Annotated in this window: 51 protein-coding genes, 1 tRNA gene and 1 pseudogene (1 of these 53 only partly in view); 14 read left to right on the forward strand and 39 right to left on the reverse strand. The window is 51.3% G+C overall.

What is annotated here, in order from left to right:
• The 15 genes and pseudogenes from BLP53_RS13745 to leuC form a co-directional block, all read right to left on the reverse strand.
• Positions 1-430, reverse strand: a pseudogene (locus BLP53_RS13745) (SPOR domain-containing protein); the annotation flags it as partial.
• 45 nt (positions 431-475) lie between these two features.
• Positions 476-1,771, reverse strand: a complete 1,296-nt coding sequence (gene folC / locus BLP53_RS00300; RefSeq protein WP_091468046.1) for a bifunctional tetrahydrofolate synthase/dihydrofolate synthase — start codon at positions 1,769-1,771, stop codon at positions 476-478.
• Positions 1,771-2,634: an acetyl-CoA carboxylase, carboxyltransferase subunit beta gene (accD, locus tag BLP53_RS00305; RefSeq protein WP_091468049.1), complete on the reverse strand. Its 864-nt coding sequence runs from the start codon at positions 2,632-2,634 to the stop codon at positions 1,771-1,773. The genes folC and accD overlap by 1 nt, the downstream gene beginning before the upstream one ends.
• A gap of 30 nt (positions 2,635-2,664) precedes the next feature.
• A complete protein-coding gene (gene trpA / locus BLP53_RS00310) occupies positions 2,665-3,465 on the reverse strand; it encodes a tryptophan synthase subunit alpha (RefSeq protein ID WP_091468052.1) in 801 nt (266 codons plus the stop codon).
• A gap of 31 nt (positions 3,466-3,496) precedes the next feature.
• The gene (trpB, locus tag BLP53_RS00315; RefSeq protein WP_091468056.1) at positions 3,497-4,699 is read right to left on the reverse strand and encodes a tryptophan synthase subunit beta; all 1,203 of its coding nucleotides are present in this window, start codon (positions 4,697-4,699) and stop codon (positions 3,497-3,499) included.
• A 27-nt stretch (positions 4,700-4,726) separates the two neighbouring features.
• The gene (locus tag BLP53_RS00320) at positions 4,727-5,371 is read right to left on the reverse strand and encodes a phosphoribosylanthranilate isomerase (RefSeq protein WP_091468060.1); all 645 of its coding nucleotides are present in this window, start codon (positions 5,369-5,371) and stop codon (positions 4,727-4,729) included.
• A gap of 41 nt (positions 5,372-5,412) precedes the next feature.
• Positions 5,413-6,186: a tRNA pseudouridine(38-40) synthase TruA gene (gene truA / locus BLP53_RS00325; RefSeq protein WP_091468063.1), complete on the reverse strand. Its 774-nt coding sequence runs from the start codon at positions 6,184-6,186 to the stop codon at positions 5,413-5,415.
• Positions 6,187-6,312: 126 nt separating this feature from the next.
• Positions 6,313-9,114: a motility hub landmark protein FimV gene (locus tag BLP53_RS00330; protein ID WP_091468066.1), complete on the reverse strand. Its 2,802-nt coding sequence runs from the start codon at positions 9,112-9,114 to the stop codon at positions 6,313-6,315.
• A gap of 208 nt (positions 9,115-9,322) precedes the next feature.
• Positions 9,323-10,435: an aspartate-semialdehyde dehydrogenase gene (asd, locus tag BLP53_RS00335; protein ID WP_091468069.1), complete on the reverse strand. Its 1,113-nt coding sequence runs from the start codon at positions 10,433-10,435 to the stop codon at positions 9,323-9,325.
• Positions 10,436-10,477: 42 nt separating this feature from the next.
• Positions 10,478-10,600 (reverse strand): entericidin A/B family lipoprotein, encoded by a 123-nt coding sequence (locus BLP53_RS00340; RefSeq protein WP_143001336.1) that lies wholly within the window; start codon positions 10,598-10,600, stop codon positions 10,478-10,480.
• Between the two features lie 16 nt (positions 10,601-10,616).
• Complete coding sequence (locus tag BLP53_RS00345; protein WP_091468077.1) at positions 10,617-11,111, reverse strand: YajQ family cyclic di-GMP-binding protein; 495 nt, start codon at positions 11,109-11,111, stop codon at positions 10,617-10,619.
• A 101-nt stretch (positions 11,112-11,212) separates the two neighbouring features.
• A complete protein-coding gene (gene ppnP, locus BLP53_RS00350; RefSeq protein ID WP_091468080.1) occupies positions 11,213-11,524 on the reverse strand; it encodes a pyrimidine/purine nucleoside phosphorylase in 312 nt (103 codons plus the stop codon).
• Positions 11,525-11,586: 62 nt separating this feature from the next.
• Positions 11,587-12,657, reverse strand: coding sequence for a 3-isopropylmalate dehydrogenase (leuB, locus tag BLP53_RS00355; protein ID WP_091468084.1), 1,071 nt, complete (start codon positions 12,655-12,657; stop codon positions 11,587-11,589).
• A 69-nt stretch (positions 12,658-12,726) separates the two neighbouring features.
• A complete protein-coding gene (gene leuD / locus BLP53_RS00360; RefSeq protein ID WP_091468088.1) occupies positions 12,727-13,365 on the reverse strand; it encodes a 3-isopropylmalate dehydratase small subunit in 639 nt (212 codons plus the stop codon).
• A gap of 12 nt (positions 13,366-13,377) precedes the next feature.
• Entirely contained in the window at positions 13,378-14,784 is a 1,407-nt protein-coding gene (leuC, locus tag BLP53_RS00365; RefSeq protein ID WP_091468092.1) for a 3-isopropylmalate dehydratase large subunit, read from the reverse strand.
• Between the two features lie 117 nt (positions 14,785-14,901).
• Between leuC and BLP53_RS00370 the strand changes: the two genes are divergently transcribed.
• Positions 14,902-15,687: a helix-turn-helix transcriptional regulator gene (locus tag BLP53_RS00370; protein WP_091468095.1), complete on the forward strand. Its 786-nt coding sequence runs from the start codon at positions 14,902-14,904 to the stop codon at positions 15,685-15,687.
• On the opposite strand, the gene cimA is transcribed toward BLP53_RS00370, so the two are convergent.
• The 5 genes from cimA to BLP53_RS00395 all read right to left on the reverse strand — a co-directional run bounded on the left by cimA (position 15,688) and on the right by BLP53_RS00395 (position 21,341).
• On the reverse strand, positions 15,688-17,274 hold the full coding sequence (gene cimA, locus BLP53_RS00375) for a citramalate synthase (protein WP_091468098.1): 1,587 nt from the start codon (positions 17,272-17,274) through the stop codon (positions 15,688-15,690).
• A 4-nt stretch (positions 17,275-17,278) separates the two neighbouring features.
• A complete protein-coding gene (locus tag BLP53_RS00380) occupies positions 17,279-18,502 on the reverse strand; it encodes an argininosuccinate synthase (protein WP_091468101.1) in 1,224 nt (407 codons plus the stop codon).
• A 156-nt stretch (positions 18,503-18,658) separates the two neighbouring features.
• On the reverse strand, positions 18,659-19,576 hold the full coding sequence (argF, locus tag BLP53_RS00385) for an ornithine carbamoyltransferase (protein ID WP_091468103.1): 918 nt from the start codon (positions 19,574-19,576) through the stop codon (positions 18,659-18,661).
• 21 nt (positions 19,577-19,597) lie between these two features.
• Entirely contained in the window at positions 19,598-20,788 is a 1,191-nt protein-coding gene (locus BLP53_RS00390; protein ID WP_176755173.1) for an aspartate aminotransferase family protein, read from the reverse strand.
• Positions 20,789-20,849: 61 nt separating this feature from the next.
• Positions 20,850-21,341 (reverse strand): urate hydroxylase PuuD, encoded by a 492-nt coding sequence (locus BLP53_RS00395; protein ID WP_091468110.1) that lies wholly within the window; start codon positions 21,339-21,341, stop codon positions 20,850-20,852.
• 404 nt (positions 21,342-21,745) lie between these two features.
• On the opposite strand from BLP53_RS00395, the gene mqo reads away from it, so the two are divergent.
• Both mqo and BLP53_RS00405 read left to right on the forward strand, forming a co-directional pair.
• On the forward strand, positions 21,746-23,236 hold the full coding sequence (mqo, locus tag BLP53_RS00400) for a malate dehydrogenase (quinone) (RefSeq protein WP_091470264.1): 1,491 nt from the start codon (positions 21,746-21,748) through the stop codon (positions 23,234-23,236).
• Positions 23,237-23,365: 129 nt separating this feature from the next.
• Positions 23,366-25,117: an adenylyl cyclase gene (locus BLP53_RS00405; RefSeq protein ID WP_245652547.1), complete on the forward strand. Its 1,752-nt coding sequence runs from the start codon at positions 23,366-23,368 to the stop codon at positions 25,115-25,117.
• A gap of 27 nt (positions 25,118-25,144) precedes the next feature.
• Here the strand turns inward: BLP53_RS00405 and BLP53_RS00410 are convergent, their stop codons facing one another.
• The 3 genes from BLP53_RS00410 to rnr all read right to left on the reverse strand — a co-directional run bounded on the left by BLP53_RS00410 (position 25,145) and on the right by rnr (position 28,999).
• Complete coding sequence (locus BLP53_RS00410) at positions 25,145-25,630, reverse strand: ABC transporter transmembrane domain-containing protein (protein ID WP_245652548.1); 486 nt, start codon at positions 25,628-25,630, stop codon at positions 25,145-25,147.
• Between the two features lie 35 nt (positions 25,631-25,665).
• A complete protein-coding gene (gene rlmB / locus BLP53_RS00415; protein ID WP_091468114.1) occupies positions 25,666-26,427 on the reverse strand; it encodes a 23S rRNA (guanosine(2251)-2'-O)-methyltransferase RlmB in 762 nt (253 codons plus the stop codon).
• A gap of 118 nt (positions 26,428-26,545) precedes the next feature.
• Positions 26,546-28,999, reverse strand: coding sequence for a ribonuclease R (gene rnr, locus BLP53_RS00420; RefSeq protein ID WP_091468118.1), 2,454 nt, complete (start codon positions 28,997-28,999; stop codon positions 26,546-26,548).
• 35 nt (positions 29,000-29,034) lie between these two features.
• On the opposite strand from rnr, the gene BLP53_RS00425 reads away from it, so the two are divergent.
• Together BLP53_RS00425 and BLP53_RS00430 are read left to right on the forward strand one after the other, a co-directional pair.
• Positions 29,035-29,119 (forward strand) — tRNA-Leu (locus BLP53_RS00425).
• Between the two features lie 767 nt (positions 29,120-29,886).
• Positions 29,887-30,621 carry a hypothetical protein gene (locus BLP53_RS00430; protein ID WP_091468121.1) on the forward strand — a complete coding sequence of 245 codons (735 nt, stop codon included), beginning with the start codon at positions 29,887-29,889 and terminating at the stop codon, positions 30,619-30,621.
• A gap of 25 nt (positions 30,622-30,646) precedes the next feature.
• On the opposite strand, the gene BLP53_RS00435 is transcribed toward BLP53_RS00430, so the two are convergent.
• Positions 30,647-32,407 (reverse strand): monovalent cation:proton antiporter-2 (CPA2) family protein, encoded by a 1,761-nt coding sequence (locus tag BLP53_RS00435; RefSeq protein WP_091468124.1) that lies wholly within the window; start codon positions 32,405-32,407, stop codon positions 30,647-30,649.
• Between the two features lie 171 nt (positions 32,408-32,578).
• Between BLP53_RS00435 and BLP53_RS00440 the strand changes: the two genes are divergently transcribed.
• The 5 genes from BLP53_RS00440 (at position 32,579) to BLP53_RS00460 (ending at position 37,602) form a co-directional block, all read left to right on the forward strand.
• The gene (locus BLP53_RS00440; RefSeq protein WP_091468127.1) at positions 32,579-32,836 is read left to right on the forward strand and encodes a hypothetical protein; all 258 of its coding nucleotides are present in this window, start codon (positions 32,579-32,581) and stop codon (positions 32,834-32,836) included.
• A 289-nt stretch (positions 32,837-33,125) separates the two neighbouring features.
• Positions 33,126-34,661 carry a SulP family inorganic anion transporter gene (locus BLP53_RS00445; protein WP_218119013.1) on the forward strand — a complete coding sequence of 512 codons (1,536 nt, stop codon included), beginning with the start codon at positions 33,126-33,128 and terminating at the stop codon, positions 34,659-34,661.
• 27 nt (positions 34,662-34,688) lie between these two features.
• Positions 34,689-35,855 carry a DNA polymerase IV gene (gene dinB, locus BLP53_RS00450; protein WP_091468131.1) on the forward strand — a complete coding sequence of 389 codons (1,167 nt, stop codon included), beginning with the start codon at positions 34,689-34,691 and terminating at the stop codon, positions 35,853-35,855.
• Between the two features lie 13 nt (positions 35,856-35,868).
• A complete protein-coding gene (locus tag BLP53_RS00455) occupies positions 35,869-36,201 on the forward strand; it encodes a DMT family transporter (RefSeq protein ID WP_091468135.1) in 333 nt (110 codons plus the stop codon).
• A 96-nt stretch (positions 36,202-36,297) separates the two neighbouring features.
• Positions 36,298-37,602, forward strand: coding sequence for a hemolysin family protein (locus BLP53_RS00460; protein WP_091468139.1), 1,305 nt, complete (start codon positions 36,298-36,300; stop codon positions 37,600-37,602).
• An 18-nt stretch (positions 37,603-37,620) separates the two neighbouring features.
• Here BLP53_RS00460 and BLP53_RS00465 read toward each other — a convergent pair whose 3' ends face one another.
• Positions 37,621-38,523 carry a DNA-3-methyladenine glycosylase family protein gene (locus tag BLP53_RS00465; protein ID WP_091468142.1) on the reverse strand — a complete coding sequence of 301 codons (903 nt, stop codon included), beginning with the start codon at positions 38,521-38,523 and terminating at the stop codon, positions 37,621-37,623.
• A 258-nt stretch (positions 38,524-38,781) separates the two neighbouring features.
• Here BLP53_RS00465 and BLP53_RS00470 point away from each other — a divergent pair, with 258 nt between their 5' ends.
• From BLP53_RS00470 to BLP53_RS00485, 4 genes are all read left to right on the forward strand, one after another.
• Positions 38,782-39,405, forward strand: coding sequence for a hypothetical protein (locus BLP53_RS00470; protein WP_091468146.1), 624 nt, complete (start codon positions 38,782-38,784; stop codon positions 39,403-39,405).
• A 70-nt stretch (positions 39,406-39,475) separates the two neighbouring features.
• The gene (locus BLP53_RS00475; protein ID WP_091468149.1) at positions 39,476-39,943 is read left to right on the forward strand and encodes a hypothetical protein; all 468 of its coding nucleotides are present in this window, start codon (positions 39,476-39,478) and stop codon (positions 39,941-39,943) included.
• A 338-nt stretch (positions 39,944-40,281) separates the two neighbouring features.
• Entirely contained in the window at positions 40,282-42,039 is a 1,758-nt protein-coding gene (locus BLP53_RS00480; protein WP_091468152.1) for an ABC transporter ATP-binding protein, read from the forward strand.
• 45 nt (positions 42,040-42,084) lie between these two features.
• Positions 42,085-42,591, forward strand: coding sequence for a DUF1993 domain-containing protein (locus BLP53_RS00485; protein WP_091468156.1), 507 nt, complete (start codon positions 42,085-42,087; stop codon positions 42,589-42,591).
• A gap of 34 nt (positions 42,592-42,625) precedes the next feature.
• On the opposite strand, the gene BLP53_RS00490 is transcribed toward BLP53_RS00485, so the two are convergent.
• From BLP53_RS00490 to BLP53_RS00555, 14 genes are all read right to left on the reverse strand, one after another.
• Positions 42,626-43,525: a dienelactone hydrolase family protein gene (locus BLP53_RS00490; RefSeq protein ID WP_091468160.1), complete on the reverse strand. Its 900-nt coding sequence runs from the start codon at positions 43,523-43,525 to the stop codon at positions 42,626-42,628.
• Between the two features lie 45 nt (positions 43,526-43,570).
• Entirely contained in the window at positions 43,571-44,203 is a 633-nt protein-coding gene (locus tag BLP53_RS00495) for a hypothetical protein (protein WP_245652550.1), read from the reverse strand.
• A 186-nt stretch (positions 44,204-44,389) separates the two neighbouring features.
• The gene (locus BLP53_RS00500; RefSeq protein WP_091468163.1) at positions 44,390-45,550 is read right to left on the reverse strand and encodes an LLM class flavin-dependent oxidoreductase; all 1,161 of its coding nucleotides are present in this window, start codon (positions 45,548-45,550) and stop codon (positions 44,390-44,392) included.
• A 19-nt stretch (positions 45,551-45,569) separates the two neighbouring features.
• Positions 45,570-46,634 carry an LLM class flavin-dependent oxidoreductase gene (locus BLP53_RS00505; RefSeq protein ID WP_091470276.1) on the reverse strand — a complete coding sequence of 355 codons (1,065 nt, stop codon included), beginning with the start codon at positions 46,632-46,634 and terminating at the stop codon, positions 45,570-45,572.
• Between the two features lie 243 nt (positions 46,635-46,877).
• A complete protein-coding gene (locus tag BLP53_RS00510) occupies positions 46,878-47,480 on the reverse strand; it encodes a nitroreductase family protein (RefSeq protein WP_091468166.1) in 603 nt (200 codons plus the stop codon).
• A gap of 60 nt (positions 47,481-47,540) precedes the next feature.
• A complete protein-coding gene (locus tag BLP53_RS00515; protein ID WP_245652551.1) occupies positions 47,541-49,319 on the reverse strand; it encodes an extracellular solute-binding protein in 1,779 nt (592 codons plus the stop codon).
• 96 nt (positions 49,320-49,415) lie between these two features.
• A complete protein-coding gene (locus BLP53_RS00520; RefSeq protein WP_091468169.1) occupies positions 49,416-51,017 on the reverse strand; it encodes an ABC transporter ATP-binding protein in 1,602 nt (533 codons plus the stop codon).
• Positions 51,017-52,096: an ABC transporter permease gene (locus tag BLP53_RS00525; protein ID WP_245652552.1), complete on the reverse strand. Its 1,080-nt coding sequence runs from the start codon at positions 52,094-52,096 to the stop codon at positions 51,017-51,019. Before BLP53_RS00525 ends, BLP53_RS00520 begins: the two co-directional genes overlap by 1 nt.
• Positions 52,080-53,141, reverse strand: coding sequence for a microcin C ABC transporter permease YejB (locus tag BLP53_RS00530; protein WP_091468176.1), 1,062 nt, complete (start codon positions 53,139-53,141; stop codon positions 52,080-52,082). Before BLP53_RS00530 ends, BLP53_RS00525 begins: the two co-directional genes overlap by 17 nt.
• A gap of 220 nt (positions 53,142-53,361) precedes the next feature.
• Positions 53,362-53,901 carry a cytochrome b gene (locus tag BLP53_RS00535; protein ID WP_091468180.1) on the reverse strand — a complete coding sequence of 180 codons (540 nt, stop codon included), beginning with the start codon at positions 53,899-53,901 and terminating at the stop codon, positions 53,362-53,364.
• A gap of 8 nt (positions 53,902-53,909) precedes the next feature.
• Entirely contained in the window at positions 53,910-55,235 is a 1,326-nt protein-coding gene (locus tag BLP53_RS00540) for an LLM class flavin-dependent oxidoreductase (protein WP_091468184.1), read from the reverse strand.
• 19 nt (positions 55,236-55,254) lie between these two features.
• A complete protein-coding gene (locus tag BLP53_RS00545; protein ID WP_091468188.1) occupies positions 55,255-55,797 on the reverse strand; it encodes an AAA family ATPase in 543 nt (180 codons plus the stop codon).
• Between the two features lie 37 nt (positions 55,798-55,834).
• Complete coding sequence (locus BLP53_RS00550; RefSeq protein WP_091468191.1) at positions 55,835-57,190, reverse strand: LLM class flavin-dependent oxidoreductase; 1,356 nt, start codon at positions 57,188-57,190, stop codon at positions 55,835-55,837.
• Positions 57,191-57,256: 66 nt separating this feature from the next.
• A protein-coding gene (locus BLP53_RS00555) for a class II aldolase/adducin family protein (RefSeq protein ID WP_091468194.1) crosses the window boundary here: on the reverse strand, positions 57,257-57,671 show its 3' portion. 290 nt of this gene lie beyond the right edge of the window; the window shows 415 of its 705 coding nt (coding positions 291-705); the start codon falls outside the window, past its right edge; its stop codon occupies positions 57,257-57,259.

Here is a 57,671-nt window from a genome sequence, read left to right on the forward strand (position 1 = left end):
CAACTTTGGGTTCAACTTTGGGTTCAACTTTGGGTTCAACTTTGGGTTCAACTTTGGAAACTGGACTGGAGGAGGATTCAGGTTGGACAGTGGCTCCTTTAGGCGCCACGGGAGTAAGTGCCGGAGTGTCTTCAATCTGGGCGACTGGCTGTTCTGTCGCAGGGGTAGCGGCTGAAGAATGATCAGGCACGATAGCTTCACTATCCAGTACCCCTTCATCATCGGGCAATTCCAGAATCGGCTCTTTATTGGCCTGGTGGTTTACAACTGTAATTTCTACATTATCGTGCGTCGGTTCTACCGCCCTGTCCTTCAACACAAAAGGCAGCACAATCAGCATTAACACGACCAGTGTCACAGCCCCTACCAGTCGCCTGCGGGCTGTTTTCTTGAGTACCAGTTCCTTGTCTGTCAAAGCATCTCTCGCCATATGTGTGAAGTGTTCACCCAGATCAATATGTCAATCAGGAAAGCTTCATGAAGCCCATTGGTCAGGCGTGGTTTCCAGGATTGCAGCCACAGTAAAGAATGAGCCGAACACAATGATTTTATCATTTTTTGCCGCTTTTCTATAACTGCTTCGCAAGGCTGCCGGCAAGTCCGGATGGACAGTCACATGTGTTTCAGCCACTCTCTTGCACAGGCAATCTTTCAGGAAGTCGATGCTGGCGGCGCGCGGATGCTGGATGGACGCAATGTTCCAGTCATCGATCACGTCATGCAGGATATCAATCACGCTGCTAATGTCCTTATCCGATAACATGGAAAATACGGCAATCACCTTGCCGCCATCTGTAGTTAATTGCTGCAAGTTGCTGCGCAACGCGCGCGCGGCATGCGGATTATGGGCGACATCAAGGATAATATCCGGGTTCCGGTGCCAATATTGAAATCTGCCGACCACTTCAGTGCCGGTCAGGCCTTGCAACAGGCTGTCATCATTAACCGGTAGCCGGGATTGCAAGGTGCGTACGGCATATATCACGCTGGCGGCATTATGCCACTGGTAATCACCAAACAACCGCAATGAATCAATCGTCAACTGGCCTTGTGCATCATGATATTGCGCATGATGGGTATGGTCGACACTGATCTGGTAGTCGATGCCAAAGCGCCGCAATTTGACACCCAGCGCCTGGGCATAATCCAGCAATGATGCAGGTGGATCTGCATCACCGCAAATCGCAATTTGCTGCTGGCGATAAATGCCAGCTTTCTCGTGGCCAATCAATTCTCGGGTATCTCCCAGGAACTCCATATGGTCCAGGTCAACATTGGTCACAATGGCGCAATCCGCATCCACAATATTCACCGCATCCAGGCGGCCGCCCAGCCCGACTTCAAGGATCGCCACATCCAGCGCTTGTTGCTCAAAGGCCCACAACGCTGCCAATGTGCCCATTTCAAAGTAGGTCAGGGAAATATCACCCCGCGCCTGTTCTACTGCTGCAAAACCGGCACACAGCAACTCATCGGCAATCTGGGTACCGTTAAAGCGTACTCTTTCCTGATAGTGCAGCAGATGTGGGGAAGTGTAGCAACCGACACGATAGCCTGCCGTGGTATAGATACGCTCCAGCATGGCACAGGTAGAACCTTTGCCATTGGTGCCCCCCACGCTAATCACGATAAAAGGAAACGTGAGCTGCAAACAGGCAGCCACGGCCTGGACCCTGGACAACCCCATTTCTATGGAGGTGGGATGTAGCGATTCAATATAACTTAGCCAGGCCTCTACTGTATTGGGAAGCCTGGATATTGCAGATGACATCAGGCAGCTTTGGAAATATTCAACAGGCTGGCCATCAATTGACTTAACCTGGCACGCATTTCACGGCGGTCAATAATCATATCAATAGCACCATGCGTCAGCAGGAATTCGGCGCGCTGGAAGCCTTCCGGCAAGGTTTCACGTACCGTCTGCTCAATCACGCGCGGACCTGCAAAACCAATCAAGGCGTTAGGCTCGGCCACGATCACATCGCCCAACATGGCAAAACTGGCGGATACACCACCCATGGTGGGATCGGTCAACACGGAGACATACGGCAAGCCGGCTTCAGATAGCTTAGTCAGCGCTGCGCTGGTTTTAGCCATTTGCATCAGGGACAGCAAGCCTTCCTGCATACGTGCACCTCCACTGGCAGAAATACAGATAAATGCACACTTATGCTCAATCGCAGCCTGCACTCCACGTACAAAGCGCTCACCGACCACAGAACCCATGGAGCCGCCCATGAATTTGAACTCAAACGCCGCCACCACAACCGGCACGCGTTCAACTGTACCGCGCATCACAATCAGCGCATCTTTTTCCTTGACGTCACGCTGGGCTGCTCTCATGCGTTCAGCGTAAGGTTTGCTGTCCTTGAATTTCAAGGCATCCACGGGTGTTACATCAGTACCAATTTCACTGCGGCCTTCAGTATCCAGCAGCAGATTCAAACGGCTGCGTGCACCCAGCCGGTGGTGATGACCACATTGCGGGCAAACTTCAAGGTTAGCTTCCAGGTCAGTACGATAAAGTACTGTCTGGCAGGCATCACACTTATGCCACAAACCTTCCGGCATATTACGTCTCTGGCCAGTGACAGCCCGTTTAATCTTTTGTGGAATCTTGTCTAACCAACTCATATCATCTCCTGCTTAGCTAGTGCGATGGCATTAAACCGCATCAATCGCCGTACGCAATTCTTTCATTAAAGCCTGTACATTCGGGATCAGCGTATTGGCATTGGATTGCTCAATTGCCAGCACCATACGGCTGCCCACCACCACCGCATCGGCGATCGCCGCCACTTCATGCGCAGTCGCGGCATCTTTTACGCCGAACCCTACGCCAATGGGCATATCCGTGGTTTTGCGGATTTCTGCCACGCGTTTTTTAACTTCAACAATATCCAGGTTGGCCGCACCAGTCACACCTTTAAGCGATACATAATAGAGAAAACCGGTTGCCTGCTTAACGATTAATTCGGTGCGGGATGGTTCTGTCGTCGGTGACAACAGGAAAATGCTGTCAATATCGGCTTGCGCCAACTGCTGGTTAAAACTTTCACACTCTTCTGGTGGATAATCTACCGTCAGCACACCATCCACACCGGCATCTTTTGCCAATGCCACGAATCTGGTTGTCCCCATCGCTTCGACAGGATTGGCATACCCCATCAGCACGACCGGTGTTTTCTGGTTGGTTTCGCGAAAGGTCTTCACCATTTCCAGCACTTTGCGCAGGCCTATTTTATGCACTAGCGCCCGTTCACTGGCCCGCTGGATCACGGGGCCATCTGCCATCGGGTCGGAAAAAGGCACGCCAAGTTCAATCATGTCGGCACCTGAAGCCACCAGCGCGTGCATTAAAGGCACCGTTTGGTCTGGATGTGGATCACCGGCAGTGATGTAGGGGATCAGCGCTTTTTTGCCCTGCGCTTTGAGTTCGGCAAAAACGGATTGGATACGGGACATAACAAAGAATTCTTTTTTTAATGATCTTGAATTACAGCGTGATATTCGCCAGACGTGCCACGGTATTGATATCTTTGTCGCCACGGCCGGACAGGTTCACCAGCACCACTTGGTCTGGCGACATGGTTCTGGCCAGTTTTTCGGCATAAGCCAGGGCATGGCTGGATTCCATGGCAGGAATAATCCCTTCCGTGCGGCACAGCTGATGGAAAGCATTCATGGCTTCATCATCGGTAATCGCCACATATTCCGCACGTTTGATATCTTTCAACCATGCATGCTCAGGGCCGACGCCGGGATAATCCAGGCCAGCTGAAATGGAATGTGTTTCCACAATATTGCCATCTTCGTCCTGCATCAGGTAAGTACGGTTACCATGCAGCACGCCCACAGGGCTGTTTGCAGTCAATGGGGCTGCATGCTGGCCGGTTTCAAGGCCATGCCCCGCCGCCTCCACACCAAACAGGCGTACGCCTTCAACGTCAATATAGGGATAGAAAATACCCATGGCATTAGAACCGCCGCCAACACAGGCAACCACCGCATCCGGTTGACGGCCTATCATTTCCTGCATCTGCTCTTTGGCTTCGATACCGATCACTGCCTGGAAATCACGTACCATCATCGGGTAAGGGTGTGGACCGGCCACAGTCCCGATAATATAAAAAGTATTGGAGATATTGGTGACCCAATCGCGCATCGCTTCGTTCAGGGCATCTTTCAGCGTTTTGGAACCGCTTTCGACTGGCACAACAGTGGCGCCAAGTAATTTCATACGGAATACATTAGGCGCCTGGCGCTTGACATCTTCCGCCCCCATATACACGACGCATTCCAAACCCAGGCGTGCTGCGATGGTAGCAGTCGCAACCCCATGCTGCCCTGCTCCGGTTTCAGCAATCACGCGAGGTTTACCCATGCGCTTGGCCAGCAGTGCCTGGCCAATGGTATTGTTTATTTTGTGCGCGCCGGTATGGTTTAAATCTTCACGCTTGAGGTAAATCTGGGCACCGCCCACTTTTTCGGACAGGCGCTTGGCATGGTAAATCGGGCTGGGACGGCCAACAAAATGCTTGAGATCGTAAGCAAACTCAGCCAGGAATTCGGGATCATGCCGGTATTTTTCATACATCACCCGCAACTCTTCGAGGGCTTCTACCAGGGTTTCTGCAACAAAAGTCCCACCAAATCGGCCAAAATGGCCACGCTCGTCTGGCATGTCATACACTTGCATGCGCTACTCCGTCTATCGTTCCGTTATTCAAACCGCCCCATTGTGCACAGCATCAAACTGCATCACCTGCTGCATGAATGCAGCTATTCTTTCCGGGGATTTAATTCCTTTTTGCGCCTCAACACCGCCACTGACATCCACTGCATAAGGCCTGACCTGTTGCATGGCCTGTGCGACATTGTCAGGATTTAATCCCCCGGCCAATATCAGTGGTTTTTGCATTCCTTGTGGAATCAGTGTCCAGTCAAATGCCAGCCCGGTACCACCGACTGCCTTTTCGGAAAAGGCATCCAGCAACAAGGCGGAAGCCGACGCAAAATCAAGCTCGCATTGTATCAAATTTACCCCTGGTTTGACGCGGATTGCTTTGTAATATGGCAGATTAAATTGCCCGCAATAATCTGCTGGCTCATCTCCGTGAAACTGTAAACAATCCAGCGCAGTGGTTTCCAGTACTTGCCGTACTTCTGCCACAGAAGCATTCACAAACAGCCCCACTTTGCCGACATAAGGGGGCAAGGTTTTCATGATTGCCTGCGCTTGTGCTGCATCCACAGCCCGCGGACTGGGCGCATAAAACACAAACCCCAGTGCATCCGCGCCTGCATCAATAGCAGCCCATGCATCTTCCCGGCGTGTAATGCCACAAATTTTGACCCTGGTTCTTTTCATCTCACTCACTGATCCGTATCACTTCATTAAATGGGGTACGCTCAATCCCAACATGCTTCGCATACTGGCAGTTGCCAGTGTTCATCATAGGTGACGCCCGTAAAATACAAGCCATCCGGCATAAACGTCGGCGGCGAAAGTGTGCGGTCTTTCTGCTGCAGTAATGCGCTGAAAGCGGGCACATCTAGTTTGCCTTGCCCGACATAGATAAGCGCACCCACCATATTACGGATCTGGTGCTGCAGGAAGGCATTGGCCCGGAAACTGAAGATAATATAGCGTCCTTGCTGGCTCACCGTTGCATCATGCATGGTACGTATCGGCGAACTGGCCTGACACTCGCTGGCACGAAACGCACTGAAATCATGTTCGCCAATCAGCCCTTGAATTGCCTGTTGCATGGCATCGGCCGCCAAAGGCCTGTGATACCAGCCTACCCTTCCATGCTGGCTGGCTGGTGCTACGGCATGGTTATACAGTACATACTGATAACTGCGCGCCCGGGCACTGAACCTGGCATGAAAATCGTCAGACACCCCATACGCCCACAATACGCGCACCCAGGGCGGCAAATGCGCGTTGGTACCCCGTACCCATGCCTGCTGTGGCCGGATGGCCGTTGTTTCAAAATGGGCGACCTGCATCAAGGCATGCACGCCAGTATCCGTACGCCCTGCGGCATGCAATCTCACTGCCTCACCGGCCACCTCAGCAATGGCTGCTTCCAGAGCATCCTGAACACCACGATGGTTGGGTTGGCTTTGCCAGCCCTGAAAATAGGCGCCGTGATATTCAATGCCGATAGCGATTTTCATGGCGCCTAGTATAAGGGTTGCCAGCCATAACACCTAATGCAGTTTCGGCCGTGGCTTTGCAATAAACCACTGGAACCCCTATAATGCAGAAGGCCGGATTCCCGGCCTTTTTACGTCACCTTCTGGTTATGCCACTTTGGCCAGCAATTCGCTTGCACGCTGCCGCTGGCGCTCACCGCCTTCACTCATGACTTCTTCAATGAGCTCTTTCGCCCCTATCATGTCTTCCATGTCAATATAAGCCTGAATCAAATCCAGTTTGGTATTCACTTCTTCCGGCTCACTATCCAGTGCCACCATCTCCTCTTCCAGCTTACCTCCCATATCCAGAGAGATTTCGGGAAACTCCGCTACAGGAGAGGGCATATTATCAACAGGTATATCATTCAACACATCACCGGCAGTCTCTAAACTGACCTCTTCCATCAGCAGTGGATCATCCTCAGCCAAGGATTGATTGATAGCATTGGGTGCGCCCAACTCCAGCGAGAGCTCTGGCAGGGATTCAAATACAGCATCATCAGATGACAGTGTCTGCTCTCCTGTGGCTGATGGCTGATAGGCAGCATTGCTTTCAGTTTCTGCCATGCCTTCATCCAGATTCAGGGAAGGCAAATCCAGGGCTTTTGGTGTCAGCTCGGCATCCATACCGCTATCTAATTCAGCGTCAGCAGCCTCTGTTACTCCCGCTGCAAAGGTAGACTCAACACCCGGGTCTTGTGGTTGCGCCAGATCTGTAGCCAATTGCTGTTCCTGAAACTCCGCCGGCATTTCCAGCACAGGTGTTTCAGGAAGCGCTGGAAAATCCTCCGCCGGATCAGCCAGGGACGCCATCATTTCAGGCTGGGGATCTTCAGAAGCGTTTACATTACTATCCTCAACAGAAGAGCTTTCAGGGATAACACTACTGATCGCCGTTTTCTCAGCAGACGTGTCTGCCGCATCAAATTCCAGTGCCGGCGTTTCAAAGTTAAAGTGGTAGCCCGCTTCTTCATTTTGTGCTTCAGTCACTGGCACTATCGGGACATCATTATCCAAAGCAGGCATTTGATAGAGCGCGTTCTCAGGGTCGAGTTTCTGACCCATGGCGACAACTTTTGTCCAAGTTTGATCACCAGAAGCCACCATGGAAGAGCCAATAGTTGAATAAACTTCACCCGCCAGCGACTCAAATGCTGCTTTATTGCCGGTGCTTTGGTAGATTTCAAGCAGCTTCAGCTTGAGCTCCTGCCGTTCCGGATCTTTCTGGATAGCATCCTTGAGAATCTCTTCTGCCTGCGCATCACGGCCATAGGCCATATATACCTCAGCTTCGGCAATGGGGTCCACATCATGTGAATCTATCATGCCACCAACACCACTTTGCGAGAAATCAGTCAGGAAAGACGTGTCACCTGAAGCAGCCTGTGTATCACCAAAGACGGTATTATTCTGCATTTCTGTTGCAGGCGAAGTCATAATCGCGTCTTCAAAAGTATCAATTTCCTTTTTACGGCGGATGCGGATCAGCGCCCAGATACAAATCAGTATAGGCAATGCAATCAGTGCCCATGGCAAAACCGGATTAATATGTTTCAACCGTTCCAGCAACACTTTCATAAATGAAGGCTGTGTGCTCCCGGTTACCGGCTCTGCCGCGGGTGCTGTTTGTGCCGCAGGCGGGGCTGGCTCTGCTGTTTTTTCTGAAGATGGTTGATCCGTCTTCGGCTCGTTTTTCTGTGTTTGCGCAGCATTCTGTTCAGCCTGCGCCATGGCGTTATTTTTCATCTCCACCAGCTTCTTCATGTCAGCGACCTGTTTTTCCAGGGCCGCTGCACGAGACTGCTCTTCCTTGATGGCGTTTTCCTTGGCGATGGCCTCTTCTTTTGCGGCATTCGCCGAGGCTTTGTCTGTCTGGCTGCCGGACTTTTCATCACCGGCAGATAGTTTCAACACATCTTTAGCAGCAGCTTGTGGTGCTGTTTTTTCCTGCGCACTGCCAATTTTGCCAGCGGATTGTTGCGTATTGCCACCCGCTTCATGGGCATCTGCATTTTTGACTGCATTTGACAGGGCGTTTTTATACGCCAGCCAATGGGTCGTATGCTCGACCACCAGGTGATTAGCCTGCTGACGGCTGATACCGTTCAACGTGGCCTGGTCTGGCAGGCGGATAATCTTGCCGACTTTAAGGCGGTTCATGTTTTTGCCATCGAATGCGCCCTGGTTGGACTGGTAAAGCGCAGCGAGCATTTGCTCCATGCTGACGTTATCCGGCTTCATCTGCCTTGCAATCGCATATAACGTATCGCCACGGGCGGTGGTCACCGAGGCTGATGCTGTGTTATCGGCAGTTTCCTGCACGGATGGTTGGGAGGGTACAGTATCGGCCGCGGATGGCTTTTTAGCCAAAGGCTGGCTGATTTCAGGCTTTTCAGCATCCAGCGCAGGTGCAACTTCGGGCCTGGCCGCTTCAGGTGAGGCTACGGGCTGTGCTGCCACAGGCAATCCGTTTGGTTCTGATACGTAATTTGAGTTGAAACCGGGAGGATCCAGCAACAACGTATATTCCTTGACCAGACGACCGGTTGGCCAGTCCACCTGAACCAGCATATCCAGGAACGCTTCCGTAATCGGTTGCGAACTGGTGAGTTTGAGAACGGGTTGTCCTTGACTGTTATTGCCAACGGCAATATTGATATAAGGATAGGAAGCCGGCTTTTCCAGCATCTGGTCCTGATACACCTGATCACTGGCCAATGCGGCTTGAATACTATTCAATTCGCCAGGCGCCACGGCCAGCAATTCAATTTCTGCATTCAGCGGTTCACCCAATTTGGAGCTGGAGGTCATCGAACCAAGGCCAGCTGCATAAGCAGTAATCGCCGCACTTAAACTTAACCCCAGGCTCAATGTAAAGGCTAATTTTTTTAATTGGAATGTAGACACCGTTTAACCCTTGTAATTCATGGCGTTTGCCAACATAGCATCAATCTGCAAGCCACGCAAGCACGCCAAACTGCGCGATACACACGAAAACCGGCACTGATGACAGCTTACCATTCATTAAATAGCAAGGCATGAAAAGCAAAAGCCCGAAAAGACCATGATTTCACTAATCAATCATGGCTTTACGGGCTGAAATTTAATCGCTTGCTTAAGCTTCGACCAGAATGCGCAGCATGCGACGCAGTGGCTCGGCAGCGCCCCACAGCAGTTGGTCGCCAACCGTGAACGCAGACAGGTATTCCCCTCCCATGGCCAGCTTGCGCAAGCGACCCACTGGCGTAGTCAACGTACCTGTCACTGCAGCAGGCGTCAGTTCACGCATGCTGATTTCACGCTCATTCGGGATGACCTTGGCCCATTCGTTCGCTTCAGCCAGCATCTGGTTGATTTCATCCAGCGGTACGTCTTTGCGCAATTTCAGTGTCAATGCCTGCGAATGGCAACGCATGGCCCCGATTCGCACACATAAGCCATCAATCACAATCGGGTTAGCTTCGCGACCAAGAATCTTGTTGGTTTCCACGCCACCTTTCCACTCTTCCTTGCTTTGGCCATTACCCAGGTCTTTGTCAATCCATGGAATCAGGCTACCAGCCAAAGGCACACCAAAGTTTGATTTGGGCAATGCCTCACTGCGGATAGTGTCAGCCACTGTTTTATCAATTTGCAAAATGGCTGAAGCAGGATCCGCCAGAAGATCCGCCACAGAGGCATTGACTACACCCATCTGGCTAATCAACTCACGCATATTCTGCGCACCGGCACCGGAAGCTGCCTGATAGGTCATGGAAGTCGCCCACTCGACCAAATCAGCCTTAAACAGACCGTTCAAAGCCATCAGCATCAGGGAAACAGTACAGTTGCCGCCAATCCAGTTCTTACCGCCATTTGCCAGTGCATCTTTAATCACATGCATATTGACCGGGTCGAGGATCACGACAGCTTCTTTTTCCATGCGCAGGGTTGAAGCGGCATCAATCCAGTGGCCATTCCAGCCACTATTGCGCAGTTGCGGAAAAATCTCACTGGTGTAATCACCGCCCTGGCAGGAGACAATTGCATCCATCTTGCTCAGTTCGGCAATATTCCTGGCATCTTTCAACGCAGGTGAAGCCTTGCCTACACTCGGTGCGGCGCCACCAGCCTGCGATGTCGTGAAAAATTGTGGCTCGATATCCGCAAAATCATTCTCCTGCATCATGCGTTGCATGAGCACAGAGCCCACCATACCGCGCCAGCCTACAAACCCTACTTTTAACATGTTATCCCGATATTCTTACCGGCAATGCCGGCATTAAAAACCTTATTTAGTGGAACGCTGCACCGCTTCGCCAGCTTGCTCCATATCTTTACCCATGCCATTTACAGTATTGCAACCTGCCAATACCATGACAATTGCGATCAGTGCCATTACTTTTGACATCATTTTTTCTCCCTATTTATTAATCTCTAAAATTACCGAATTTCAGTGGAAAATCAGTAATGCTCTTTTTCACAAATGCAATGGCTTCCTGCAAGACATCGCGCTTGGCACCATTCACACGCACCGTATCACCCTGAATACTGGCCTGCACTTTCATACCGCTGTCTTTGATCAGCTTGGTGATTTTCTTGGCCAGGTCACTATCAATGCCATCCTGCACACGCAAATCCTGTTTTACCTTATTACCAGACACTTTTTGCACGTCCTTGTGTTCCAGGCGCTTGGAGGATTCCGGCTCTTTTTTCTCCATCGCTGGCAGCAAGATATCTTTCACCTGGTCCAGCTGAAAGTCATTGTCGCCAAACAAGGTGATGACTTTGTCTTTTTCGTTGAACTCGACTTTGGCTGATGTGCCTTTGAAGTCATAGCGATTGGTAATCTGCTTGATCGAAGCATCAATCGAGTTCTTCAAGTTGACCATATCAACTTCTGATGTAATGTCAAAACTTGGCATCTTTAAAAACCTTTCCAGCAATGGCAGAACAAAGTATGAAGCGCGGGCAGTACATTAAATACGGCAAGCGTTCACAACATCGCTCTGCCAGGCAGTCATAATTATTCAAAATGGCAGACGTAGTCTACGGTTTCAACCACTTCAATGTCAAAAGAAGAGTTACCGGCTACAGTGAATTTCTCGCCAGCCTTGTAAGTGATCCAGTTTTCTTCACCTTTCAAGCGTACCTTGCAAACACCGTCATTAATCTCCATCAATTCTGGAGAGCCGGTATTAAAGGTCAAAGTGCCAGGAAAAATAACTCCAACGGTACAGCGAGTGCCATTCGGGAACAGCACAGTGTGGCTTACACACTTGCCATCGAAATAAACGTTTGCCTTCTTTTTAACGCTGACATTATCAAATTGCGCCATTTTTTAAATCCTAATCATTAATTTGGTTGCGACTATACCATACGCAAATGGGATAGCCAGTGCTACATTGCCGCGACGATCTGGTCACCCATTTCGGAACACGATACCTTCCTGGTGCCCTCTTCGTAAATGTCCCCCGTACGATAACCCGCCGCCAGTACTTTCTTCACGGCATTTTCAATACGCGTTGCCGCTGCTTCGTTATCAAAACTGTAACGCAGCATCATGGCAGCAGACAGGATGGTCGCAATCGGGTTGGCCAGGTTTTTACCGGCAATATCCGGTGCAGAACCATGTGAAGGCTCGTACAACCCTTTTTTGCTTTCATTCAATGAAGCAGAGGCCAGCATGCCGATAGATCCGGTCAGCATGGAAGCCTCATCAGACAGGATATCGCCGAAGATATTGCCAGTCACCATCACATCGAATTGCTTCGGATTACGGATTAATTGCATGGCCGCGTTATCCACGTACATATGGCTCAGTTCTACCTCTGGATATTCTTTGGCCACATCGATGACGATTTCTTTCCAGAACTCTGTCGTTTCCAGCACGTTAGCTTTATCGACAGAACACAGCTTTTTGCCACGCTTCATGGCAATTTCAAAAGCGACATGCGCAATGCGACGCACTTCTGGTTCGCTGTAAATCATGGTGTTAAAACCCTCGCGCACACCTTCGTCATTGGTACGGATGCCACGTGGCTGGCCAAAATACACGTCACCAGTCAACTCACGCACAATCATGATATCCAGGCCAGCCACCACTTCCGCTTTCAAAGTGGAAGCATTGGCCAGCTCAGGGAACAGCACGGCCGGGCGCAAATTTGCGAATAAACCCAAGTCCTTGCGGATCGCCAGCAAACCACGCTCCGGACGCAATGGACGGTCCAGACTGTCATATTGCGGGCCACCGACGGCACCCAGCAATACCGCGTCGGCTTTACGACAGATTTCCTGCGTGAATTCAGGGTACGGATGACCAAACCGGTCATAGGCCTGCCCGCCCAATGGCGCTTCAGTGAAGGTCATGTCCAGACCTTCTTTTTTCAGCACTTCCAGCACGCGCAACGCCTGCGCAATAATTTCCGGGCCGATGCCATCACCAGGTAAGACTGCAATATTTAAAGCCATTTAAAAAATTCCTTTTTCATCATTTTGAATAAAGCACATAGTCAGCGCAAACATCGTTGCGCCGCTGAGTTAAGCAAACAACCAGGGTTGTGCCGCCTTATGTTTCACTTCAAACGCCCGGATATCATCCGCATGCTGCAAGGTCAGGCCAATTTCATCCAGGCCATTAAGCAGGTTGTGCTTGCGGGTGGGCGTGATCTCAAAGCTGAATGACTGGCCAGAAGGCATCGTCACCGTTTGCGCGACCAGATCAACGCTCAGCTTGTAGCCTTCATTCGCCAGGCACTCTTTAAACAACTGATCTACCTGCTCTGCGGAAGCCACAATCGGCAGAATGCCGTTTTTGTAGCAGTTATTAAAGAAAATATCGGCAAAGCTGGGCGCGATAATTACACGGAAACCCTGATCCTCAATCGCCCACGGTGCATGCTCACGCGAGGAGCCACAACCGAAATTGTCACGCGCCAGCAGGACTTGTGCACCCTGGTAGCGTGGCTGGTTGAGTACAAAATCCTTGTTGAGCGGACGCGTACTGCAATCCATGCCTGGCTCACCGTAATTAGTATAACGCCACTCATCAAACAGATAAGGGCCAAAGCCGGAGCGTTTGATCGACTTCAGAAACTGCTTGGGAATAATGGCGTCCGTATCCACGTTGGCACGATCAAGCGGGCAGACCAGGCCATTTAAAGTAGTAAATGCTTTCATAGTATTCTCCTCTTATGCGCTGCGCACATCCACAAAGTGACCGGCAATCGCAGCCGCAGCAGCCATCTCCGGACTCACCAGGTGCGTACGGCCACCCGGCCCCTGACGGCCTTCAAAGTTACGGTTGGAGGTGGAAGCACAACGCTCGCCAGGGCTCAAACGGTCTGAATTCATCGCCAGGCACATGGAGCACCCTGGCTCACGCCATTCAAAACCGGCTTCAATAAAGATTTTGTCCAGCCCCTCTTCTTCCGCCTGGCGCTTCACCTGGCCGGAACCTGGCACCACCATGGCAAGCTTGATATTGCTGGCCACTTTCTTACCTTTGGCCACACTGGCAGCTGCACGCAAGTCTTCAATACGCGAGTTGGTGCATGAACCAATAAAGATTTTATCCAGCTGGATCTGGTCAATCGGCGTATTGGCGTTCAAACCCATGTATTTCAGCGCGTTTTCGATACTGGTGCGCTTGGTCGTGTCTGCCTCCTTCGCCGGATCTGGCACTGTGGAACCGATAGGCAGCACTTGTTCTGGCGAAGTACCCCAGGTCACTTGCGGCGCAATATCAGCCCCGTTCAATGCCACCACGGTGTCATATTGCGCATCCGCATCTGATTGCAAAGTATTCCAGTAAGCGACTGCCTTGGTCCAGTTTTCTCCTTTGGGCGCATGCAGGCGGCCTTCAAGGTAAGCCGCTGTTTTTTCATCCGGCGCCACCAGGCCAGCACGGGCGCCCGCTTCAATCGCCATATTACATAGCGTCATGCGCCCTTCCATGCTCAAGGCACGGATGACTTCACCACCGAACTCAATCGCATAGCCTGTGCCGCCGGCTGTCCCGATCTTGCCGATAATCGCCAAAGCAACATCCTTGGCGGTCACGCCTTTACCCAATTGGCCATCCACGCGCACCAGCATGCGTTTGGATTTTTTAGCGACCAGGGTCTGCGTTGCCAGTACGTGCTCAACCTCCGATGTTCCAATGCCATGCGCCAGTGCGCCAAACGCACCATGTGTGGAAGTATGGCTATCGCCGCAAACCACGGTCATGCCAGGCAACGTGGTGCCATTCTCGGGCCCGATCACGTGAATAATGCCTTGATCCTTGTTTTTAAAAGGAAAATACACCAGGGCACCGAACTCTTTGATGTTGTTATCCAGGGTTTCCACTTGCAGGCGTGAAATCGGGTCTTCAATGCCTTTGTCCCAGTCCTTGGTCGGCGTATTGTGATCCGGGTTTGCCACAATAGAAGTATTGCGCCATGGCTTGCGTCCTGCCATGCGCAGCCCCTCAAACGCCTGTGGACTGGTGACTTCATGCACCAGGTGACGGTCGATATAAATCAAACAGGTACCATCTGACTCTTCACGTACCACATGCGAATCCCATAATTTGTCGTACAGCGTTTTTCCTGCCATGACAGTTCCTTTCCTACCCCATAAATAAATAAAACACGCGCAGAATACCGAACTTTTAATACCCTTACAAGAATATGATTTATACTAGTATTAACACTAATAGGATAATCAAATCAAATGGATACACGAAGAGTAGAACTTGCAGAATTTCTACAAGCCATGCGTCAGCGAGGTAGCCCGGAAGCTTTTGGTTTTCCTTCCGGTTCTCGCAGGCGTACGCAGGGTTTGCGGCGGGAAGAAGTCGCCCAACTGGCAGGCATCAGTGCCACCTGGTATACCTGGATTGAGCAGGCACGTGAAATCAATGTCTCGGCTGAAGCACTGGACAGGTTGGCAACAGCATTAAAACTGAGCAAATCGGAACGTAATTACTTGTTTGACATGGCAGACCGGCGTGATCCGCAGGCCCATCAAAGCGAAGTGGATACGGCACCAGAACCCCTGGTCAGCATATTAAGCCATATCCAGGTTCCCGCTTACATTATGGGGCGCACCTGGGATATGCTGGCCTGGAACCAGGCCGCCGCCGAATTATTCGCCGGTCTGCTGGATGTTACATGGCCTGCCGGCCAGCATCCCAACCTGCTGCGGTTCGTATTTTCCAATCCGGCTGCGAGACAGTTTGTAGTCAACTGGGAAATGCGCAGCCGGCGGCTGGTAGCTGAATTCAGGGCTGATTGCCGCTCACGGCTGGAGGAGCCCGAAGTCAAGCAACTAGTCAGTGAATTGAGTAGCAGCAGCCCGGAGTTTGATCGTTTCTGGAAACAGCATGATGTACTGGAAAGACAAGGTGGGCAGCGTGAATTCCAACATCCGCAATCCGGGCTGATACATTTTCAACAGGTCACACTGCGCCTGGTAGAACAGGAGCAATTAAAGATGGTGTTGTTACAGCCGGTGTAATCAGGCAACAACGCGTGTTTTGCCAGCGTTGAGCAGCTTATATTCCACCGCATCCTTCAGGGCCAGCCAGGAAGCCTGGATAATATCCGTAGAGACGCCGATCGTTGTCCAGTTGGTTTGCTGGTCGGTCGATTCAATCATGACGCGCACTTTGGCAGCCGTTGCCAGATTGGAGTCCAGCACGCGTACCTTGTAATCTACCAGTTTGATGTCTTGAATGGCTGGGTAAAACGGCGCCAGCGCATTGCGCATTGCCTGGTCCAGTGCATCCACTGGCCCATCCGCTTGCGCACTGCCGCCAGACTCTTGCCCCTCCACAATAAGATGAACGGTAACGGATGAATTCATGCCATCGGCGCTAGGCTCATGAATATCGACACTATATTGCTTGAGTGTGAAAAATGGCTGGAATTTCCCCAGCAGCTTTTGCATCAGCAGTTCAAACGAGCTTTCTGCGCTTTCAAACTGATAGCCTTCATGCTCAAGTGCTTTCAAATGCTCCAGTATTTTGATTGCCGCTTCAGACTCTTTGGTCAATGTGGGGTCGATTTGCTGCAGCTTGCTCAGGATGGCGCCCCGCCCTGCCACTTCGGACACCAGTATATGGCGCTCGTTACCTACGGCATTCGGGCTGATATGTTCATAGGACTTGGGATTTTTGTTAACGGCATCAATATGCATGCCGCCCTTGTGTGAAAAAGCGTCATAACCGACATAAGGCGCTTTGTCATTGAAAGCGACATTCGCCACTTCGCTGACAAAGCGTGCGGCAGCCGTCAGTTCAGCCAATTGCGCCCCAGAAATGCACTCAAACCCTAATTTCAACTGCACGTTAGGAATGATAGAGACCAGGTTGGCATTGCCGCAACGTTCGCCAATGCCATTCATGGTGCCCTGCACCTGTACTGCACCGGCCTGTATCGCAGCTACGGAATTTGCCACGGCCATATCACAGTCATTGTGGCAATGGATGCCAATTTGCAATAGAGGATAACGGGCAACGACTGTTTTGGTGATTGCAAAGATTTCGTCAGGGAACGTCCCGCCATTGGTATCGCACAATACCAGCACATCTGCACCCGCATCAGCCGCTGCTTGTAGGGTCTGCAAGGCGTATTCTGCATTCGCCTTGTATCCATCATAGAAATGCTCGGCATCAAACACGACTTCTTTGCCCTGTGCTTTAAGATAGGCGATTGTATCCCCTATCATGGCCAGGTTTTCCTGCAGGGAGGTACGCAGGATATCAGTGACCTGATAGTCCCAGCTTTTGCCAAAAATGGCAACCGCCTGGGTATTGGCTGATAACAGGGATTGCAGGTTCTTGTCTTCAGCCGCAGTAATCCCGATCCGGCGGGTACTGCCAAAGGCGATGATTTTGGCGTGCCTGAGGTTTAACTCACCCACACGTGTGAAGAACTCCAAATCTTTAGGATTTGAACCCGGATTGCCGGCTTCAACATAGCCAATGCCTAATTCATCCAGGCGCTGGACAATTTTGAGCTTATCTTCCACAGAGAACGACACACCTTGCGCCTGTGCCCCGTCGCGCAAGGTAGAGTCATAAGCAATCACACGCCTGGACATGGGTTTATTTTTTGCGGTTATGCAAATTGGCTGCAATGCGCATGCGCAAGGCATTCAGCTTGATAAAGCCGCCGGCATCTTTCTGGTCGTACGCACCTTTGTCATCTTCAAAGGTAGCGATGGTCGAATCAAACAGCGAATCTGTCTTGCTGTCACGGCCCACCACAATCACATTGCCTTTGTACAATTTCACACGCACCCAGCCGTTAACCGTGGCCTGAGTGTGATCGATCAGGGTTTGTAGCGCAAGACGCTCAGGACTCCACCAGTAACCGTTATAAATCAGGCTGGCATAGCGTGGCATCAGGTCATCTTTCAAATGCGCCACTTCACGGTCCAAGGTGATGCTTTCAATCGCACGGTGTGCTTTCAGAATAATGGTGCCGCCCGGTGTTTCGTAACAGCCACGGGACTTCATGCCGACATAGCGGTTTTCCACCAGGTCCAGACGGCCCACGCCATGTTTACCACCCAAACGGTTCAATTCGGCCAGGATTTCATGCGCCTTCATGGTTTTGCCATTCAGGGCCACGATATCGCCATTACGGAACTCAAGGTCCAGGTACTCGGCTGCATCCGGTGCTTTTTCCGGTGACACAGTCCAGCGCCACATATCCTCTTCGGCTTCTGCCGCTGGGTCTTCCAGGTGACGGCCTTCATAAGAGATATGCAGCAAGTTGGCATCCATGGAATAGGGGCTACCGCCTTGTTTATGCTTCATTTCCACTGGGATGCCGTGTTTCTCGGCATAGGACAGCAGTTTTTCACGGGACAGCAAATCCCATTCACGCCATGGGGCGATAATCTTGATATTCGGGTTCAGCGCATAAGCGCCCAACTCAAAACGTACCTGGTCGTTGCCTTTACCGGTTGCGCCGTGTGAAATGGCGTCGGCCTGGGTTTCATTAGCGATTTCAATCAGGCGCTTGGCAATCAATGGACGTGCGATAGAGGTGCCTAACAGGTACTCACCTTCATACACCGTGTTGGCACGAAACATCGGGAACACGAAATCACGTACGAACTCTTCACGCAAATCGTCGATGTAAATTTCACTGACACCGAATTTCTTGGCCTTTTCACGCGCTGGCTCCAGCTCTTCACCTTGCCCCAGATCAGCCGTAAATGTCACCACTTCACACTGGTAGGTGTCTTGCAACCATTTCAAGATTACGGAGGTATCCAGACCGCCGGAGTATGCCAACACCGCTTTTTTAATATCGCTCATCTAAAATTATCCCAAATCTGCAGGCCCGTTCAATCAGGCCACTTTTCCTAATAACAAATACTCCATCAGTGCTGGCTGTATGACGATGGCTTGGCTAAGGTCGCTTTCGCTTAAAAGGTTAGCCTGCGCCGAAATCACTCGCACATCACACTTTGCTTATGCGACTTTGCCCAACAAAAGGTACTCCATCAGTGCCTTTTGGGTATGCAACCTGTTTTCCGCTTCATCCCAGACCACACTATGCGACCCATCAATCACATCTGCCGACACTTCTTCGCCCCTATGCGCAGGCAGGCAGTGCATAAACAAGGCATCAGCTTTTGCCACTTTCATCATGTCGGCATCTACCTGCCAGTCCGCAAAATCTTTACGGCGCTCTTCATTCTCGGCTTCAAACCCCATGCTGGTCCAGACATCGGTGGTGACCAGATCAGCACCACGCGCAGCTTCCATCGGGTCAGCGAATGACTCAAAGTGATCCGTGCCATACAAGTTAGCGCGTTCAGGCTCCACTTCGTAACCGGGCGGCGTAGATACATGTACATTAAAATCCAGCACTTCGGCGGCTTGCAACCAGGTATTGCACACGTTGTTGCTGTCGCCAATCCAGGCCACGGTCTTGCCCTGAATCGAACCACGATGCTCGATAAAGGTGAAAATATCCGCCAGGATCTGGCAAGGGTGATATTCATTGGTCAAACCGTTAATCACTGGCACACGGGAGTTTTGTGCAAAACGCTCGATAATGCTTTGTTCAAATGTACGGATCATCACCAGATCGCTCATGCGTGAAATCACCTGCGCCGCATCTTCCACCGGCTCGCCACGCCCCAACTGGGAATCACGCGTATTCAGGTAAATCGCCGAACCGCCCAATTGCTGCATGCCTGCTTCGAACGACAGGCGGGTACGCGTACTGGCTTTTTCAAAGATCATCACCAGGGTACGGTCTGTCAAAGGCCAGTATTGCTGGTAGTTCTTGAACTGCGACTTAATCCATTTGGCACGTGCGAAGATATGCTCTATCTCGTCGCGGGTCAGATCATTAAATTGCAAAAAATGTTTGATACTCATGATATTCAGGCGCTCATTACTTTATGCGCTTGCCTTTAAAAAATTCAAAATCAGAGGAGCCAGCCTGTTGACCAGCTCTTCAGCTTCCTGCTTGCTCATCACCAGGGATGGTAACAAACGAATGACTTTCTCGGAGGTGACATTGATCAACAGTCTGGCCGCCAGGGCCTGTTTGACCAGCTCGCCACATGGCCTGTCCAACTCTACGCCTATCATCATGCCAGCGTTGCGTATATTGACGATACCAGCCTGGTTTTTCAGTGCGTCGGTTAACAGGCTGGCGATGTAATCCCCCACCTCTTGTGCGTTTTCACGCAGGTTTTCTTCTGCAATGATATTCAGTGTGGCCAGGCCGGCTGCAGTCGCCAGTGGATTACCGCCAAAGGTGGAGCCATGCTTGCCCGGCGTAAAGGTTTCTGCCGCCACACCGCGTGCTACACAGGCACCAATCGGCACGCCAGAGCCCAGGCCTTTCGCCAGTGTCATTACATCCGGCATAATGCTGGTATGCTGGAAGGCAAACCAGGTACCGGTCCGGGCAATACCGGACTGTACTTCATCCAGCATCAGCAACCAGCCGTTGGCATCACAAATCTCACGCAAACCCTGGAAATAACTGTCCAGGCTGGCCGGGATATGCACACCGCCCTCGCCTTGTACTGGCTCCAGCAGAATGGCCACCACGTTGTTTTTGCGCGAAGCAATGGCTTTAATCGCTTCCAGGTCATCAAAAGGCACCCGCACAAAGCCACTGACCAATGGCTCAAAACCGGCCTGCACCTTGCGGTTACCGGTGGCCGACAAGGTTGCCATGGTTCTGCCATGAAAACTCTGGTCCATGACAATGATTTCCGGATGGTCTATGCCTTTGTTATGCCCATACAGCCGTGCCAGTTTAATGGCTGCCTCGTTGGCCTCACAGCCAGAGTTACAAAAAAACACCCTATCCATGCCGGACAGTTCTGTCAGCTTGTCAGCCAGTGCTGCTTGCTCGGCAATCTGGTAGACATTGGAGACATGAATCAACCTGGCAATCTGTGCATTTAGTGCAGCCACAAATTTGGGGTGGGCATGACCGAGGCCATTCACCGCAACCCCGGATAATGCATCCAGATAGCGATCACCGGCAGTATCCGTCAACCAGACGCCCTCGCCTTTGACAAATGTCACAGGCTGCCTGCCATACGTGTTCATTAAATGTTCGGAATGCATTTCAAACCCTTTTTTCAAAAACAAAACGGCGGCTTAAGCCGCCGTAACCGCCTTAAACCCGTTAAAACCCTAATACCGCACGGTGGCTCAACCCGTTTGCCATAAAAAACAGCATGGGCAGAGACAGCATCATATTCACTCGTGACGCCAGCATGGCTACACGTCGCGCCGCATTTCTGGCAGGTTCATCTGCCACAACCAATCCCAGAATTTTTTTCTGGTTAGGCCAGATCAGAATCCAAACATTCAACAGCATGATGGTACCTAGCCACGCACCTACACCAATCACTTCAAACCCATTGCGCAACATAAACGCATCCGTGAAATGTGCCCCTAACAGGGCAGCGCCCGCCAACCATGTCACTACGGCTGACCAGCGAAACCAGAATAAGGCGCGCGGGGCGACATGCCTGTTGATGCCGATGGCTGTTCCATCAGCTGCTGCTGCCTTTAAGGCCGTCATTTGCACTAGGTTAAAGTAATAAAGCAGGCCGACCCAGGTAATGCCCGCCAGAAAATGTATCCATCGTGCCAGTGCCGGGACCAGTTCCATGGTTCAGCCCCCGGCCACAATAAAATTTTTCAGGAAAAAAACCAGTGCCAGAGTCAGCAACAACCCCGAGATGATGGTGCCAGTGATTGATTCCAACGGATTTTTCATACGCTCCCCATTCACACACCCATGCCAGATACTTTAGTCAGGCACGTCAAATAATTAACTTCGCCCAAGTGCCTGGCAATTCCGGCCAGATTTTATTTTCTACTTGTTAAATCACTTCTTTGGCGAATGCTGGAGATTACCGCAAAAGTCTTTATTTGACAAGGCTGTAGCCGCTTTGCCGCTTTCCCTGCGTGCCGTGATAGACGGCTGGATGATGGTTTTCTTTTTTCGATTTATAATGCGGGGTTATTGTGCGTTTGGCCTGCAAGCGCCCCATTATGAGGAATTCACACATCATGGCAACAACCGATATCGATGTATTGCTGGTTGGCGGCGGCATCATGAGCGCCACGCTGGCTATTTTGCTGCATCGGCTGGATCCCCAATTACATATCTGCATGGTGGAGCAACTGGAAGATGTGGCACTCGAAAGTTCGGATGCATTAAACAACGCGGGCACAGGGCATGCCGGTTATTGCGAACTGAACTACACACCTCAAGACAAGCATGGCGACATCCATATCCGGCGCGCCCTTGAAATCAATGCCGCGTTTGAAGTGTCATTGCAATGCTGGTCGACGCTGGCCAAAGAAGGCATTCTGGATGCCGCCGGTTTTATCCAGCGCGTGCCCCACCTGAGCGCTGTCTGGGGAGAGCAGAACAGCGCCTTTTTACGCAAACGCCATACACTGCTACAAGCACACCCGCTGTTTGCCGACATGCAATGGAGCGACCAGCCAGCCACATTAAATGACTGGATGCCGCTGATGATGGCTGGCCGCAAACAAGCAGCCAGCATGGCAGCTACCTGCGTGGAATATGGTTCTGATGTCAACTTTGGTGCGTTGACGCGCCAACTGGTGGCTTATTTGAAAACACGCCCCAATTTTACCTTGCTGACGCAGTCACACGTCAGCAAACTCAAGCGATCTGCCACCCGTGAGCGCAGCTTCTGGCAAGTGCGCGTGCAACACCTGCCATCCGGGCAAACACAATCATTCAACACGCCATTCGTATTCCTGGGGGCAGGCGGTGGCGCATTGCCGCTGTTACAGCAATCCGGCATTCCCGAAGCCCATGGCTATGGCGGTTTCCCGGTTAGCGGCCAATGGCTGATTTGCAATAACCCCGAACTCATCCACCAGCATCATGCCAAGGTCTACAGCCAGGCTGCCGTAGGTGCTCCCCCCATGTCAGTCCCGCATCTGGATACACGCCTGATCCAGGGTAAGCCAGCCTTGTTGTTTGGCCCGTATGCAGGCTTCACCACGCGCTTTCTCAAGCAAGGCTCACGCTTCGACCTGGCCAAATCGGTTAAATTCAAGAACATCAAAAGCCTGCTGGGCGCCTGTCGCCATAATGTCGACCTGACCAAATACCTGATCAAGGAAGTTTTTCAAAGCCACGAACAGCGCATGCAGGCGCTACGCGTGTTTTTACCCGATGCCAATGGCAAGGACTGGAGCCTGGCGCACGCCGGGCAGCGCGTGCAGATCATTAAACGTTGCCACCAGCATTGGGGCAAGCTGGAATTCGGGACTGAAATTGTCGCCAGCGAAGATGGCAGCCTGGCCGCCCTGCTTGGCGCATCGCCTGGAGCCTCCGTCAGCGTCAAAGCCATGCTGGACGTGTTGCAGCGCTGTTTTGCAGCTCGCATGCAAAGCGCATCCTGGCAAGAGCGCTTGAAAGCATTGATTCCGTCTTATGGTGAATCCCTGATTGACGATGCTGCCTTGCTTGCGCGTGTCAGACGGGAGACACTAACGACATTAAACTTGGCGCCCTAGTGATTAATTCTGGAAATAAATACACGCGGCACTCAGGCTGGCTCACCACATGGTGGTCAGAAAAATTGAATTTCACGGCTCATGCAGTGGTCAAGCAAACAGTCGTGATAAGTTGAAAGAACCCTGTTTATGTCTTACTTTTCATTTCATCGCCATGGTGTGTATGCCGCCACTGCAAGCTTGACCTCTTTGCTTTTGCTTGGTTGCCAGGCCACGGAAGCACAGAAAAAAACGGTGGCAACACCCGATTTTGGTGAGCATGTCCTCATCATGGACCCCTCCATGCCTGCCAATGAAGTACAACAAAAACTGGACGCTTTATTCGAACAGCAGGAAAGCAATCAATTCGGCCCGGAACGCTATGCCGTACTGTTCAAACCAGGTGTTTACCACAATAAAGTGCAGCTGGGTTTTTACACACAGTTACTGGGACTGGGCCAAACACCGGATGATGTCACGTTGCAAGGTGGTATCCGCGTGGAAGCTGCCTGGCATGGCGGCGATGCCACGCAAAACTTCTGGCGCAGCGTAGAGAACCTTTCCGTGATTCCGGAGAATGGCACCATGCAATGGGCAGTCTCCCAGGCAGCACCGCTACGCCGCCTGCATGTGCGTGGAAATATGCTGCTGGATGATGATAGCGGCTGGTCCAGCGGTGGTTTCATTGCCGATAGCCTGGTTGACCAGCAGATTAATTCCGGCACCCAGCAGCAATGGCTGACGCGCAATTCAACCATAGGGAGTTGGACCAATGCCAACTGGAACATGGTGTTTGTCGGTGTGAAAAATGCACCAGCATCCAAAAACTGGCCAAACCCGCCTTATACGGTGGTTGAACAGACACCCGTGGTGCGCGAAAAACCTTTCCTGACCATAGATCATGCCGGCAACTATAGTGTGGTAGTGCCAGGGTTGCGCCAAAATAGCCAAGGTATTAGCTGGCAAACCCAAGCACAAAATGAAACATTGTTACCGCTGGACCAATTCTATATCGCCAAAGCGGACACAGACACCGCATACACCATCAATATGGCCTTATCCAAAGGCAAGCACCTGTTGCTAACACCTGGTATTTACAAGCTGGATGCGCCATTGCATGTTACGCAAGCCAATACCGTTGTCCTTGGACTGGGCATCGCTACCCTGCAGCCAGTTGCAGGCAATGCCGCCATGACCATCGCCGATGTCGACGGTGTCAAAGTAGGCGGGATCCTGTTTGATGCCGGCGAGGAAAACTCGGATGTATTACTGCAAGTGGGAGACAGTAAAAACACCAGCAGCCATGCGCAAAGCCCTATCAGTTTGCATGATGCCTTTTTCCGGGTGGGCGGTGCCACGGTAGGGAATGCAACAGACAGCGTGATTATCAACAGCAACAATGTGATTGGTGACAATTTATGGGTATGGCGCGCCGATCATGGCGATGGCATAGGCTGGAACACCAATAAAACCAGGCACGGTATCGTTGTGAATGGTGACGATGTCACCATGTATGGCTTGTTTGTAGAACATTTCCACGATTACCAGACCTTGTGGAATGGTAATCGTGGTGAAGTGTACTTCTACCAGAGCGAAGCCCCTTATGATGTGCCTGACCAGCAAAGCTGGATGAATGGCACTGTCAACGGCTATGCTTCATACAAACTGGCTGACCAGGTCACCCATCACAAAGCAGTGGGAATGGGCGTATATTGCTTTTTTAGCAATAACCCGGGCGTCAAGCTTAATAGCGCCATTGAAGCGCCAACGGCACCTGACATCCAGTTCAGCCATGTGACCAGTGTGTCACTGGGCGGTACCGGGGAAATTACCCATGTGCTGAACAACCAGGGCGACAAGGCGGATGAGAAAAATTTTGTGTCCAGGCTTGCGCATCAATAATAACGAATGCCAATCTCCCAGCCCAGTCTACGCCATTTGCTGGCCGTATAAGCGCTGGTAAACGCTACCGGCCTGAGTAACCAAGGTATTGCTGGCACGTAACTGTTGCATGGCTTCCAGGGTTCCAGTGGCCGACTGCGACAACCATTCAAACGCCGTATTCTCGCGCTGCTTCCAGGTTTTCACCTGCTTGCCCAGTACCATGGTCAACGCAATCACAAACGGATTCAGCAACAGGATAATCAGCGCCAGCTGCCAGTGCATCCATAGCAATACCGCCGTTACGCCAATCACACTTAACACCGCCGCCAGCACTTTGGTAATGGTTTCGCCGAGAAGCTTGTCCAGCAATGCCTGCCGGACATTCAAAGTAACTTGTTTGGATAAGCTGACGAAGATATGGGCGGTCGCCATGCCGGGCAATACACTACTCAGGCGCAGCGTGATAGTAAATAAGGTCACGCAGATGATAATGGCACCGACCCCAGCCACAGGCGGTGGGAATGCTGCCACAAGCCTGCTAACGTAATCATGACAAGCTTACAAAGTTACTGCTTGCCGGTTGCCAATACACGCTGGCGACGGATTTCGTATAAGGCGATACCGCTGGCAACGCTTACATTCAGGCTTTGTACTGAACCAAACATGGGAATCGTGATTAATGCATCGCAGGTTTCCTGCGTCAACCGGCGCAAACCATCGCCTTCAGCGCCCATCACCAGGGCAATCGGGCCCTCCAGCCTGGTGTTATGCAAGTCACCGGGTGCATCCATGGTGGTGCCGATAATATAGACACCGGCCTCCTTAAGTTCGCGCATGGTGCGCGCCAGATTGGTCACAGCGATAAAAGGAACGGTTTCAGCCGCGCCGCTGGCCACCTTGCGAACGGTGCCATTCAAGCCGACAGAACGGTCCTTGGGCGCAATAATTGCATGCACACCCATGGCATCTGCCACACGCAGGCAGGCGCCTAAATTGTGTGGGTCTTGTACACCATCCAGTATCAGGAAGAAAGGTGGCTCATCCAGGTCTGATTCGAGAATATCGTGAATGTCCTTGTATGGCATCGGTGTTTCAACCACGCGTGCAATCACGCCCTGGTGCCGGCCATGCGCACCAATAAAACCATCCAGGCGGTGACGTTCAGCCTGGATCACGCGGATATTTTGATTTTTTGCCATTTCGAGCAGATCACGCATACGCGCATCTACCCTATCCTGGTCAATGATAATTTCCTGAATGCTGTTGCCATGCTGACGCATGCGACTCAACACCGCATGAAAACCAAACAGAATGCGGGTTTCCGACATAGTTACTCCTAAATCTTTCATTACGCTTGGACAATAAACATATTAGCGGCAGCGGCAAACCGGCCCTGAATCATTATCCAGGACAACTTGCCGCTGCCGCTATTGCTTAAAAGCCGTATTATCGGGCTTTTGCCTTGGGTTTGCCCTTGTTTTTTTGCATGGCATGCCGCCCTTTTTCCTTGGCCGGCCGTGATTTTCCTGCCGCGGACTTGGTTTTACCTACTGCAGAAGGTGCAACAGGAGGTTTGGAAGATGCCTGATGGCCTGAAACTTTGCTTGCTTCTTTACTATTGCCAGGCTTGATTTTCTGTGTGGTGCCCTGCGCTTTTTTGGCTCTCGATATTGATCCCTCCGACACACCTCCAACCTCTGCAATGTCTGATGGCATTTCACTGTTCGCCACCAGCGTGAAGTCAATCCGGCTGGTTTCCAGGTCCACCCTGACCACTTTGACGGTCAGCCTGTCGCCCAAACGGTAACGTACCCCCGTACGCTCACCCACCATTTCATGGCGGGCCTTGTCATGAATAAAGTAGTCGTTGCCCAGATCCGTCACATGCAGAAGGCCCTCGACATAGACTTCATCCAACGCCACGAACAGGCCAAAACTGGTGACACCAGCGACTGTACCGGCAAACACTTCACCCACTTTGTCCTGCATATAGAAGCACTTAAGCCAATTGGTGACGTCACGCGTCGCATCATCGGCACGGCGTTCTGTCATGGAGCAATGCATGCCCAGTTGATGCCAATCCTTGGCCTGGTAACGCTTACCCTCGACCACGGCCTTGATGGCACGGTGTACCAACAGGTCAGGATAACGCCGGATAGGCGAAGTAAAGTGCGTATAGGCGTCATAGGCCAAGCCGAAGTGGCCTACATTATCCGGGCTATACACCGCCTGTTGCATGGAGCGTAGCAACACCGTTTGCAGTAACTGCGCATCCGGCCGATCCTTAATACGCTGCATCAGTTTGGCATAGTCTTTGGCCTGCGGGCTTTCACCGCCACCTACGCCAAAGCCAAATTCCCCCATAAACAGGCGCAATGCCTCCAGTTTTTCCGGCGTTGGCCCTTCATGAATGCGGTATAAACAAGCCTGTTCGTTTTTGAGCAGGAAATCAGCCGCACAAACGTTGGCAGCCAGCATGCACTCTTCAATCAGCCGGTGTGCTTCGTTACGCACGACAGGTACGATCTTGTCGATCTTGCCGTTATCGTTGAACACCATCATGGTTTCAGTGGATTCAAACTCCACCGCCCAACGCTTCTCGCGCTGGGTCAGCATCAGGCGGAATACACTGTTAAGATTATTCAAATGCGGCAGCAACCAGGCATACTTTTCTGCCAGTGACGGATCTTCACCTTGCAGCAAGGTATGCACCTGGGTATAAGTCATGCGTGCTTTGGAAAGCATCACAGAAGGATAGAACTGGTACTGCTTGACCAAGCCCTGTCCATCCACCTGCATGTCGCATACCATGCATAAGCGCTCGACATCAGGATTAAGCGAGCACAAACCGTTTGACAAGGCTTCCGGCAGCATCGGAATCACGCGGCGCGGGAAATACACTGAATTGCCCCTGTCATAGGCATCTTTATCCAGCGCATCACCAGGCTGCACATAAAAGCTGACATCTGCAATCGCCACCACCAGCCGCCAGCCTTTACCTTGCGGCTCGGCAAACACGGCATCGTCAAAATCACGGGCCGTTTCACCATCTATGGTAATCAGCGGCAGGGCACGTAAATCCTTACGGCCTTTGTAATCTTTAGGCTGGACAGTTTTTGGAAAGGCTTCCGCCTGATTGACAGCAGCTGGATTAAACTGGTGCGGCAGGTGATGCTTGCGCAAGGCAATCTCAATTTCCATTCCGCTGTCAGCATAGTTACCCAATATTTCCACCACTTTACCCATGGGCATGGAATGTGAAGACGGATATTCGGTTAACTCAATCGTCACTACCTGCCCGACCTGGGCATCCATATCCAGGTGGTAAGGAATCAGGATATCCTGGCTGATACGCTTATCCTCAGCCGCCACCATGGTCACACCCTGAGCGCGAATCACGCGCCCGACCAGGGTTTTATTGGCACGTTCCAGCACCTCGACCAGTTTGCCTTCCGGGCGGCCTTTCCTGTCCATCCCGGCCAGGCGCACCATGGCGCGGTCGCCATGCATGACCATGGTCATTTCTTTAGGCCCCAGGAAAATATCTTCAGGGTTCCTGGCTTTATCATCAGGCACTAAAAAACCGTAACCGTCCGTATGGCCAAATACCGTTCCGGCAATCAGGTGTATCTTGTCAGGCAGGCAAAAAGCCCCCTTGCGGTTACGCATCAGCTGGCCATCGCGCTCCATTGCAGCCAGGCGGCGATTAAAAATATCCCGCTCATCATGACTGATGTCGAGTAATACATAAATCTGTTCAGCGCTTAAAGGGACACCCTGGTCTGAAAGAAGCTGTAGAACCAGCTCCCGACTCGGTAATGGTGTTTGGTATAGTTCAGCTTCTCGCTGGGCCTGCGGGTCATTTGCACGCAGGGATTTTTTCGTTTTTCTGGTTGACAATATTTATTCTTCCTTTAAAATGCACAGCTTCTTCAGCCCAGATGGCGAAATTGGTAGACGCGCTAGTTTCAGGTACTAGTGTTTAACGACGTGGAGGTTCGAGTCCTCTTCTGGGCACCATCGGATGGTTTTCAACCACTCCAGCAACAAACTCCCGACATGATTTGATTTTTTCGTACATCGAAGTACGTTTTTCATGTTCTGTGGCGGAATTTCCCGATCTCTTCATGCAGTCAGTGTAGCATCTTTTCATTTGGATTCAGATTTAACTTCCCGATTCATGCGATTCATCCCCGCTGGTGGATGCAATCACGGATTAAAAGCATCCACTGTCACCATGCATGAATCCGCCAGCTAAATCATCATCGAGCTGGTAATTTTTTGCGGGTGAAATTTCACGACTTTTGACTTCAGAGATTGTTACGTTCACAGTCAGGTTCATTGCCAACAGCTAGAGAGTTATCTTCTATCAACTTTTTGAAATGGCTAATGAATATCCATTGCCAGATGGAAAAATGTAGGCGCATTCCTACACCGGAAGCAGTGATTACCTGATAATCCCCATGCTTGGCAACATGTATTCTGGCATTGTTGATACCAAAGGTTTATACCCGCTAAGGGTTCTATCTCCAAAGATGGTTATTAACTAAACGGTGGTTCCTACGGGAGCCACCGTTATTTTTTGCCCCTCATCCCTACATACTGGGCTGGCCACGCTACCTGATGATTTTTGCTGCCATGCCTTGGCTCACTGCTTTTCTATTTACCTCATCCGGAAATCCCTGGGCAGCAATAATAAAAGCGCAACCTGAAGACTAAAGCTGGTGAACTTTTATCCGTTACAAATGTGAATACCGCATGTCTGCGCAAAAAATAAAAGGGAAATCATGCCTGCAAGCAATCACATTTCAGCACTTATCATTGCACTCATTTTGCCTGTTCCGGTCATTGCTGAAAATGCTGGCTTTTTTGCCGGTATTGATGCCAGTAGCGGGATAGCGCATGGCCATTCCAATACTAAAAATGGCGGAGGTGACCCGATTAATAATATCCCTGGTGCTGGCGGAATTGTTGAAAATGTCAAATTCAAGGAAGTCAACGGAATTGGCGCACATGTAGGTTATCAATTTAATGACACTTTATCCGCCTTCATCAGCTACCAGCACATCAGGAGCAAAGTGAGCTGGGACGCCAACTTTCCATTGTTTGGTGGAGGAGTCGCCTCAAGCTTTAATGGCACGGCCACTAGCAATGCCCTCTTTGGCAATATTGCCTATGAATGGGCCTTGACAGACCTGACTGCCATCAAAACTTCGGCAGGGCTGGGATTCACTTATAACACCTTATCCAGCACCACGGAAATAGACAAAGCTTCAGGCCTGTTTCTAAGCAAGGTTGCCAGTCACAGGGAGATCAGCCCTGCCATGCAGCTTGCCAGTGGGCTTCGGCATAAAGTCTCGCCCAATCTCACTTTAGGCATTGACGCACTGATTGCCTATATGGACGGATTTGAAACAGGTGATACACGCAGCGGCAATCTGGGCGTGACAAGAATCAACCCTTACAAAATTGACGGCGTATGGCGGGCTAGCCTTGACGCTTCATTAACCTTCCATTTTTAGCCAGCTGTTAGCCTCCCTTTGCCAATCAAGCATTCGGGTTTTCCAGTTCCAGCAATGTTTTCAAGTCCTCACGACCCTGCTCCATCACGCTGGATAGCGCTTTGCGATCATGCCTGATCTTGCGGGTTGCTTCCAGTTGCTCATGATCGTGCTTCTCAAACTGTCTGATGATTTTTGCAGCTGCGGCAGATGTTTCCCCCATGACCACCAGTGCTTGCCTGGCCGCCTCTAGCGAAGAATAAAAGGTTTCCCGCACCGGATTCAAGTCAAGATCACGCAAATCAAAAGCATCCGTTCTGCTTCTGGCCCTGGCCACCATCCTGACGCCGGGCCAGCGTTCCTTGACTAATTTAGCCATGGCCAGCGCAGCAGCAGAATTGTTCACCGCAATGACAAACAGGTTGGCTTCAGCAATACCAGCCTCTTCCAGCACATCCAGCCTGGATGCGTCACCGTAATAACAGCGCCAGCCGAACTGGCGCATTAAATCCACCTGGTTAGGGTCATTATCAATCAATGTCGTGGTAATTCCCTTGGCCATCAATACACGGCCGACGATTTGCCCGAACCGGCCAAAGCCGGCAATGATGACCGTATTGTTTTCCGGGATGGCATCTTTAGGCCGCTCACCGCATTGCAGCATCAGGAAGTGGTCATACAACAGCAATAACACAGGCGTAATCAGCATGGAGACGGCAACAACCGCATTGAGGATGTTGTAAGTGTCGCGGGAAATAGACTCCTGGCCTAAAGCCACACCAAAAATCACAAAAGCAAATTCGCCTACCTGCGAAAGGGAGACGCCGAATAGCAACTTATCCCGCAGCGGATAACGAAACAGCCAGCCAAGACCCATCAGCACCAGGATTTTGGTAAGGACCACCAGCAATGCAAAGCCGAAAATCACTAAAGGTTGTGCTGCGACCAACGATAGGTCCACTGTCATGCCGACCGAAATAAAGAACAACCCTAACAGCAAGCCCTTGACTGGCTCGATATCCAGCCTGAGCTCGTAGCGGTATTCCGAATCGGCCAGTAATACCCCGGCCAAAAAAGTACCCAGCGCCATTGACAGGCCGACCGACTCCATAGCGAGCGACACACCGATCACCAGCAATAATGAAAACGCGACAAATACTTCGCGTATGCCGGTCTGCGCCATGATACGCATGATAGGCCGGAGGATGGTTTTGCTCGCTACGACAATGGCCAGAATCACCGCAACCGACTTTGTCACCGCCAGCAAATCAAAACCGGAAGCCATTTTATGCGGTGCAATAAATGCCAGCAGCATAAACAGCGGGATCACGGATAAATCCTGGAACAACAGCGTGGCAAACGCCGCCTGGCCGCCTTGTGTGTGCAATTGTTTCTTTTCAATCAGCGCAGTCAGGCCAATCGCCGTTGAGGACATGGCCACACCCATGCCGATAATCAGCGCCTCACGCCAGCTGAAATGCAACAGGTGGGCAATCATAGCCACCAGGGCAATCGTGAATATCACTTGCATACCACCCAGCCCGAATAGCAGCTTGCGTAATTCCCAGACTTTTTGCGATTCAAGCTCCAGGCCAATCAGGAACAGCATCAATACCACCCCGAACTCGGCAAAATGCAGCATGTGCTCCGGATCTGCAATCAGTTTTAACGCATAAGGCCCGATCAGGATGCCCGCAATCAGATAACCGAGTACGGAACCCAACCCCAGCCGTTTAAAGACAGGCACCAGCAGAATCGCGGCAGAAAGATATATCGCGGCTTGAACAAGAAAAGTGGAAGTATCCATGACGGTCTTTCATCGTTGTTTTTATGGAGTGATTACGCTGTCCTGGTCATTCGCAGCGTTTTATGCATATGAGCAGGAAAAGCGCTACAATCAAGTGCCGCGAGGACGCTCTGGGCGTTTTCTCAATGCGATTGATTAGAAGTGTTTAATAATGACTCAAGGAGGTAGTAAATGTCGCATGTTTTGCTGATACTGAAAAGACCTTATGATGCATCCCCTGCTTACAATAGCGTCATTGACGAAATTAAGGAAAAGTTTGAAAAAGAAGTGAAATTGCTGGACAGAAACGTCCTGCTCATTGATCTGGTCGAGTATCACCATGTCTTCACTTATGTCGTGGAAAAATGCCGGTCACAGAAATTAAACTACTGCTTCACCATGTCGGAAGCACCTTTAAAATTCATCACTAAAGAATTCAAGCGAGCGTAAACGGGATAAACGCCACCCTGACAGGGTCAATTCTGTATCCTGTCAGTACTCCCACTCGCAAAATATCCTGCCATTTCCTTTGATATCCCGATTGCCCGTTTTCTGTCGCAGTAATCCGGTCAAAAGCTTATAATCGCACACTTAAAAGCACGGCCAATCCGTGTATTCACTATTTCCACCTGTATTTAACAAACCCGTGTGAAGGCTATCCAGGAGGCTCATTGATTCATCCTGCATATCCATTGACAGGCATCACACATGGATATCCCTCTGATTTACTGGAGCTTTAATGCCGGCCATGCCCTCCTCACCCTCAATATTCAACGAGCTGAAAACCAATCTGTTAAGTGGGCTCACCGTTGCCCTGGCCATGGTGCCTGAGGCCATTGCCTTTGCACTGATTGCGCATGTTTCCCCTCTAACCGGACTATACGCCGCCGTGCTGGTTTCCTTTATTACCGCCGCTTTCGGAGGACGTCCCGGCATGATTTCAGGGGCAGCAGGCGCGCTGGCAGTTGTCATGGTTGCACTCGTGGTGCAACACGGTGTGCAATACCTGTTTGCCACCATTGTGCTGATGGGGTTATTGCAGATACTGTTTGCCACTGCCAGATTGGGCAAGTTTATCCGCATGGTGCCGCATCCGGTGATGCTGGGCTTTGTCAACGGGCTGGCGATTGTGATTTTCCTGGCACAATTTGGCCATTTTAAAACCACGCATGCCGATGGCTCGGTAACCTGGTTGTCCGGCCAACCGTTATTCATGATGTGTGGCCTGATCGCGTTAACCGTGACCATCATTTACCTGTTGCCACGTTTCACCAAAGCGATTCCATCCACGCTGGCAGCCATTATGGTGGTGACCTTGTGCGTAGTCGGCTTCGGCCTGGATACTAAAACCGTGGGCGATCTGGGATCTATCGCCGGTGGCCTGCCGACTTTCCATGTACCGCAAGTGCCATGGAACCTGGAAACCCTGTCCATTATTTTTCCGTATGCGCTGATTCTGGCGGCAGTCGGCCTGATTGAAACCTTGCTGACATTAAACCTGATTGACGAAATGACCGATACGCGCGGCCGCCCCAACCGCGAAGCCATGGCGCAAGGAGTTGCCAATGTGATTACTGCGTTTTTTGGTGGTATGGGCGGTTGTGCCATGATAGGCCAGAGCATGATTAATATTAACAACGGTGCACTGAAACGGCTGTCAGGTATGGCGACCTCGATCTTCCTGCTTTCGTTTATCCTGTTTGCTTCAAAGTGGATTGAAATGATTCCGCTGGCCGCGCTGATTGGCGTGATGTTTGTGGTGGCCGCCAAAACTTTTGAATGGGGCACGCTTAAACTGTTTGGTAAAGCCCCCAGGCAAGATGTGTTTGTCGGCCTGCTAGTCGGTGGCGTGACGATTATTGCCAACCTGGCAACCGCCGTGATTGCCGGTGTCATTGTCTCGGCACTGGTATTTGCATGGGAGCATGCCAAACAGATTACTGCGCAGATTGAAACCGGCCACGATGGTCAAAAAATATACTGGCTGAACGGTAGCCTGTTCTTTGCATCAGTCGCTAATTTCCAGGCTTTATTTGACGCCAGCAATGACCCTGAACATGTGGTGATTGACTTCAAACAAGCGCGCGTGGTCGATCATTCCGCACTGGTCGCCATAGACAGCCTGGCGGCAAAATACCGCGCAGCAGGTAAGAAACTGCATCTCCGGCATTTAAGCAAAGACTGCCAGGAACTGCTTGAAAACGCCAGGGACATGATAGAAGTGAATTTACTTGAAGACCCCAAGTATCATGTGTCAGATGACAAATTAAGCTAACCGGACCTGAGTGCCTGAAAGACCGGCATGAGTGAAGCCAGCACACGACGCATCGCCCATATCGATATGGATGCTTTCTTTGCATCCTGCGAATTGTCGCAATATCCGGAATTGCGCGGTTTACCCATGGTGGTGGCCGGACGCGCTTCACACAGCCCGAAAATCAGGCCTGATGGCACGCGTGAATTTTCCAGGCTGCGCGATTATGCAGGGCGTGGTGTCCTGACCACCGCCACTTACGAAGCGCGCGCCCTGGGCGTGCATTCGGCGATGCCTGCCATGCAGGCAGCACGTCTGGCGCCGAATGCCATCCTGCTGCCGGTGAATTTTGAGTTATACCGCCGTTATTCCCGCCTGTTCAAGGAGGCGGTGCACTCTATCAGCCCATTGGTGCAGGACGTCGGCATTGATGAAGTCTACGCCGATGTTTCAGCGCTGGAAGCCGATTCAGCAACCATCGCACAACAGTTGAAAGCTGCCGTGTTTGCTGCCACCAACCTGACCTGTTCAGTCGGTATCGCGCCAAACAAGTTGCTGGCAAAACTCTGTTCCGATATGCAAAAACCGGATGGCACCACCATTATCACCATGGCAGATCTGCCCGTCCGCATCTGGCCCATGCCAGCGAGCAAAATCAATGGCATAGGCCCCAAGGCAAACGCCAAACTGGCCACTTTTGGCATCACGACCATTGGCGAACTCGCCACCTACCCTGAACCATGGCTGGTGCAGCACTTCGGGCAAAGTTACGGCCATTGGCTTTACCGCGTCTCCCACGGCCTGGATGACAGGCCTGTCGTCATCGAACGCCAGCCGGTGTCAATGAGCCGGGAAACCACATTTGAACGTAACCTGCATCCTGTCCGCGATCGGGACGAACTGCGTGCAGCGTTTACCCATTTATGTGAACGGGTCGCGGATGATTTACAACGCAAAGGTTATCTATGCCGTAAAGTTGGCCTCAAGCTACGCTTTGATGACTTTAAAACCGTGACGCGCGACCTTACCTTGCCTGAGCCTGTCGCAGAGGCAAAACCATTGCGTCATGCCGCTGGCCAGTGTTTAAAAAGAATTGACTTGGGCCGGACGATCCGCCTGCTGGGTGTCAAAGCCAGTGGCCTGCTGCGCGCAAGTGAATTAACGTCTGCAATCACGGGCAAAGATGAGGCACAATTTATGCTGGATTTTGATTGATAGGGAGTCCCTGATGAAATACTGGCTGTTCCTGGCCATTGCCATTGTTTCCGAAATATCCGCCACCTCTGCCTTAAAAGCGAGTGCCGGGTTTACCAAAATCGTACCTTCCATCGTGGTGGTGATCGGTTACCTGCTGTCTTTCTATTTTCTATCACTGACACTGAAAGTGATCCCGATTGGCATTGCCTATGCCATCTGGGCTGGTCTGGGCATCGTGCTACTCGCGGTAGTCGGCTGGGTGGTCTATGACCAGCAGCTTGATATTGCCGCCATGCTGGGCATCTCTTTGATTATGGTCGGTGTGCTTGTTTTGAATCTGTTTTCAAAAACAGCCTCTCATTAGGCACCTGATCTTCCGGTCAGGCTGTGACCACACAGCCAGGCACGACAAGTACTATATAATCAGATCTTTCCAATTATCTTAATTCCCCAGGTCATTATGCAAAACGAGCTGCTGCTAACCCTGTTTGCGCTTGGATTAGTGCTGCTAAACGGTTTTTTCGTCGCTGCCGAGTTCGGGCTGGTCAAGCTGCGCAGTACCCGGGTAAAAGCAGTTGCAAAAAACCATCGCTGGGTCGGCCGGATTTTAATCAAGGTCCACCATGACCTGGATGCCTATTTATCCACTTGCCAGTTAGGCATTACCCTCACCTCCCTGGGCCTGGGCTGGATAGGCGAACCAGCCTTTGCCAGGTTAATTGAACCGTTATTGCTGCTGGCCGGCGTTGAGAGCGCAGAGTTGATGCAGGCAATCTCTTTCGGCGCCGCCTTTTTCATCATTTCCTATCTGCATATCGTGCTGGGTGAACTCGTGCCAAAATCCCTGGCAATCAGGATGTCGGAAAAACTCAGTATCTGGACCGCGCCTGGCCTGTATCTATTCTACTGGCTGATGTTTCCGGCCATCTGGCTGCTGAACCAGAGTGCCAACCTGGTGTTGCATAGCTTTAACCTCAAACACGTTGAACTGAGCGACAGCAACTATTCCACTGAAGAGCTTAAGATCATCCTGCGGGCTTCCCGGCCACGAGATGAATTCAATGCCATTGAATGGAAAGTGCTGGCCCAGGCCATTGATTTCAAAGAACTGGTCGTATCAGACCTGATGCGGCCATTTGGCGAAGCCGTGGCCTTATATGAAGCCGACACATTTGCGCAGAACCTGGAGAAGATCAGCAGCCATCGCTACAGCCGTTACCCGTGGATTGGGCTGGATAGCGAAGTCAAAGGCATTATCCATATCAAGGATGTGTTAGTCGCCCTGGCCAAAAACAACCAGTTTAACGATTTGGCCAGCCTGGTCAGGCATATTGAACTGGTCTCGCCTGACACCCATGCGGCAGAGTTATTCAACCGCCTGAAAATGGGCGCACCACACTTTACGGTAGTTGGCTACGATGACTGGGAGCCCTTGGGATTTATTACGCTGGATAATTTACTGTCTGCCCTGGTTGGCGATATCAGTGATGAATTCAAGCGCTCGCAATCAGAGTGGATCAAGCTGGAGGATGGCTCGTTGCTTGGCAAAGGCACGCTGCCCATCAACACGCTGGAACGCACACTGGGTATTGATATCGTATCGGAGGAGGCAGACACGGTCGCCGGCCTGGTGTTATGGAAACTGGCGGAGCTGCCGGCAGAAGGCCAGCGCGTGGTGTTTGAACAATTTGATATCGTGATCAAGAAAATGTCGGGCCCGAAAATTCTGCTGGTCCGCGTTTATCCGCACGTGAATAATCCGTAATACTACTGCAAGGCACCATCACAGTTGTTGGGCCAAGGCATGTTGCCAGGCCCACAAATGCGCGGCCAATAATGCCCGCCAGGGCTGGTAGGTCTGCAGCCAGCGCGCAGCTTCTTTTTCACTCAACTCATCCAGCACCATCAATCCCCTGATCGCCCGACGTACGGCAGCGTCTCCATGCAATGACCCATCCAGCCAGCCATAGCCCCGGAGTAAAGTGTAGTTAATCGTCCATGGCCCAATCCCTTTAATACCGGACAAGGCGTGGGCAATCTCCTGCGATGGCGTCTCGGTTTGCAACCATGCATTGAGTGGCAAATCGCCGGACACCACCTGCTGGCTTACCTGGATTAGCGCCGTTGCCTTGGTGTGCGAAATACCCGCCTCACGCAATCTTTCAGGCAAAAGCCCTGAGACAAGCTCCGCTGAAGGATAACAATATAAGCCCGAGGAATGCCGGAGATCCACCAGTTGAATAAATTTGCGCCTTAATGCAGTTGCTGCACTCAGGCTGATCTGCTGGGCAAGGATGGCCCAGGTCACGGCCTCATAAGGACTGACGCTGACAGGAACGCGCAAACCGGATTGTGTAGTCACCATACGGCCAATAAAAGGATGGCCGGCATACGCCTGCTCAAAGATTTCTATCGCCTGATTGAAACCAAGGATATGCCGAATCAGTGCATGCACTTCATCCAGCGTAACATTCACCTGTGCATTATCCACATCCAGCGTGTAATGCACCTTGTCTTGCGAGAACTTCAAACCGAGCAAGGCCGGGTAACCTTTTAAAACGATGGCCTTTTGCAGCGCATCAGGGGTAATGCGTTCAGAAACCTCTTGTTTGTCACGGCCATGAAACAGCAAAAAATCCTGTGGCCGGAAACCGGCGGGTAATGGCATCGTGGCTTGAATATGCATAGTTCCACCTCTTGCTTCATCATCATTCAAATATGATTAGTATAAATCCGATGATGATGGCTATCGTCACACTTACACGTCTGTAGGAATATTCATACGCCATTTTCAGCCAGAAAGTGACGTGAATTTTACGGAACCTTGGGTAGGATGATGGCTGCAACCTTCAGGCAAGGCAAAGGACTCATGGCATCGTGAGTCTTTTATTATTTGTAGTCCCACACTCTTTATTGACACTGATTAATTTAGGAGCAATAAGACATGTGCAGTTCCGAACATTTCAGAACCCCTGATAACGTGATGCTGCCCGATACGCGCTGCAAGCACATGTCGATTGAACAGATTTATTCGGAGTTATTGCAATACACCCTTGATCCGAATGTGCCAGCTCATATCTCTGCCGAATTTGAAACCGCCAGGAACCTCTATTTATACACCTGGTTTGTATATGAATTTCTGGCTGTGGCCGACAGGCAAGCCCTCGCGACGCTGGAAGGCGCATTAAAAACCAGGCTGGATGAATTGAATATCGTGCGCAAGGAAAAAGATGACCTGTGGAAGCTGCTGCTCAAAGCCGAGCAACAAGCGTTGGTTGACTGGAAGGATTTACCAGAAGATATTGCACAAACCAGTCTCAAGCCACAGCCTTTGAGTAAATGCCTCAAGAAAACTGTCAAAGCACACTTGTCCGGCAACCAGGTTGGAATTGACCTGGCAATCCCCCGGACTGAAGATATGAACCTGCAGTTGCCAGGGGAAGCGGCCAACCATTTGCCAGCCTCTCAAGCGATCATAGCGATAGATGAATGCCTGGCCCAGCCAACCGGCTTCACCATACTAAAATTCAGCTGTGCGCTCATCAACGCCATTTATACGGTGCATTAACCTTGATAAATTACTGGATGGGCCTGCACTATCCCTTCTGCGATTTCACTTGAAAATGAGGAAGACGCCTATGCATCACCGAATAATAGCGATAGCGCTGCTAACCGGCAGTTTACTGGCTTCCCATACCCTTTCTGCCGCAGACAGCGGGCAAGCGCCCGCCATTGCCTTCTCTTCAAAATTCAGGAATGTGGATTACCTGTTCACCGAACATGCCGAGCGGGCCGCCATGGACGATGGCGCCAATTATGAGATTGCGATCCGTGAAGTGGGATGGGACCTGATTTCTGCCGTAGGCCGGGCATGCAGCTCCATCCACAATATCGAAGGTATTTTTATAGACCGCATTTACTTTAAAGAGCGCCATGCGCTGGTAGTCCTGGGCGTGCTGGCAGATTTAGAATTCCTGCCCTTCAATACCGAAGAGGCGATAGCCACCCCTGCGCTACAGGCATTACTGGATGCCTTCACGCGCGAGCATATTACGATAACCCAGCTGGCGGATGCTAAAGGGGTTGAGCTTTCAATGTCAAAATAATCCTTAATGCATTGACATGTGATTCCCATTACCCATTCATAAGATCCCGGTCAGAGAAAGCCAGTCGAGGCTGAACAGCGAGGGTAAGCCAAATTGGTATCTCCAAATCCATTCTCGATAAAGCGGCGCATCGTGCCACGTACCATAGAAACGGGAAATATATTTCTCATGTCTGCTGGAAAACAAACAACACTTAAACATTAACTGTTTATAAATAAGCATTTCTAAACAAACCACCCTTTGATTTCATTATAGAAAATCATGGCATGAAATTTGATAGGCCTAACCGTTGGCACAGAGCCTGAATTCTTAAGTTATGTTGTAAAAGAGAAACAATTATGAAAAACGTATGGCGTGCCATTCAGTTTATTCCCGAATATAAAGGCAAAGTCATCGGTGTCATTCTGGTAGGCACCGCACTTGGTTTCATCAATACCGCTACCCCTTACATTTACAAATTTATTGTTGATGTGATTTCGCGCATGCTTTCCGGAACGATTACAAAAGAGCAAGCCACCTGGAGCGTGACTGTTTTACTGGGGGTATTTTTCGCATTGCGTCTGGGCGTAGTCATTTTTGGTGCGATTCAAAACAAGCAGGCGGATGACCTGTGGCTGGATACCGTCAGTACATTCAGGCAGCGCGTATTCGATAATATGACGCAAAAATCCATCGACTACTTCGAGAAAACCCGTGTCGGTGAAATCATGGACCGGTTTGGGACGATCACCAGTATCACCATGTGGTTATCCTCGCTGACTGAAGGCACCTTATCCGGCATCCTCCAGATGCTGTTCATCCTGACTGTGCTGCTGCTCAAGGCCCCTGTCATCGGCCTGATCATGACGGTGGTACTCGCGATCAATTTCTGGGTTTCCTATCGCACGGTAGGCTGGACCCATCAATATCGCCGCGGCTGGCAGGCACTGGCCGGCAGGATGACAGGCCTGCTGGCGGAAATGGTGGGCAATATTGCAACAGTGAGGAGCTTTGGTGGCGAACCTGCCGTCAAACAACGTTATGACACCACACAGGCCGAATGGCGGATTGTGCGCGATAACCTGCACAAGACCCAATGGAAATCGGAACAGGGCCTGAATGTTGTCAACACCTTTGGGGTATTTGCAGCAGTCGCCTTGACGGTTAAGGGCGCGCTGAATGGGGCTTATACCACGGGTGATATCCTGCTGGTATTAACGCTTGGCCAGAACCTGATCAGCACGATTGGCCCCATTGCACGCCAGGTAAACCAGGCCAGTGAGATTGAAAGCAGCGCCGAACGCCTGGTTGAACTATTGGATGTCGAGGCTGAACACAGGGACAAACCTGACGCCATCGTGCTGGAACAGTTGGAAACCATCACCTTTGACCAGGTCACTTTCCGTTACCCTGGCAAAGAAACCAGCGCCTTAGATCAAGTGTCGTTTCATCTCAATGCAGGCCAGACACTGGCACTGGTCGGCACCAGCGGCAGTGGCAAAACCACCATCGTCAAACTGCTGATGCGCTTTTATGACCCGACCGAAGGCCGCATCCTCATTAACGGCATAGACCTCAAGGATTACCAGCAACGCAGCATCCGTGCCGTGATGGGCGTGGTATTGCAAGACGTCGCCCTGTTTAATGACAGCATAGGCGAGAACATTGCCTTTGCCAGACCTGGCGCGACCAACCAGGACGTGATTGCCGCGGCGGTTGCAGCACATGCTGACGAATTTATCCGGCATCTGGATGACCAATATGAAACACGGGTCGGTGAGCGCGGGATCAAACTGTCTGGTGGCGAAAAACAACGCGTGGCGATTGCCCGCGCCATTCTTAAAAACCCGCAGCTGATTATTCTGGACGAAGCCACCAGCGCACTGGACTCTGAATCCGAACACCTGGTGCAGCAAGGCCTGGAGCAGCTGGTGTCAGGCCGCAGTTCCATCATTATCGCGCACCGTCTGAGTACGGTCATGAATGCAGACATGATCCTGGTATTGCAACATGGCCATATTATCGAAAGAGGCCATCACGCCGAGCTGCTCGCCGTGCAAGGGCTGTATGCACGACTATTTTCACTGCAATCCAAAGGGCATCTGGCTGTTGCCTGATGTTTGACTTCAACTTTAAAACCAACTTTAAAACGGTGATTAATCATGAGCATTTCTTTATACCAGGTATCGGTGCCTGTATTTATCAAATTTCTGGGCAATCTTTCGCACATTCTGGATAAGGCCGCAACGTTTGCGTCGGAAAAAAAGATTGAGCAAAGCGTCTTACTGGAAACACGTTTATATCCCAACATGTTCACCTTTGGCCGCCAGCTCCAACGTGTCACCGACCATGCCACCAGCTATTCAGCCAGGCTGGCCGGGCTCCCTCCTCCGGCATTTGACATTTCATTAACGAGCATTGCAGATTATCAGGCATTGATTAAAGCCTCGATAGATTTCCTGTCAGGGATTGAAGCGGGCCAAATAGACGGGCAGGAATCAAGGGAGATCTCCATTCCGCGTGGCACCGAAGTAAGAATCGTGCAAGGCCAACAGCATTTGCTGAATAACATTTTGCCGAATTTCTATTTTCACCTCACCGCCGCGTACGCTATTCTCAGAAACATCGGCGTAGAGGTTGGCAAGCAGGACTTTTTAGGTAAAAGCTAATCGCAGGCAGCAATCGTTGCCTGGCATCACTCGCTTAACCTCTTAAATGCAGGTTGAAAAATTCCAGGCTACGTTTCCATGCCAGGTTGGCAGCGGTTTCATCAAACCTTGGCGTCGTATCATTATTAAATCCATGCTGGGTGCCGGCATACACATATGCCTCATAGGGAATGCCGGCAGACTTCAATGCCTGTTCATATGGCGGCCAGCCCGCATTTACCCGTTCGTCATTCTCTGCAAAATGAATCAATAATGGCGATTTGATATTGGGTACCAACGCTAACGGAGGGGCACTGCCATAAAAAGGAACAGCTGCGTTCAGGTCAGGCAACCGGGTCGCCAGAATATTGGCAATGCCTCCGCCATAGCAAAAACCAATCACGCCGACTTTGCCATTGCCTTCCGGTAACTGTTTTAGCCAATGAAAGATAGCTACGAAGTCTTCATGCGTTTTAGGCTGTTCCAGCTTTTTGAACAGTTCACGGGCTGCATCTTCATCTCCTGGATAGCCCCCTAAAGGAAACAAGGCATCTGGTGCAAAGGCAATAAAATTATCCAATGCGATACGTCGCGCAATATCTTCGATGTGCGGGTTTAGCCCACGATTTTCATGGATCACCAATACAATGGGCAATGTTCCTTTCGCATCGGCTGGCTTGACCCAGTATCCCCTGGCCTTGCCATACCCTTTCGGCGAATCCACTTCCACATAAGTCGACTGAATGCGGCTATCTTCCTCCGTAACCCGCTGTTGTGCCTGCGCAAAATTTGGGCTCAATGCTTCAAGCAAACCGGCAGCGGTCAATATGCCAGCAAACCTGGCGGCTTTAGACAAAAATTCACGCCTGTCAATATCGCCATGTACCAGCTTGTCAAACAGGCGCAATACTTCGGGGTGAAAGTCATGCGCAGTGTATTGCGGACGTTCTATCATCCTGGCTCTCCAGTAAAGAATTAATTATTTCAACATGATTAAGCCTCACGCTTCTCTGCCATGAGGCCTGTAACTCCAGTGCGGGATCAACAATAATGCGATCAATGAAAATACTGCAATCACCGCGCTGATCCAGATAACCTCAGGATTTGCAGCCATACGTTCAGGATAAATTCTCAGCACGGCACCCAGGCCAATTGCATTTCCCCCGGCAACCAGTACCGCAGCAGCAAAATCATGAAACCGACGGGCCCTGTTTGCACCCATCGCCCATTTGGGGTCAGTGTTATAACTCGGCAAATACACATGCGCACCCTGTAACTTTTCCAGTTGGGATAAAAACTCCCTCAAATTGCTGATAGCGCGCTCTGATTTGTAATCCAGGAATGCCAGGCAAGTGGAAGATACCGGAAAACCAAGCACCAGCCACTCGATGGGTAATTTGCTTGTGTTTTCCCCTGGCTTTAGTGCCACCATCGCCGCCAGCAACCCCACCATTAAAGTGACATAAAGTGCCAACGCTTGCTGGCGTTGTGTGATCCTTGCGTTTACTTCCTGGGATGCTGCCATAAAACGGTAGTTAGCATCTACAATAGATTTATGCTCCATGCCAATCTCTTTTGATTTGATATCTACAAAAAACACCGCGTCCAAGACCTGCAAGCCTTCAATTCCCAAGCGATTATAAATGCGGTGAAATACGCAGGACTTCATGCTTACAGCGCCTGATCATTTGATCAGACATCAGCTGACTAGGTTGCATTGCCGTGTCACATACAAGCCCCCTGATAAAATCACGCTTTCCATGTAAAAGCCCTCATGAAGAATTAAATTCATGAGGGCTTGAATTACTACCAACTAACTTTAAGCAACTGCGCGCAAATTACCGGCACCCGCCTTACCGCGTACCAATGGCAAGACTTCTTCCCCTACACGGTACGCTTCTTCCAGGTGGGGGGTACTGGCTAAAATAAAGGCATCAGCACCCAGCTGTACCAGTTCATCCAGGCGGGCTGCCACATTTTCGTAGCTGCCGACGATACCCAGGGTCTGGCCACCTCGCAATAAGTTGAATCCTGTCCAGATATTGGGAGACAGAATAAAGTCCTTGTAGCTATTAATGGTTTGCGGCCTCAGCCCGCGCTGTCGGCTTGCACCTACGGAATCGCCGGCATTCTGGGCTTTATAACGGTCCAGGACATCTTTAGGAATATTGTCAAAGCCACGGCTAATTTCCCGCCATGCTTCCTCCTCTGTTGGCCTGGCCAGAATATCCACGCGGATAGAGCACTTGATCTTGCGACCCAGCTGGTCCGTACGCTCCTTGACCCGCGCAAATTTGTCTTTAATCAGGTCAAATGGTTCCAGCCAGGAGAGGTAGTAATCTGCATGCTTGGATGCAGACGCGAGTGCAGCATCGGACGAACCTGAGAAATAGATTTCCGGGTATTCCTCTTTCGATAAAGGATCCGGCAAACCGGCATCTTCTACCTGGTAGAATTGGCCGTTATAGGAAAAAGGCCCGCCAGCCCAGATACCTTTTAATACATCCAGGAACTCTGTGGTACGGCCATAGCGGTCATCATGCTTGACAGGATCTCCCCACCATAATTGTGATGGTCCACCGCCGCCAGTGATGATGTTATACAGCGCCCTTCCCCCTGTGGCACGCTGCAAACTTGCTGTCATGCGCGCAGCGGTGACCGGGTTAAGGAAACCCGGCTGGAAGGGAATCATAAACCGGAAGTTTTTGGTTTCACGCGCCAGGAAGGCCGAAATCACCCAAGGCTCATCCGTGTTGGGGAATGAGGGAATCAATCCGCCCTGGAAACCTGAAATTTCTGCCGCACGTGCAATTTCCGCCAGGTAATCAATGTAGGTAAAACCATCATCGCCACCACCACTCAAGCCACTCAGGGTTCTATTGTCATTACCGGGGAACCAGTCACCGCGGAAGGGCGAACGGGCACGGTGGGAGCTGGGTTCACCATGGGTTGGAATTCTCCAAAAAACATCTATCGTCATTGTTTTCTCCTTATAAATCTCAGGCAGCCTGTTTTTGCGCAGGACGGGTTAATTCACGTACCAGTGGCAATACATAACTGCCTACACGATAGGCTTCTTCAAAATGCGGCACGGCAGCCAGTACAAACTGCGTGACACCCAAATTGGCATAAGCAGCCAGAGCGGCCGCCACTTCATCATAACTGCCGATCAAGGAAGCGTTTGCGCCGGTATATTCGGCAGCGAACCCGGGCCACAGTAATGAAGATTCATCTTTTGGAATCGGTGCACCTGTTTGCCCGAGGAAACGTTTGGCATCTGCCAGGGCTTCTTCGCGGGTTTCACGGGCCAGCACATCAATCCTGAGGGCAAACTCAGGCGCATTGGTGCTGGCAGCCTGTTGATATCGGGCAATCTGTTGGGCAATCGTTTCATGCCCGGCTGCCTCCAGCACATGCACATCGGCATGCTTTGCCGACAGCGCCACTTGTTCATCCGAACTGCCACTGAGGTAAACGCGCGGCACTTCACGGCTGGACAATGGTCCCTGGAATCCCCCATCCTGTACTTCGAAAAAGCGGCCGACAAAATTGAACGGATAGGTAGTCAACACGCCTTTGGCAACAGTGATGAACTCATCAATGCGCGCCAGGATATCTTCCTTGGGAACAAAGTCACCCAGCTGTTTACGCGTATGCTCATCACTATTACCTTCGGTGATATGCCATGCAAAGCGGCCACCGGTGTAGCGCTGGAAACTGACTGCATTTTTAGCCGCATAGACAGCAGAACCCCTTGAAGCGTCAAACTGTGTCAGCAGTTTCAGGCGCTGTGTACTTCTTGCAATATAACCGGCCACAATCCAGGGTTCTTCCCCGTCCGGATTATCGGGGATAAAAACCCCGGTAAACCCGGAAATATCCGCAGCCTTGGTCACCTGGTGGATATAGTCATAATAGTTAAATGCATTCTGGCGCGGATCAGTCACGCCGCTGCCAAAGACCGGGTAGTTAGGGTCAGCAGCTTCCCCACGACGCTGCCTGGTGGCATCGCCATAACGTGCATCACCGGATGTCGGAAGCTGCCAATAAAATTGATTAGCCATCATTATCTCCTTCATGATCTGGGCACAAACCTGTGCTGTTCAATTACGGGCTATTCAATCATTGGCAGTTTTCGTGCCAAGAATTATGTAAGGCTAATATTCGAATTAATAAACATAACCATTTGTATTAAAAAGAATTTTTCCATATGTCATTTGTGGGTAGAGAGCTAAATAGAATTGGCTGTTGCCTAAGCAGCAACTCCACCATCACATGTGTTGTTCAAGCAACTTTGCTCTCCCTGCTTACTCACTAAAACTAAACGTCCCTTCTGCAATAAACTTTTCGACGGGCTTTCTTGGCGTAGGCTGTTCACGTTCATGAAAGTCTTCTGGCAAGACCGATTTATCCGCCTGCTTGCCGACTGCGATCAGGATTTCCACCTGGTAACCTTCTGGCACGCCTAATACTTCTGGCGCCGCATCACGGTTAAAACCGCCAATCGCACGTGTCCGCCAGCCAAGTCGATAGGCTTGAAAAGCCAGGCTGGCCCATGCCGCACCAGCATCTAAAGAATGATTTTTTAACGGTGATGCCGCAGTTTCACCCGGACGCACATGTGTTTTCTTGGAAACCAATGCAATGAGTACGGCGGCGCGATTCACCCAGCGCTGATTATTCTCGTTGAGCAGCGCAAACAAATTGCCCCAGTGCGCAGAGCCATTTTTTGCATAGATAAATCGCCAGGGCTGGGAGTTATTGGCAGATGGTGCCCATCTTGCCGCTTCAAACAGGCTGAACAAAGTGGCGTCATCAATGACTTCGCCGGTGTAGGCGCGTGGTGACCAGCGGTCAATAAAAATAGGCTCTATGGAATGCTGTGCATTTCTATTTGCAGCTTGTGTCATGAAATTCTCCTTTATGGATGAGCTTGATTGCTGATGCTTCTAACCCTGTAGGCATCTCGTTTAATCAGGATTTGCTTTTTTGTGACCGGCTCCACCATCCCACCAATACGCCAAGGCCCACTCTTGCGCCCCATAATACTTGGGCAATACCTGCGGCCGCTTCAATCGATGGTGGTAAATCAGGTAATGATGGGTGAGGTAACGCCAGGGAATCACATAATGACCATGCACCAAAACACGATCCAGCGCATGTGCGGCAATTTCCAGTTCATGCTGGCTATCAGCATTGAGCAGCTTCTGGATGAGCGCATCGATTACCGGCGACTTCACGCCAATGACATTCTCCGAACCAGGCTTATCGGCATCCTTGCTGTTGAAATTACGCCATAGTTCTGCGCCCGGCATCCGGCCTTCCCGCAGGGCAATGGTCGTATAGTCAAAATCAAAGTTTTTCATCTGGCTGCGCGAAGTGGCAGCATCAGACACCCGTTTCACCACCACAATGCCCAGTTTCGACATATTCAGGCAAACCGGGTCCATGTACGGGGTCTGGCCGCGCGTGGCAAAGGTCACTTCGATGACAAAAGGCTCCCCTTTGGCGTTGCGCAATACACCATCACGGTTATGCCAGCCGGCTTCAGCCATTAATTCAAGTGCCTTGGTCAGGTTCTTCCTGATGCTGCCCGGCGGTTTGGTATTCGGTTGTTCCAGCATGGGGCCAAATACTTCGGCGGGCAATTGCTGGCGGTATGGTTCCAGGATTTCCAATTCCTCAGGGCCGGGCAACCCTTTTGCCGCCAGGGGACTGTATGCAAAATAGCTGTTCACGCGGTTGAATTCACTATCAAAGATTTTCTGGTTCATGAATTCAAAATCCATGGCGTAATTCAATGCCAGCCTGACGCGGGGATCCTGGAATTTTTCCCGGCGCAAATTGACTATCCAGCCATTCATCGCCACCGGATTCTGGTGTGGCACCAGCTCCTTGAGCAATTCACCTTCGTCAAAACGCTTGCCTATATACTGGCAGCACCAGTAGCGCATTTTATTTTCACTCAGAAAATCAAAATCACCCGCGCGTAACGCGGCTACCATGGTGTCGGTGTCTTTGTAAATACGGTAAACCACACGTTCAAAGTTATAAGTACCCACTCTTGAAGGCACCTGTGTACCCCAATAATCTGGATTGCGCTTATAAGTAACCGCCTGGCCACTGACTGCTCTCTCAATCAAATAAGGCCCTGATGCGATTGGCTCCTCCAACCCTATTTTGTTAAATGGCACGTGACTGCCATCTGCTTTTAAACCCCACTTCGGCGAGAAGACCGGCAGGCTGCCTGCCACAAAGGACAAGTCCCGACCTTTACGCTTGAATTCAAAATGGATGGTCTGGGCATCAAGCACCGTGACAGACTTGATTTCCGAAAAATACGCTTTAAATCGGGGATTGCCTTTCTTGTTGGTCAGGGTGTCGAATGAATACTTCACTTCTTTGGCTGTCACCGCATCCCCATTAGAAAACCTGGCTAAGGGATTGATATGGAAAGTGACGGCACTGAAGTCAGGGGCTAGCTTGATATCATCAGCCAGCAAACCATACTGGGTATTGATTTCATCCAGGCTGTAGACAGTCAGTGTCTCAAACATTTGCTCTATCAGCCCCGGAGCAGGCTTGCCCTTCAGGCTGAATGGGTTGAGTTTATCAAAGCCGCTGTTCTGGCTGATGACTGCAAAACGGATTTGCCCGGCTTTTGGCGCATCGGGATTGGCATAATCAAAATGCTTGAAATCTGCCGGATATTTGGGCTCACCGAATTGTGCCACCGCGTGTGCAGCCAAACTATTGCTGGATGGCATCCAAAGCATTATGGATAACGCCACCAACGACACCCATTTGGAATAAGTTTTTTTATTACGGATATTCATAAACATTCACTAGAGAGAGGCTTGTACCAGGGATTTTGTATATGGATGGCGTGGTGCCTGTATGACTTGCTCGGTATCACCCGACTCGATGATCTCGCCGTCTTTAAGTACGTAAACACGATGCGCCAGCGCCTGGATGACGGTCAAGTCATGGCTGATCAACAGGTAGCTCATACCGAATTTCTTCTGTAATGACACCAGCAACTCCAGCACCTGTTTCTGAATGGAGACATCCAGCGCAGAAGTCGGCTCATCCAGGACCACTACCTGTGGCGAGAGCACGAAGGCACGTGCAATGGCGATACGCTGCCGCTGCCCACCCGAGAACTCATGCGGATAGGAATCCAGCACCTGGGCGCTCAGGCCCACTTCGGAGAGCACCTGCACCATCCGCTCATAACGCTGTTCAGGTGTCAGCTCAGGAAAATGCAGTTCCAGGCCTTCGCCCACAATCTGGCGGATGGTCTGCCGGGGGGAAAGTGAACCGAACGGATCCTGGAACACCACCTGCAACCTGGCCCTCACCTCACGCTGTAATCTCGCACTCAGGCTATAGAGTGGCGCGCCTGCAATTTCAATGTCACCTGATTTAACCTTGATCAGGTTTAACACCGCCTGTGCCAGCGTCGATTTGCCGGAACCCGACTCTCCTACGATGCCCACTGTTTCTCCCTCTCGCAAAGTGATATCAACACCGTGCAGGGCCGTGAATGTCTGGGCGTGGAACAAGCCACGCCAGCCTTTCCTGGGCAAAGGGTATTCCACCCTGATCTGCCTGGCTTCAAGCAGGGTTTTGGCATCCCCCGCCACCGGCAGTACGTTGCGTACCGGGACGCTGTTGATCAGCTTGAGGGTGTAAGGATGTGCAGGCTGTTCAAAAATCGCCTTGGTTTCACCGGTTTCCACCAGCCTGCCCCGCTCCATCACGGCGACCCGGTGGGCAAATTTACGCACCAGGTTGAGGTCATGCGTAATCAGCAGGATAGCCATGGCATGCTCGCCATTTTCACGTACTTCCTCTTCCTGGATATCAATCAGCAATTTAACGATACGTGCCCGTATGGTTAAATCAAGTGCGGTTGTCGGTTCATCCGCAATCAGTAACTTGGGTTTGCATGACAGGGCCATCGCGATCATGGCGCGCTGGCGCTGGCCGCCCGAGAGCTGGTGCGGGTAGCTGTTGATGTTTTTCTCCGGCTGGCGGATACCGGTGCGTGTCAGCAATTCCAGGGCTTTCTGTTTTGCCTGGGCACGGGTGAGTGCCTGGTGCGCAATCAGCGTTTCAACGATTTGCTCACCGATCGTAAACAGCGGGTTCAGCGCAGTCATGGGCTCCTGGAAGATCATGGCGATGTCAGCACCACGCACACGCTGGATCTCACGCGCTGATTTCTGCAGCAGGTCTTCGCCCCTGAATATGATCCTGCCACCCAGTTCGGCGGCTTCCACCAGCTTGAGGATGGATAATGCAGTGACCGTTTTGCCTGAGCCCGATTCCCCTACCAGTGCCAGCCTTTCCCCGCTGTTAATATGCAGGTTAAGTTGTTCGACAACGGTTTTCTTCTCAAACCTGGCTGAGAAATCTTCAATGGATAATAATGGCTGTGTCATTACAAAGTACCGCCTTGTCGGGCATCAGAAATCCGGGTATCCAGCGCGTTACGCAAGGCTTCCCCGGTAAAAGTCAGCAATAGCAGGGTCAGCACCAGTACGCTGAATGCCGAGACTGCGATCCACCATGCATCCAGGTTCTCCTTACCCTGCAATAGCAGCTGGCCCAGGCTGGGCGCAGGTGCAGTCACGCCCAGACCCAGGAAATCCAGGCTGGCCAGTGCCATGATGGCGGCACTCATGCGGAAAGGTAAAAAGGTGATGACAGGCGTCAAACTGTTGGGCAGGATATGCCGCCAGATGATCTGGAAATTAGACAGGCCCAGCGCCCGGGCGGATTTGACATACTCAAGCTGGCGGTTGCGCAAAAACTCTGCGCGTACATAATCGGATAATGTGATCCAGCCGAACAATGACAGCAGGCCGAACAGCAGCAACAGGCTGTGGTCAAAAATAGAGGCAAAAATAATCAGCAGGTAGAGTTCCGGCATGGAGCCCCAGATATCGATTAAGCGTTGCGTAACCAGGTCGACCTTGCCGGCGAAATATCCCTGTATGGCACCAAAAAATATCCCCAGTATCACCCCCACCGCAGTCAGGCCAAGTGCGAATGTGACTGAGACCCTAAAACCGTAAAGCAGGCGCGCCAGGATATCGTAACCAGCGATATCGGTACCCAGCAGGTTTTCATCGTCAGGCTTGCCCGGGTAATGTTCCGCAGTCGAAAAATAATTCAGCGTATCGTAGTAATAAGGGTTAAGCGGATAGATGGCGAAGTTGTCCTGCCTGGACAGTTGCGCCTTGATGAAGGGGTCATGATAGTCGGCCTGTATCGGCAGGTTGCCACCAAAGACAGACTCGGGGTAATCATGCAGCAAGGGGAAATACCATTGCTGTTCGTAACGCACGATTAATGGCTTATCATTTGAGATCACCTCACCTGCCAGGCTGATCACATACAGCAATACAAATACAATCAGGCTCCAGTAACCCAGGCGGTTGCGCTTGAAGCGTTGCCAGTTACGGCGGGCAGGAGAAAGATGGGGAATGACCTGGCTCACTTTATGACTCCTGCGCATCGAACTTGATTCTTGGATCGACCAGCACATAAGCAAAATCGCCCAGCAGCTTGATCAGCAAACCGATTAACGTAAACAGGTACAGTGTTCCCAGCACCACCGGGTAATCACGGCTATTGATAGACTCAAAGGAAAGCAACCCCAGGCCATCCAGTGAAAACAGGGTCTCTATCAACAGGCTGCCGGTAAAAAAAGCCATGATGAAAGTCGCAGGAAAACCGGTAATCAGCGGCAACAAGGCATTGCGGAAGACATGCTTCCAGAGCACCTGCCGTTCGGATAACCCTTTGGCTCGTGCGGTCAATACATATTGCCGGCGGATCTCCTCCAGGAAAGTATTTTTTGTGAGCAGTGTTTTAAAGGCAAAGGTACTGACCACCGAAGCAGTCACAGGCAAGGTGATATGCCACAAATAGTCTGTCACTTTGGCCAGAGGGCTTAATTCGGCCCAGTTATCAGAGGTCAGTCCGCGCAAGGGAAAAATATCCCAGAACGACCCGCCGCCAAACAATACAATCAGCAGCACCCCCAATACAAAGCCGGGAATGGCATACCCCACCAGCACTACCAGGCTGGTCACAAAATCGAACGTGGTGCCTGCCCTCACCGCTTTGGCGACTCCTAGTGGCACGGCAATCAGGTAAGTCAGCGTGAATGTCCAGAAGCCCAGTGCAATCGATACGCCGAGCTTGTCTTTAATCAGGGATAAAACGCTTTGGTTACGGAAATAACTTTCCCCGAGGTCGAAACGGGCGTACTGCACAATCATTTGCCAATACCGCTCCAATATAGGCTTGTCAAAGCCATATAACTCAGTGAGCTGTTCCACCTGCTGTGTATCTATGCCCTGCCTGCCGCTATAACTCCACCCGCCGGAACCGGAAGAACCATCGGTACCGGAACGTGCATCTTGCGCATCCAACTGTGCAATGGCGCTATCCACCGGCCCACCGGGAACAAATTGGGTCACCAGGAAAGTTAAGGTCATCACCCCGATCAGGGTGGGAATCATGATAAGCAAGCGCTTCAGCAGGTAGTGCCACATATTCTTTTGTTTTGTAATGTTGTTAAGTCATTAATGCTGGCGTAATACTGCAGATTCCGTACCAACTATGAAAGCGCACTATTTTTAATGTAAAAAATAAATTTAATTGATGAATATCAATGACTTAAAAAAACATATTAGTTCTTTACCTAAACAGCAGGATAGAGAGATGTGATGCAGGAACAACAGCGGCATGCAACCGCTGTTGCAGGAAGGACATTTAATACGGAGCGGTGAACCAGATACGGCGGATCAGGCCATCTTTTTGTACAAACTGGTGCCAGAAGAAAGCTGCCAGGTGCAACCCCAGCAGTGCAGCCAGCAGGTAGGCAGTGACCCCATGCCAGCCCATGATCTGATGCGCGAGCGCCTTATTCACCGTGAACAGCGGCTCCCAATGGAATACAAATAGATTGAAGCCATGGTTGAATGCGCTGGCCAGCAACCCAATGCCGGGCACCACCAGGATCAGCGCATAAATAAAAATATGGGCGTAATGCGCCAGCCGCACTTGCAGGCGGCTGCCCGGCACATGTTCCGGCACCGCATGGCTAAGCCGCCAATAAATCCTGAACAGTACCAATGCAAACACAATCAGCCCGAAGGATTTGTGAAGGTTGTATATCACTTTGCGTAAGGGGGTCTTGGGCAAGTCGGGCATGAAAAATCCCACCACTAAAAGACCGGTAATCAGGATGGCCAGCAGCCAGTGTAAAAGAATGGCGGTGTTGTTGTAGCGTTTTGGTTTGGCAGTGCTCATAAGTATCCTCATTTCGAATTAGGATTAGCCGGATGCCTGAGGCCCAGGTTATCCCGGTAAGTGCCTGGTACATACTCTTTGCGGAAAATGCCCCTGCGCTGCAACTCAGGCACCACCAGGCGCGTAAAGTCCTCAAAGCCTTGCGGCAGTAATGGCGGCACGACATTAAATCCGTCTGCACCTTTCTCGACAAACCACTCTTCGATCAGGTCAGCGACTGTTTTCACAGAACCGATCGCCTGCAAGTGTCCCCGCGCAACCCTGAACTTCAGCACCAGTTGGCGGATGGTCAGGTTCTCGCGGCGTGCCAGTTCCAGTTGTTGCAGGAACCGGCCTTTACCATTCTCGCTGGGCTGGTAAGGCAGATCGGGCAAAGGTTCATCCAGTGGGTACTGGCTTAAATCGTAGCCACCGAATTCGATATGGCTGAAATCAACTGCGGCTTGCAGCTCGCCAAACTTGTCCTGCGCCTCCTGGTCGGATTCGCCAACCACGACGGATAATCCCGGGGAGATTTTCAGTTGATCCGGGTCGCGTCCATATTTGGCCATACGCCCTTTCACATCGGCATAATATTCCTGTGCCACCTTGAGCGACGTCGCGGAGCAATATGTCATTTCCGCATGCTGGGCCGCGAATTCGCGGCCAGTGTCAGAGTTGCCGGCCTGGACAAATACCGGATAGCCTTGCAATGGCCGCGGAAAATCCAGCAGGCCTTCAGATCGATAATACTTGCCCTTGAAATTCACCGGGTGGGCACTGCCGGCATCGAAATAAGCCCCGGTCTTTTGATCGGGGTGATCAAAAGCATCGTCATCCCAGCTATCCCATAAGGCTTTACTGGCTGCCAGGAACTCGGCTGCCCTGGCATAGCGTTCTTCATGGCCCCTGTCCCTGGCCAGGCCAAAATTAGCCGCGGTTGCCTCGCTGAATGAAGAGACAATATTCCAGCCTGCCCTGCCGCCACTTAAATGATCCAGCGAAGTGAATGCACGGGCGATATTGTAGGGATCAGAGAAATTGATATTGACTGTGGCTACCAGCCCGATATGCCGGGTATTCGCTGCAATGGCAGAAAGCAGCGTCAAAGGCTCAAACTGGTAACTTAAGCCGCTGCGGCCCGTCTGTGGCGTCACTTGTGCGGAGCGGCCGATAAAATCTGCCAGAAAGAAAGTATGGAACCTGGCCTCTTCAGCCAGTTTGGCAGCCCTCAGCCACCAGCCAAAGTTCGGCCGGCCATCATCTTTCGAACTGGGATGGCGCCAGCCGGCAGGATGATGGCCAAAACGTTGAAAAAAGACATTAAGAATAAGCTGGCGGGATGTGCTTGCCATGATTTGTGATCCTGTTCAATTAAATTTTGCCACTGAGGGTGGTTTGTTGTTGGGCTGCGGGGGATATCACACCCATGATGTGTACGATACGCTCTGCAATGGTGAAGTCTTTTTCTAGGCGCAATATGCGGCATGATCGCTGCGCAAGCCATGCATTATGTTTTGCCAGGCTGCGGCCTTCTGCCACACCTTCGTCATATTGGGAAGCCCATGCCAGGAATGCCGGGTCAACAGTGCCGTACCGGGCCAGTTCGCGTTGGCGGAGCCGCTCCAGGCGTATACTGGCCGGCAGGTATAAAAACACAATCAGATCGAATGCATTTTCAATATCTGCGCCCCAGCCCACCAGTGACCCCGAAACCACTACATTTTCTTCCGCTTGAATATCTGTGTTAAGCAAAGCCGACCTGTCCGCAATCGGCCGCTTCTGTTTGTAAGGTGGATGTGTCGGTAACCAGTAGTAATGATCGCTATCTAGGTGCTTGAGGGAAAGCGTTCGCGCAAGCGAATGCCCGAGAGTAGTCGTACCACTCCCGGAAGCACCTGTAATATGTATTCTCATGATGCTGGACGCCAGGGATGAGCGGGGACACAGCGGATCAAGAGGCGGCTTTAAGCTGGCTTTGTGCGACCGTATGCTGATTTTCAGGCCGGTCTAAGCCCAAATTTTCGCGATAGGTCTTACCTTCGTATTCCTTGCGGAAAATACCGCGGCGCTGCAATTCCGGAACCACCAGGCGGGTAAAGTCTTCCAGGCCTTTGATAGAGTAAGGAGGCACGACATTAAAGCCATCAGCGCCCTTCTCCACAAACCATTGTTCAATGGTATCGGCCACTGTTTTCACGGAACCAATGGCCTGTAAATGGCCCCTTGCAACGCGGAATTTAAGCACCAACTGGCGGATCGTCAGGTTCTCGCGCCTGGCCAATTCGAGTTGTTGCTGGAAACGGCCACGGCCATTTTCACCCGGATCATAATCCAGGTCCGGCAATGGGCCATCCAATGGATATTTGGATAAATCCTGGCCGCCAAACTCCAGGTCGGAAAAATCGACCAGTGCCTGTAACTCGCCGTATTTGTCCTGGGCTTCCTGGTCGGTTTCAGCCACCACGACATTCAGGCCAGGTGTGATCTTGAGCTGGTCTTCAGCGCGGCCATATTTGGCCATGCGCGATTTCACATCGGCATAATAGGCTTTGGCAACTTCCAGTGAAGTCGCCGAGCTATAGGTCATTTCCGCTTCACGCGCTGCAAATTCACGGCCGGTATCTGAGTTGCCTGCCTGTACAAACACCGGATACCCTTGGATCGGCCTTGGAAAATCCAGCAGGCCTTCTGATCTGAAATACTCCCCCTTGAAATCCACCGGATGCCCTGAAGCAGGGTCATAAAACTGCCCGGCCTGGCGGTCGGGATGATCGAAAGCATCATCATCCCAGCTATCCCATAATGCCTTTGTCAACCTGATGAACTCACTGGCACGCTCATAGCGTTCTTCATGCGTGATCGGCGCTTCTATGCCAAAGTTCTTGGCGGTGACCGGGTTAAGCGAAGAGACGACATTCCAGCCGGCGCGGCCCCCGCTTAAATGGTCAAGCGAGGTGAATTGGCGCGCGACATTGTAAGGCTCGGAAAAATTGGTATTCACGGTAGCCACCAGGCCAATATGTTTGGTCTGCGAGGCAATGGCTGACAGCAGGGTGAATGGTTCAAAGTGAAAATTGTTCGGGTTTTTCACTGCCTGCTTGTCGATGATACCGGAGCGCCCGATAAAATCAGCCACAAAAAAAGTGTCGAACTTGGCAGCTTCGGCGATCTGGGCCGCGCGTATCCACCACTGCAGATCCGGACGCCCGTTCTCCGTCCATGTCGGATGCAGCCAGCCGGCGGGATGGTGCCCATAGCGCAGTAAAAATACATTGAGGACCAGTTGTCTGTTTTTGTGTTGACTCACGATATGCTCTTTTCAATAAAAAGCCGGGTACAAGCATGACTTGTCCCGACTAAAATGGTGATGAGGTCAAGCCGCTTTTTGCTTGAGCAGGTCTGAAATAAAACGGCCTGAATACTGTTTGGCTTTTTCCACCAGGCCAGTGCGTTTCCATTGCACTTCCAGCGCACCCGGAGTGTATTCTTTCGCTCCGCCCACCTGTTCAGCCAGTGACTGGAAGCGCGCGGCCTCTTCGATCAGCAGCACCAGTTGTGAGGTGCCAATAATGCCCTTGCCCCAGATATTGGCGCCACCATTGGATTCCAGTAATGCTGGTGGAGGTGCCAGCTCGGGATGATTGTCCAGGCGCTCGGAAATGATCGACAGGATGCTGCGGGTGCGGTCTAGGTGGTTAGGAATCTCCCTTGCCAGCAGATGGCGTTGTGCAGCCACATATAAAATAGGGAAATTGATTTGCGCCAGGGACCAGGCAGCCAGGTAAGGG

Origin of the sequence: Methylophilus rhizosphaerae (assembly GCF_900100975.1) — a bacterium.
Classification (GTDB): domain Bacteria; phylum Pseudomonadota; class Gammaproteobacteria; order Burkholderiales; family Methylophilaceae; genus Methylophilus; species Methylophilus rhizosphaerae.

Bases quoted from the DNA above. Each gene is read 5' to 3' on its own strand.
- folC (WP_091468046.1), bottom strand. From the start codon at position 1,771: ATGTCATCTGCAATATCCAGGCTTCCCAATACAGTAGAGGCCTGGCTA.
- accD (WP_091468049.1), bottom strand. From the start codon at position 2,634: ATGAGTTGGTTAGACAAGATTCCACAAAAGATTAAACGGGCTGTCACT.
- trpA (WP_091468052.1), bottom strand. From the start codon at position 3,465: ATGTCCCGTATCCAATCCGTTTTTGCCGAACTCAAAGCGCAGGGCAAA.
- trpB (WP_091468056.1), bottom strand. From the start codon at position 4,699: ATGCAAGTGTATGACATGCCAGACGAGCGTGGCCATTTTGGCCGATTT.
- BLP53_RS00320 (WP_091468060.1), bottom strand. From the start codon at position 5,371: ATGAAAAGAACCAGGGTCAAAATTTGTGGCATTACACGCCGGGAAGAT.
- truA (WP_091468063.1), bottom strand. From the start codon at position 6,186: ATGAAAATCGCTATCGGCATTGAATATCACGGCGCCTATTTTCAGGGC.
- asd (WP_091468069.1), bottom strand. From the start codon at position 10,435: ATGTTAAAAGTAGGGTTTGTAGGCTGGCGCGGTATGGTGGGCTCTGTG.
- BLP53_RS00340 (WP_143001336.1), bottom strand. From the start codon at position 10,600: ATGATGTCAAAAGTAATGGCACTGATCGCAATTGTCATGGTATTGGCA.
- BLP53_RS00345 (WP_091468077.1), bottom strand. From the start codon at position 11,111: ATGCCAAGTTTTGACATTACATCAGAAGTTGATATGGTCAACTTGAAG.
- ppnP (WP_091468080.1), bottom strand. From the start codon at position 11,524: ATGGCGCAATTTGATAATGTCAGCGTTAAAAAGAAGGCAAACGTTTAT.
- leuB (WP_091468084.1), bottom strand. From the start codon at position 12,657: ATGGCTTTAAATATTGCAGTCTTACCTGGTGATGGCATCGGCCCGGAA.
- leuD (WP_091468088.1), bottom strand. From the start codon at position 13,365: ATGAAAGCATTTACTACTTTAAATGGCCTGGTCTGCCCGCTTGATCGT.
- leuC (WP_091468092.1), bottom strand. From the start codon at position 14,784: ATGGCAGGAAAAACGCTGTACGACAAATTATGGGATTCGCATGTGGTA.
- BLP53_RS00370 (WP_091468095.1), top strand. From the start codon at position 14,902: ATGGATACACGAAGAGTAGAACTTGCAGAATTTCTACAAGCCATGCGT.
- cimA (WP_091468098.1), bottom strand. From the start codon at position 17,274: ATGTCCAGGCGTGTGATTGCTTATGACTCTACCTTGCGCGACGGGGCA.
- BLP53_RS00380 (WP_091468101.1), bottom strand. From the start codon at position 18,502: ATGAGCGATATTAAAAAAGCGGTGTTGGCATACTCCGGCGGTCTGGAT.
- argF (WP_091468103.1), bottom strand. From the start codon at position 19,576: ATGAGTATCAAACATTTTTTGCAATTTAATGATCTGACCCGCGACGAG.
- BLP53_RS00390 (WP_176755173.1), bottom strand. From the start codon at position 20,788: ATGCATTCCGAACATTTAATGAACACGTATGGCAGGCAGCCTGTGACA.
- BLP53_RS00395 (WP_091468110.1), bottom strand. From the start codon at position 21,341: ATGGAACTGGTCCCGGCACTGGCACGATGGATACATTTTCTGGCGGGC.
- mqo (WP_091470264.1), top strand. From the start codon at position 21,746: ATGGCAACAACCGATATCGATGTATTGCTGGTTGGCGGCGGCATCATG.
- BLP53_RS00405 (WP_245652547.1), top strand. From the start codon at position 23,366: ATGTCTTACTTTTCATTTCATCGCCATGGTGTGTATGCCGCCACTGCA.
- rlmB (WP_091468114.1), bottom strand. From the start codon at position 26,427: ATGTCGGAAACCCGCATTCTGTTTGGTTTTCATGCGGTGTTGAGTCGC.
- BLP53_RS00430 (WP_091468121.1), top strand. From the start codon at position 29,887: ATGCCTGCAAGCAATCACATTTCAGCACTTATCATTGCACTCATTTTG.
- BLP53_RS00435 (WP_091468124.1), bottom strand. From the start codon at position 32,407: ATGGATACTTCCACTTTTCTTGTTCAAGCCGCGATATATCTTTCTGCC.
- BLP53_RS00440 (WP_091468127.1), top strand. From the start codon at position 32,579: ATGTCGCATGTTTTGCTGATACTGAAAAGACCTTATGATGCATCCCCT.
- BLP53_RS00445 (WP_218119013.1), top strand. From the start codon at position 33,126: ATGCCGGCCATGCCCTCCTCACCCTCAATATTCAACGAGCTGAAAACC.
- dinB (WP_091468131.1), top strand. From the start codon at position 34,689: ATGAGTGAAGCCAGCACACGACGCATCGCCCATATCGATATGGATGCT.
- BLP53_RS00455 (WP_091468135.1), top strand. From the start codon at position 35,869: ATGAAATACTGGCTGTTCCTGGCCATTGCCATTGTTTCCGAAATATCC.
- BLP53_RS00460 (WP_091468139.1), top strand. From the start codon at position 36,298: ATGCAAAACGAGCTGCTGCTAACCCTGTTTGCGCTTGGATTAGTGCTG.
- BLP53_RS00465 (WP_091468142.1), bottom strand. From the start codon at position 38,523: ATGCATATTCAAGCCACGATGCCATTACCCGCCGGTTTCCGGCCACAG.
- BLP53_RS00470 (WP_091468146.1), top strand. From the start codon at position 38,782: ATGTGCAGTTCCGAACATTTCAGAACCCCTGATAACGTGATGCTGCCC.
- BLP53_RS00475 (WP_091468149.1), top strand. From the start codon at position 39,476: ATGCATCACCGAATAATAGCGATAGCGCTGCTAACCGGCAGTTTACTG.
- BLP53_RS00480 (WP_091468152.1), top strand. From the start codon at position 40,282: ATGAAAAACGTATGGCGTGCCATTCAGTTTATTCCCGAATATAAAGGC.
- BLP53_RS00485 (WP_091468156.1), top strand. From the start codon at position 42,085: ATGAGCATTTCTTTATACCAGGTATCGGTGCCTGTATTTATCAAATTT.
- BLP53_RS00490 (WP_091468160.1), bottom strand. From the start codon at position 43,525: ATGATAGAACGTCCGCAATACACTGCGCATGACTTTCACCCCGAAGTA.
- BLP53_RS00500 (WP_091468163.1), bottom strand. From the start codon at position 45,550: ATGACGATAGATGTTTTTTGGAGAATTCCAACCCATGGTGAACCCAGC.
- BLP53_RS00505 (WP_091470276.1), bottom strand. From the start codon at position 46,634: ATGGCTAATCAATTTTATTGGCAGCTTCCGACATCCGGTGATGCACGT.
- BLP53_RS00510 (WP_091468166.1), bottom strand. From the start codon at position 47,480: ATGACACAAGCTGCAAATAGAAATGCACAGCATTCCATAGAGCCTATT.
- BLP53_RS00520 (WP_091468169.1), bottom strand. From the start codon at position 51,017: ATGACACAGCCATTATTATCCATTGAAGATTTCTCAGCCAGGTTTGAG.
- BLP53_RS00525 (WP_245652552.1), bottom strand. From the start codon at position 52,096: ATGCGCAGGAGTCATAAAGTGAGCCAGGTCATTCCCCATCTTTCTCCT.
- BLP53_RS00530 (WP_091468176.1), bottom strand. From the start codon at position 53,141: ATGTGGCACTACCTGCTGAAGCGCTTGCTTATCATGATTCCCACCCTG.
- BLP53_RS00535 (WP_091468180.1), bottom strand. From the start codon at position 53,901: ATGAGCACTGCCAAACCAAAACGCTACAACAACACCGCCATTCTTTTA.
- BLP53_RS00540 (WP_091468184.1), bottom strand. From the start codon at position 55,235: ATGGCAAGCACATCCCGCCAGCTTATTCTTAATGTCTTTTTTCAACGT.
- BLP53_RS00545 (WP_091468188.1), bottom strand. From the start codon at position 55,797: ATGAGAATACATATTACAGGTGCTTCCGGGAGTGGTACGACTACTCTC.